The 57,671-nt window shown below is 43.1% G+C and carries 49 protein-coding genes, 2 tRNA genes, 1 other RNA gene and 1 pseudogene (1 of these 53 running past the window's edge); 44 read left to right on the top strand and 9 right to left on the bottom strand.

Translation table 11 applies throughout. The features are described from left to right. A protein-coding gene (locus tag GPK60_RS07415) for a CapA family protein (protein ID WP_215659183.1) crosses the window boundary here: on the bottom strand, nt 1-969 show its 5' portion. It extends 414 nt beyond the left edge of the window; 969 of the gene's 1,383 nt are visible here — the first part of the coding sequence; its start codon is at nt 967-969; the stop codon falls past the left edge of the window. 48 nt (nt 970-1,017) lie between these two features. On the opposite strand from GPK60_RS07415, the gene GPK60_RS15515 reads away from it, so the two are divergent. From GPK60_RS15515 to ffs, 6 genes are all read left to right on the top strand, one after another. After that, nucleotides 1,018-1,152 carry a hypothetical protein gene (locus tag GPK60_RS15515; protein ID WP_264297096.1) on the top strand — a complete coding sequence of 45 codons (135 nt, stop codon included), beginning with the start codon at nt 1,018-1,020 and terminating at the stop codon, nt 1,150-1,152. A gap of 92 nt (nt 1,153-1,244) precedes the next feature. Beyond that, the gene (locus GPK60_RS07410; protein ID WP_022118588.1) at nt 1,245-2,534 is read left to right on the top strand and encodes an L-aspartate oxidase; all 1,290 of its coding nucleotides are present in this window, start codon (nt 1,245-1,247) and stop codon (nt 2,532-2,534) included. Continuing rightward, on the top strand, nt 2,527-3,378 hold the full coding sequence (gene nadC, locus GPK60_RS07405; protein ID WP_147632915.1) for a carboxylating nicotinate-nucleotide diphosphorylase: 852 nt from the start codon (nt 2,527-2,529) through the stop codon (nt 3,376-3,378). Before GPK60_RS07410 ends, nadC begins: the two co-directional genes overlap by 8 nt. Before the next feature lie 14 nt (nt 3,379-3,392). After that, nucleotides 3,393-3,944 (top strand): transcription repressor NadR, encoded by a 552-nt coding sequence (locus GPK60_RS07400; RefSeq protein WP_022118586.1) that lies wholly within the window; start codon nt 3,393-3,395, stop codon nt 3,942-3,944. Continuing rightward, the gene (nadA, locus tag GPK60_RS07395; RefSeq protein WP_173866190.1) at nt 3,941-4,858 is read left to right on the top strand and encodes a quinolinate synthase NadA; all 918 of its coding nucleotides are present in this window, start codon (nt 3,941-3,943) and stop codon (nt 4,856-4,858) included. The genes GPK60_RS07400 and nadA overlap by 4 nt, the downstream gene beginning before the upstream one ends. 60 nt (nt 4,859-4,918) lie before the next feature. Next, nucleotides 4,919-5,180: signal recognition particle sRNA large type (ffs, locus tag GPK60_RS07390), an RNA gene on the top strand. Between the two features lie 174 nt (nt 5,181-5,354). On the opposite strand, the gene GPK60_RS07385 is transcribed toward ffs, so the two are convergent. Together GPK60_RS07385 and GPK60_RS07380 are read right to left on the bottom strand one after the other, a co-directional pair. Next, on the bottom strand, nt 5,355-6,212 hold the full coding sequence (locus tag GPK60_RS07385; protein ID WP_173866189.1) for a homocysteine S-methyltransferase family protein: 858 nt from the start codon (nt 6,210-6,212) through the stop codon (nt 5,355-5,357). Nucleotides 6,213-6,305: 93 nt separating this feature from the next. Next, a tRNA-Ser gene (locus tag GPK60_RS07380) sits at nt 6,306-6,391 on the bottom strand. A 132-nt stretch (nt 6,392-6,523) separates the two neighbouring features. Between GPK60_RS07380 and GPK60_RS07375 the strand changes: the two genes are divergently transcribed. The 7 genes and pseudogenes from GPK60_RS07375 to GPK60_RS07345 all read left to right on the top strand — a co-directional run bounded on the left by GPK60_RS07375 (nt 6,524) and on the right by GPK60_RS07345 (nt 14,921). After that, nucleotides 6,524-7,120 carry a nucleoside recognition protein gene (locus GPK60_RS07375; protein ID WP_147632911.1) on the top strand — a complete coding sequence of 199 codons (597 nt, stop codon included), beginning with the start codon at nt 6,524-6,526 and terminating at the stop codon, nt 7,118-7,120. A 114-nt stretch (nt 7,121-7,234) separates the two neighbouring features. Continuing rightward, complete coding sequence (locus tag GPK60_RS07370; protein ID WP_215659182.1) at nt 7,235-9,103, top strand: D-alanyl-D-alanine carboxypeptidase family protein; 1,869 nt, start codon at nt 7,235-7,237, stop codon at nt 9,101-9,103. 7 nt (nt 9,104-9,110) lie between these two features. Next, nucleotides 9,111-9,848, top strand: a complete 738-nt coding sequence (locus GPK60_RS07365; protein ID WP_022118231.1) for a tyrosine-type recombinase/integrase — start codon at nt 9,111-9,113, stop codon at nt 9,846-9,848. A gap of 16 nt (nt 9,849-9,864) precedes the next feature. Continuing rightward, nucleotides 9,865-10,458, top strand: a pseudogene (locus GPK60_RS07360) (ATP-binding cassette domain-containing protein); the annotation flags it as partial. Nucleotides 10,459-10,588: 130 nt separating this feature from the next. Continuing rightward, nucleotides 10,589-12,892 carry a hydratase gene (locus GPK60_RS07355; RefSeq protein WP_215659181.1) on the top strand — a complete coding sequence of 768 codons (2,304 nt, stop codon included), beginning with the start codon at nt 10,589-10,591 and terminating at the stop codon, nt 12,890-12,892. A 235-nt stretch (nt 12,893-13,127) separates the two neighbouring features. Next, complete coding sequence (locus GPK60_RS07350) at nt 13,128-13,649, top strand: sigma-70 family RNA polymerase sigma factor (protein ID WP_147632907.1); 522 nt, start codon at nt 13,128-13,130, stop codon at nt 13,647-13,649. 9 nt (nt 13,650-13,658) lie between these two features. Next, nucleotides 13,659-14,921 (top strand): DUF4179 domain-containing protein, encoded by a 1,263-nt coding sequence (locus tag GPK60_RS07345; protein ID WP_215659180.1) that lies wholly within the window; start codon nt 13,659-13,661, stop codon nt 14,919-14,921. A 630-nt stretch (nt 14,922-15,551) separates the two neighbouring features. Here GPK60_RS07345 and mutM read toward each other — a convergent pair. Then, a complete protein-coding gene (gene mutM, locus GPK60_RS07340; protein ID WP_215659179.1) occupies nt 15,552-16,376 on the bottom strand; it encodes a bifunctional DNA-formamidopyrimidine glycosylase/DNA-(apurinic or apyrimidinic site) lyase in 825 nt (274 codons plus the stop codon). Between the two features lie 237 nt (nt 16,377-16,613). Here mutM and GPK60_RS07335 point away from each other — a divergent pair, with 237 nt between their 5' ends. Then, nucleotides 16,614-17,912: a chloride channel protein gene (locus GPK60_RS07335; protein WP_022118413.1), complete on the top strand. Its 1,299-nt coding sequence runs from the start codon at nt 16,614-16,616 to the stop codon at nt 17,910-17,912. 71 nt (nt 17,913-17,983) lie between these two features. Here GPK60_RS07335 and GPK60_RS07330 read toward each other — a convergent pair whose 3' ends face one another. Then, entirely contained in the window at nt 17,984-18,205 is a 222-nt protein-coding gene (locus tag GPK60_RS07330; protein ID WP_215659178.1) for a hypothetical protein, read from the bottom strand. A 30-nt stretch (nt 18,206-18,235) separates the two neighbouring features. Further along, nucleotides 18,236-18,745, bottom strand: a complete 510-nt coding sequence (locus GPK60_RS07325; RefSeq protein ID WP_147632904.1) for an HD domain-containing protein — start codon at nt 18,743-18,745, stop codon at nt 18,236-18,238. 524 nt (nt 18,746-19,269) lie between these two features. Between GPK60_RS07325 and thiS the strand changes: the two genes are divergently transcribed. The 5 genes from thiS to GPK60_RS07300 all read left to right on the top strand — a co-directional run bounded on the left by thiS (nt 19,270) and on the right by GPK60_RS07300 (nt 22,805). Then, on the top strand, nt 19,270-19,467 hold the full coding sequence (gene thiS, locus GPK60_RS07320) for a sulfur carrier protein ThiS (protein ID WP_215659177.1): 198 nt from the start codon (nt 19,270-19,272) through the stop codon (nt 19,465-19,467). A 2-nt stretch (nt 19,468-19,469) separates the two neighbouring features. Next, nucleotides 19,470-20,111, top strand: a complete 642-nt coding sequence (gene thiF / locus GPK60_RS07315) for a sulfur carrier protein ThiS adenylyltransferase ThiF (protein ID WP_215659176.1) — start codon at nt 19,470-19,472, stop codon at nt 20,109-20,111. Between the two features lie 62 nt (nt 20,112-20,173). Further along, the gene (locus GPK60_RS07310; protein WP_147632901.1) at nt 20,174-20,950 is read left to right on the top strand and encodes a thiazole synthase; all 777 of its coding nucleotides are present in this window, start codon (nt 20,174-20,176) and stop codon (nt 20,948-20,950) included. A 90-nt stretch (nt 20,951-21,040) separates the two neighbouring features. Beyond that, entirely contained in the window at nt 21,041-22,177 is a 1,137-nt protein-coding gene (gene thiH, locus GPK60_RS07305) for a 2-iminoacetate synthase ThiH (RefSeq protein WP_346727733.1), read from the top strand. Then, entirely contained in the window at nt 22,170-22,805 is a 636-nt protein-coding gene (locus GPK60_RS07300) for a thiamine phosphate synthase (RefSeq protein ID WP_215659175.1), read from the top strand. Before thiH ends, GPK60_RS07300 begins: the two co-directional genes overlap by 8 nt. 72 nt (nt 22,806-22,877) lie before the next feature. On the opposite strand, the gene GPK60_RS07295 is transcribed toward GPK60_RS07300, so the two are convergent. Beyond that, nucleotides 22,878-24,170 carry an MATE family efflux transporter gene (locus GPK60_RS07295; protein ID WP_215659174.1) on the bottom strand — a complete coding sequence of 431 codons (1,293 nt, stop codon included), beginning with the start codon at nt 24,168-24,170 and terminating at the stop codon, nt 22,878-22,880. A 425-nt stretch (nt 24,171-24,595) separates the two neighbouring features. Here GPK60_RS07295 and GPK60_RS07290 point away from each other — a divergent pair, with 425 nt between their 5' ends. The 17 genes from GPK60_RS07290 to GPK60_RS07205 all read left to right on the top strand — a co-directional run bounded on the left by GPK60_RS07290 (nt 24,596) and on the right by GPK60_RS07205 (nt 46,707). Continuing rightward, nucleotides 24,596-24,886, top strand: coding sequence for a hypothetical protein (locus tag GPK60_RS07290; RefSeq protein WP_022118072.1), 291 nt, complete (start codon nt 24,596-24,598; stop codon nt 24,884-24,886). Nucleotides 24,887-25,000: 114 nt separating this feature from the next. Continuing rightward, on the top strand, nt 25,001-25,549 hold the full coding sequence (spoVT, locus tag GPK60_RS07285; RefSeq protein ID WP_022118073.1) for a stage V sporulation protein T: 549 nt from the start codon (nt 25,001-25,003) through the stop codon (nt 25,547-25,549). Nucleotides 25,550-25,738: 189 nt separating this feature from the next. Next, nucleotides 25,739-25,957 carry a helix-turn-helix transcriptional regulator gene (locus GPK60_RS07280; protein WP_215659173.1) on the top strand — a complete coding sequence of 73 codons (219 nt, stop codon included), beginning with the start codon at nt 25,739-25,741 and terminating at the stop codon, nt 25,955-25,957. Between the two features lie 14 nt (nt 25,958-25,971). Continuing rightward, on the top strand, nt 25,972-26,577 hold the full coding sequence (locus GPK60_RS07275; RefSeq protein ID WP_215659172.1) for a DUF1819 family protein: 606 nt from the start codon (nt 25,972-25,974) through the stop codon (nt 26,575-26,577). A gap of 10 nt (nt 26,578-26,587) precedes the next feature. Continuing rightward, nucleotides 26,588-27,148 carry a DUF1788 domain-containing protein gene (locus GPK60_RS07270; RefSeq protein WP_215659171.1) on the top strand — a complete coding sequence of 187 codons (561 nt, stop codon included), beginning with the start codon at nt 26,588-26,590 and terminating at the stop codon, nt 27,146-27,148. A 13-nt stretch (nt 27,149-27,161) separates the two neighbouring features. Further along, complete coding sequence (gene brxC, locus GPK60_RS07265; protein WP_215659170.1) at nt 27,162-30,716, top strand: BREX system P-loop protein BrxC; 3,555 nt, start codon at nt 27,162-27,164, stop codon at nt 30,714-30,716. A 35-nt stretch (nt 30,717-30,751) separates the two neighbouring features. Beyond that, complete coding sequence (locus tag GPK60_RS07260; protein ID WP_215659169.1) at nt 30,752-32,032, top strand: AAA family ATPase; 1,281 nt, start codon at nt 30,752-30,754, stop codon at nt 32,030-32,032. Beyond that, nucleotides 32,019-32,795 carry a hypothetical protein gene (locus GPK60_RS07255; protein WP_215659168.1) on the top strand — a complete coding sequence of 259 codons (777 nt, stop codon included), beginning with the start codon at nt 32,019-32,021 and terminating at the stop codon, nt 32,793-32,795. The genes GPK60_RS07260 and GPK60_RS07255 overlap by 14 nt, the downstream gene beginning before the upstream one ends. Nucleotides 32,796-32,850: 55 nt before the next feature. Further along, nucleotides 32,851-33,870, top strand: a complete 1,020-nt coding sequence (locus tag GPK60_RS07250; protein ID WP_215659167.1) for a hypothetical protein — start codon at nt 32,851-32,853, stop codon at nt 33,868-33,870. A 13-nt stretch (nt 33,871-33,883) separates the two neighbouring features. Next, nucleotides 33,884-37,474 (top strand): BREX-1 system adenine-specific DNA-methyltransferase PglX, encoded by a 3,591-nt coding sequence (gene pglX / locus GPK60_RS07245; protein ID WP_215659166.1) that lies wholly within the window; start codon nt 33,884-33,886, stop codon nt 37,472-37,474. Nucleotides 37,475-37,490: 16 nt separating this feature from the next. Next, complete coding sequence (locus GPK60_RS07240; RefSeq protein ID WP_215659165.1) at nt 37,491-37,952, top strand: TFIIB-type zinc ribbon-containing protein; 462 nt, start codon at nt 37,491-37,493, stop codon at nt 37,950-37,952. After that, nucleotides 37,939-38,730, top strand: a complete 792-nt coding sequence (locus tag GPK60_RS07235; RefSeq protein WP_215659164.1) for a hypothetical protein — start codon at nt 37,939-37,941, stop codon at nt 38,728-38,730. Before GPK60_RS07240 ends, GPK60_RS07235 begins: the two co-directional genes overlap by 14 nt. Nucleotides 38,731-38,927: 197 nt before the next feature. Then, complete coding sequence (gene pglZ, locus GPK60_RS07230; protein WP_215659163.1) at nt 38,928-41,570, top strand: BREX-1 system phosphatase PglZ type A; 2,643 nt, start codon at nt 38,928-38,930, stop codon at nt 41,568-41,570. A 20-nt stretch (nt 41,571-41,590) separates the two neighbouring features. Continuing rightward, entirely contained in the window at nt 41,591-43,651 is a 2,061-nt protein-coding gene (gene brxL / locus GPK60_RS07225; RefSeq protein ID WP_215659162.1) for a protease Lon-related BREX system protein BrxL, read from the top strand. Between the two features lie 57 nt (nt 43,652-43,708). Then, complete coding sequence (locus tag GPK60_RS07215; RefSeq protein ID WP_252191324.1) at nt 43,709-44,857, top strand: toll/interleukin-1 receptor domain-containing protein; 1,149 nt, start codon at nt 43,709-43,711, stop codon at nt 44,855-44,857. Between the two features lie 53 nt (nt 44,858-44,910). After that, nucleotides 44,911-45,054, top strand: coding sequence for a stage V sporulation T C-terminal domain-containing protein (locus tag GPK60_RS15510; RefSeq protein WP_215659160.1), 144 nt, complete (start codon nt 44,911-44,913; stop codon nt 45,052-45,054). Nucleotides 45,055-45,402: 348 nt separating this feature from the next. Beyond that, a complete protein-coding gene (locus GPK60_RS07205) occupies nt 45,403-46,707 on the top strand; it encodes an MATE family efflux transporter (RefSeq protein WP_215659159.1) in 1,305 nt (434 codons plus the stop codon). Here GPK60_RS07205 and GPK60_RS07200 read toward each other — a convergent pair. Both GPK60_RS07200 and GPK60_RS07195 read right to left on the bottom strand, forming a co-directional pair. Next, complete coding sequence (locus GPK60_RS07200; protein WP_215659158.1) at nt 46,686-47,258, bottom strand: M15 family metallopeptidase; 573 nt, start codon at nt 47,256-47,258, stop codon at nt 46,686-46,688. The two genes, GPK60_RS07205 and GPK60_RS07200, sit on opposite strands and share 22 nt — an antisense overlap. A gap of 60 nt (nt 47,259-47,318) precedes the next feature. Continuing rightward, on the bottom strand, nt 47,319-48,785 hold the full coding sequence (locus tag GPK60_RS07195; RefSeq protein ID WP_022117947.1) for a nicotinate phosphoribosyltransferase: 1,467 nt from the start codon (nt 48,783-48,785) through the stop codon (nt 47,319-47,321). Nucleotides 48,786-48,969: 184 nt separating this feature from the next. On the opposite strand from GPK60_RS07195, the gene GPK60_RS07190 reads away from it, so the two are divergent. The 8 genes from GPK60_RS07190 to pfkA all read left to right on the top strand — a co-directional run bounded on the left by GPK60_RS07190 (nt 48,970) and on the right by pfkA (nt 57,552). Next, nucleotides 48,970-49,041: transfer RNA gene (locus GPK60_RS07190), tRNA-Gln, on the top strand. Nucleotides 49,042-49,250: 209 nt separating this feature from the next. After that, nucleotides 49,251-49,955: an acyl-ACP thioesterase domain-containing protein gene (locus tag GPK60_RS07185; protein WP_173866169.1), complete on the top strand. Its 705-nt coding sequence runs from the start codon at nt 49,251-49,253 to the stop codon at nt 49,953-49,955. Between the two features lie 186 nt (nt 49,956-50,141). Next, nucleotides 50,142-50,975, top strand: a complete 834-nt coding sequence (locus tag GPK60_RS07180; protein WP_173866168.1) for a S1-like domain-containing RNA-binding protein — start codon at nt 50,142-50,144, stop codon at nt 50,973-50,975. 190 nt (nt 50,976-51,165) lie between these two features. Then, on the top strand, nt 51,166-51,540 hold the full coding sequence (locus GPK60_RS07175; protein ID WP_022118134.1) for a Rid family detoxifying hydrolase: 375 nt from the start codon (nt 51,166-51,168) through the stop codon (nt 51,538-51,540). A gap of 47 nt (nt 51,541-51,587) precedes the next feature. Further along, on the top strand, nt 51,588-51,827 hold the full coding sequence (locus GPK60_RS07170; RefSeq protein WP_022118133.1) for a hypothetical protein: 240 nt from the start codon (nt 51,588-51,590) through the stop codon (nt 51,825-51,827). Nucleotides 51,828-52,052: 225 nt separating this feature from the next. Beyond that, nucleotides 52,053-52,973: a type II CAAX endopeptidase family protein gene (locus GPK60_RS07165; RefSeq protein ID WP_215659157.1), complete on the top strand. Its 921-nt coding sequence runs from the start codon at nt 52,053-52,055 to the stop codon at nt 52,971-52,973. A gap of 8 nt (nt 52,974-52,981) precedes the next feature. Continuing rightward, entirely contained in the window at nt 52,982-56,509 is a 3,528-nt protein-coding gene (locus GPK60_RS07160; protein WP_215659156.1) for a DNA polymerase III subunit alpha, read from the top strand. A gap of 68 nt (nt 56,510-56,577) precedes the next feature. Then, entirely contained in the window at nt 56,578-57,552 is a 975-nt protein-coding gene (gene pfkA, locus GPK60_RS07155) for a 6-phosphofructokinase (RefSeq protein WP_022118130.1), read from the top strand. Nucleotides 57,553-57,671: the final 119 nt, after the last annotated feature.

Here is a 57,671-nt window from a genome sequence, read left to right as displayed (position 1 = left end):
AACGGTATCCATGTCGTCCGGGTACATATTTACACCATCGCAGAAGCTTCCCAGGCTGTAGAAGATCGTTCTTCCATTATAAACTTCCATACCCTGCAGAACGTGAGGATTATGTCCGACTACCAGATCTGCCCCTGCATCAATCGCTGCGTGTGCCAGTGTTGTCTGGTCGCTGTCTGGTGTTGTCTCGCCGTTCGCTCCCCAGTGGAAATTTACGATGATCAGGTTTGCACCCTGTTCTTTTACCGCATTGATATCATTTGTCAGCTGTGTCCTGCATTCACTTACCTGTTTGTCAATGGCAGATATACCGACAAGTCCGACCTTGATGCCTTTGATCTCAAGAACAGAGGTATCGTCGTTGCCAAAAGTCGTGATCCCTGCATCTTTCAGAGTGGTCTGTGTTTCGGTCAGACCGGCGGTTCCGTAATCTTCGGTGTGATCGTTGGCAAGGTTGACAGCCTCGATCGAACTGTTAGAGAGTGCGGAAACATAGGAAGGATCTCCTTTATAAACATCGCTCTTGCTGGCTGAATTCTCAGCGGTTGTCAGTGCACCTTCCAGGTTGATAATGGAAAGATCATCCCCTTCCAGGTAAGATTTCACATTCTGGAAGAAATAATCAATACCATATACGGACTGATAAGCATCAAAATTGTTGTACTGGTCAGAATCCGGAGCAGAGCCAAGAGTGCAGTCACCCATCAGGCTGATCGTGATGCTTGTCTCAGCAGCAAGTGTTTCTTTCGGTGTGGCAGACTCGGTTCCGGTCTCGGACTGAGCTTCGGTTGATAACGTTTCTTTTTCTGCTTTTTTGTGTTCACTGACTGGCGGTATTTTATCAAAAGCCAGCAGTAAAAAAATCAGGGCGGCACAGGCGAAAACACCGAAAAAAGCGATGTTTAGGTACAGCTGCTGCTGTTTGTTACTGCCCCTGTCAGCATTGTGGTTTAATTTGTTTTTATCCATGACTTTGCCCCTTCTGAAAACTTAGTAACTCCCATGGCTGGTTGCTCTATGGTGATTATAGAGGAAAAACAAGAAAAAGTAAACCGTGAAAAAAGAGTGAAAGCAGTTCTTTTTACAAAAGAGCAGAGATTCTTCTTTGATGCCATGAAAAAAGTAATGGGAGTTAAAACAGGAAGGCAGTAGAAAATATATAGGTGTCTTGACACGTGCAAAGACCAGTAGTATAATGTCGCTCATGGCAAAACAAATCCGTGACAGGAAAGAGGTATAAGAAAATGAATGAATATTATGATGCCATTATTGTAGGTACCGGAGCGGCAGGTCTTTACTGTGCCCTGAATCTTCCAAAAAGAAAAAAAATTCTGATGCTTACAAAGCAGGGGGCGGATCTGTCAGATTCGTTTCTGGCACAGGGCGGTATCTGCATGCTGCGTGGTGAAGATGATTATGAGGACTATTTTGAAGACACCATGCGTGCAGGGCATTATGAAAATAATAAAAGAGCGGTCAATCTGATGATCCGAAGTTCCAACGATATCATCCGTGATCTGCTGTGGAGAAATGTAGATTTTGTGCGTGCAGAGGATGGCGAGCTTGCATTTACAAGAGAAGGTGCACACTCCAGACCAAGAATCCTCTTCCATGAGGACATTACCGGAAAAGAGATTACGCAGACGCTTCTGGATCAGGTAAAGACAAAAGAAAATATTGAAATCTGTGAGTATATGACAATGGTAGATATCATATCGAAAGACAATATCTGCGGCGGTGTGATTGCAATGGATGCAAAAAATAATGTTTATCCGATCCGTTCCCAGTTTGTTGTGCTGGCGTGCGGTGGTATCGGGGGTCTTTTCCAGAATTCTACCAACTATCCGCATATTGCCGGAGACGGACTTGGTATTGCAATGAAACATCAGGTGAAATTAGAGCATCTGGATTACATACAGATCCATCCGACAACTTTATTTTCACATAAACCGGGAAGACGTTTCCTGATTTCAGAATCTGTCCGTGGCGAAGGTGCACTTCTTTATGACAAAAACGGTCAGCGTTTTACGAATGAACTGCAGCCAAGGGATCTGCTCAGTCAGGCGATTTTTGAGCAGATGGAAAAGGACGGTACTGATTTTGTATGGGAAGATATGCGTCCGCTGGGTGAAAAAACGATCATGCAGCATTTCCCGAACATTTATCAGCACTGTATTGAGGAAGGATTTGATCCGAGAAAAGAGCCGATTCCGGTTGTTCCGGCACAGCACTATTTTATGGGAGGTATCCAGGCAGATTTGAGCAGCCGGACTTCCATGCGTGGACTCTATGCCTGCGGTGAGACAAGCTGCAATGGTGTCCATGGAAAGAACCGTCTGGCAAGCAATTCGCTTCTGGAATCTCTGGTCTTTGCAAGACGGGCAGCAGATGATATGATATTTGGAGAAGCACCGGAGATGTGCAGACCGGACCGACTGGATCTGAATCAATATGAAGACCAGAATGTAATTTTGGAAGGGTATCATAAACAAGTGCTGAATGAGATAGAGAGGATGAAAAAAGCAAATGAATAGTATAACTATGAAAATGCAGGCGGATCAGCTGATCCGTATGGCACTGCAGGAAGATATCACAAGTGAAGACGTTTCTACAAATGCAGTTATGCCGACCGAGGTAAAAGGAACGGTAGATCTGATCGCAAAAGAAGACGGAATTATCGCCGGACTGGATGTCTATGCAAGAGTTTTTCAGATGTTGGATGAGAAAACGGAAATTGATTTTAAATGCAAAGACGGTGATGAGGTAAAAAAAGGTGAGCTGATGGCAACGCTTACCGGAGACATCCGTGTACTGTTATCCGGAGAACGTGTGGCACTGAATTATCTGCAGAGAATGAGCGGAATTGCCACTTATACAAGACAGGTCGCAAAACTTCTGGAAGGAAGCAAAGTAACACTTCTGGATACCAGAAAAACGACGCCAAACTGCCGTGTATTTGAAAAATATGCAGTGCGTGTGGGCGGAGGATGCAACCACAGATACAACTTATCAGACGGTGTACTTCTGAAAGATAATCACATCGGTGCAGCCGGAAGCATCACAAAAGCAATCACAATGGCAAAAGAATATGCTCCGTTTGTACGCAAAATCGAGATTGAAGTAGAAACCCTGGAGCAGGTAAAAGAAGCGGTGGAGGCCGGAGCAGATATTATCATGCTCGACAACATGACACCGGAAGTGATGAAACAGGCTGTGGAACTGATCGATGGAAGAGCACAGACGGAATGCTCCGGAAACATTACAAAAGAAAATATTGCACGCATCCGTGAAATCGGAGTTGATTTCGTATCCAGCGGAGCGTTGACACACTCTGCTCCGATTCTGGACATTTCCATGAAGAACCTTCATGCAGTCTGAAAGGAGTTGGGACTATGAATACTGCGGAAAGACGAAATGAAATTTTAAACTTTCTTCAGAATGCAGATGAACCGGTTGCTGCAAGAAAACTGGCGAGCCAGTTTGGAGTCAGCCGCCAGGTGATCGTGCAGGATATGGCAGTGATTCGTGCAGCGACTCCGGGAATTTTATCAACAACAAGAGGATATGTGATACAGCAGGACAGCAGCTGCGTCCGTGAATTTAAAGTTCGTCATGAATCGGATCAGACAGCAGAAGAAATGAATCTGATCGTGGACTGTGGCGGCAGGATCTGCAATATCAGTATCAGCCACAGAGTCTATGGAAGAGTCAGTGCAGAAATGGATATCAGGTCAAGACAGGATGTAAATGAATTTATTACCGCATTGAACAACAGTAATTCCAGTGCACTGAGTAATGCAACATCCGGTTATCACTATCATCTGGTTGAAGCAGCAAGCGAAGAGAGACTGGATCTGATCGAAGAACAACTGAAAAAAGCAGGACTCCTGGCACCGCTTCAGCCATGGGAGCAGAATACAAAACAGGAAGGAAACGAAGAATGACAATAGCAGAAATTCAGCAGGAGATCCTGCGTATGAAAAAAGAACAGGATGTATGTATTCTGGCTCATGCTTATCAAGGTCAGGAAATTCTGGAAGTAGCAGATTATATGGGAGATTCTTACGGACTGAGCGTACAGGCATCCAAAAGCAAATGCAGCGGCGTGATCATGTGCGGTGTGCGTTTTATGGCCGAGACCTGTAAAATTTTAAGCCCGGATAAAAAAGTATGGTTGCCAAACCCTGCAGCCGGATGCCCGATGGCAGAACAGCTTGATCTGGAAGGTCTTCGCACCCTAAAAGCAGAATATCCGGACTATACGGTTGTGGCGTATATCAATACAACATCAGAACTCAAGACAGAATGTGATGTATGCGTGACTTCTTCTTCAGCAGTGGAAATCTGCAGTCATCTGGAAAACGACAAAATCCTGTTTATTCCAGATCCGAACCTGGGACGCTATGTAGCGGAACAGCTTCCGGAAAAAACCTTTGCTTTTTATAAAGGTGGCTGCCCGCGTCATATCGTAGTCAGTGCAAAAGATGTCGAAAAAGCAAGGGCAGATCACCCGGATGCACTGCTTCTGGTCCATCCGGAATGCCGTCAGGAAGTTGTCGAAAAAGCAGATTATGTCGGATCTACCACAGGGATCATGGATTTTGCAAAGAAATCCGATAAAGAAGAATTTATCATCGGAACAGAGAACAGCATTGTAGAACACCTTCAGTTTGCCTGTCCGGATAAAAAATTCTATCCGCTGGCAGTTCCGCTCACCTGCATGAACATGAAGATCACAACACTTATGGATGTCTATAACTGCCTGAAAGGAAGAGGCGGCGAAGAGATCCACCTTCCGCAGAACGTGCTCGAAGGAGCAGGAAGATGTATCAACCGCATGGTAGAGCTTGGTGGCTGATGGGGTAAAATCCGAAGTAAAACTTGACAAAACAGCGGATTCACGATATAGTAACTTAGACCACGCAGCCGGGGAGATAGCGGTGCCCTGTACCTGCAATCCGCTACAGCAGGGGTGATACCAATCCGAGGGTTTTTAGCTGCAAAGCTGCCTTCTATAAGTGGTGATGACGTTTGGGTCTCGTGCAACAGAAATCTGTGAACCGTGTCAGGGCAGGAATGCAGCAGCACTAAGCAGAACCTTTTGTGTGACGCGAGGGTGCCTGGATTGAGCTAACTGTGGGAGTAACGTTTGTGGCGGAAGTTCAAAGTGCGGTGCGTGGTAAAAAAATGCAAGCAAATAAAATAAGAAAAAATTCATGATTATATAAAAAAGACATACAAAACAGAAAAATCCTGCGATGTATGTCTTTTTATTATGCCAACACCTGATCGGCTGATAAAATTGCAAAGCCTCACATACGTTCGGTCTGGATACGACCCGGGTAAGAGAAAATTTAGCGGATTGCGTTTACAAGTGCCTTAATATAAGAAGGATCTGTTCCGCAGCATCCGCCGACCATGGAGGCACCAAGGTCAACAAGACGTTTCATGCTTTTGCCGAAATACTCCGGTGTCATATCATAAACAGCAATTCCCTGATCGTTGATCGTCGGCATACCGGCATTTGGTTTGGCGATGACCGGAACAGAGAGACTGCCGGCAAGATTCTGGATAATATTTTCGAGCTGATCAGGGCCTGTAGAACAATTGATACCGACCGCATCTGCACCCATCTCTTCGAGCATCGGTGCTGTCTCGAAAATATTTCCGCCAAAGAAAAGACTGCCGTCAGCCTGCATGGTCAGAGAACAGAGAATCGGAAGGTCGCAGACAGCATGTGCGGCATCGATCACTGCCATGGTTTCGTCTGCACCGATCATCGTCTCAGCGATCAGCAGATCCACGCCTGCATCCACCAGAGCGGTGATCTGTTCCTCATAGGCAGAAAGAAGCTCATCGTATTCTGCATCCATTTTGCTGGTCGTGGTGATATCTCCGGCGATCAGAGCCTTTCCTTGTACGGCTTCTTTTGAGAGAGCAACAAGGGCGTGGTTATAATGATCTACCTGATCAGAAAGACCGTGATTTGCCAGAGAGATGCGGTTTGCAGCGAAAGTAGGAGCATAGATGATCTGAGATCCTGCTTCTGCATAGGCTCTCTGAAGCTGGATGATCGTATCCGGATGTTCCAGAACCCATTTTTCGGTACATACACCTTTTGGCATACCGGCTTTCATGAGATTAGAGCCGGTCGCACCGTCCAGAATTACAGGTCCATGTTCAAAAAGTTTCTTAAAATCCTGTTTCTGCATAGATTTTCCTCCATTATACAAGAAAAAGCACTGTGAATAGAACGAGCCGTACAGTACTTTTTTGTATAAACTTATATTAATTTGAATAGTTAGCGGAGACGGAGGGATTTGAACCCTCGTGCCCCGGAGGACAACCTGATTTCGAGTCAGGCGCGTTACGGCCACTTCGCTACGTCTCCATGCGAATACGCATTTCATTATAAATGCAGCGGAAAAAATAGTCAAGCCGGAAAAAGAACAGAGAATGTATTTTTGTATGAAAAAAGTGCATAAACTGTAATAAATAAAAGCACAATGGTGAAAACTATAATATGAATAATCTCTGGATAGGAATGATACTGCTTGGGATCGTCTATGGGGCAGTCACGGGAAATATGCAGGCAGTGACAGATGCGGCATTTGCATCGGCAAAAGATGCCGTGACGCTGTGCATCACCATGACCGGAATGATGGCACTCTGGGTTGGCGTGATGGAAATAGCCAGAGGAGCCGGGCTGATCAGAAAATGGTCCGAAAAATTAAAGCCGTTTATCCATTTTCTTTTCCCGGGGATTCCAAAAGGACATAAGGTACAGGAATATATCGCGGCAAATATGATCGCAAATATTCTCGGGCTTGGATCAGCGGCAACGCCGGCGGGATTAAAAGCGATGGAAGAACTGGCAGAAATAAAAAAAGAAAAAGGTCTGCCCGAAGAAGTCGCAAGCAATGAGATGTGTACCTTCCTGATCTTAAATATTTCTTCCCTTCAGCTGATACCGGTCAGCGTGATCGCCTATCGCAGTCAGTACGGAAGCAGCAATCCCTCTGCCATCACCGGAGCGGCTATCGCAGCAACGCTGGTAAGCACGGCAACGGCGGTTATTTTCTGCAAAATAAAAGAAAAAATGACAAAAGATACTTTTTGACAGTGTTATCCTGTAATAACAATCTTGAAAAAACAGGATGATTATAATATACTTAGAACCAAGGGTTAAAAGGAAAGCAGATAACTGCACTTCAGAAAACAACGGAGATAGCATATGAAGAAAAGAAATTTTCTCTCATGTCTTCTTATCATCGCCGTAGTACTTGCAACCATTTCTCCGACTGTTCTGTTTGCGGCAGAAGATATTGCCCAGGATGAACAGGTGTATGATGAGACGTACACAGAAGAGACGGAGGAATATGTAGAAGAAACTCCAGAGGCATATGATTGGACGATAGAGACAAATGAATTGAAAAAATGGCCCCAGGGTCCCCGGGTAGAAGCAGAAGGTGCAACTGTCATGGATCTGGATACAGGGGCATTTCTTTACAGCAAAAACGCAGAAGCAAAACTGTATCCGGCGAGCATCACCAAGATCATGACGATGCTGGTCGCCCTGGAACACATCAGTGACAGTGACCTGGATACAAAAGTGAAAGCATCTGAGAGTGCACTTGCTCCGATCGATTCGGACAGCAGCCAGATCTGGCTGTCCGTCGGGGAGAAAATCACAGTCCGTTCTGCCCTGTATGCGATCATGCTGGCATCTGCAAACGATGCGGCAAATGTGATCGCAGAGTACGTCGGCGGATCGATGGACAATTTTGTGAAGATGATGAATGACAAGGCAAAAGAGCTTGGCTGCGTCAACACCCACTTTGTCAATCCGCATGGTCTGCACAACAAAAAACATTATACCTGTGCCCACGATATGGCACTGATTGCTCAGGCAGCCTTTCAGATTCCGCTGTTCCGGAAAATAACAAAAACAGTCGAATACAAAATCCCGAAAACAAAATATATGAAAGAAGACCGCTGGCTGGTAAATCACCAGAAAATGCTCTATGAAGACGGTGAGTTTACTTACAAAAACTGCGAGGGCGGCAAGACGGGATTTACGGACGAAGCGTGGAACACGCTCGTTACTTATGCAAAGAAAGACGGCAAGACGCTGGTGTGTGTTGAGCTTCGCGTCAATGGTTCCTGGAAAACCTTTAATGAATCTGCGGAACTTTTAGATTACGGGTTCGACAAATTCCGCCACGAAGAGGTCGATGCGGCTCTTGATACGACAACACTCGGACAGCTGGCAGGTATCTGTCATTTCGGCACAGCATCCGTTCTGGATCAGAAAGAAGCCGGTATCCGGGCGGTCGAAGGGAAAAGTACCGTAAGCGTTACGATACCGAAAAAACTAAAAACGGACAAGCTGAAGCGAGGTTTCTGTGACGGAAACAAGATTGTTTACAGTTATCAGGGCTGGGAAGTCGGAGAGGAAACCTTAAAGTTTAACAATCCGGCATTTGAGGTGAAAAAGACAGAAATTTCAGATGCGACACTGCAGGGTCAGACAGACACAAATGGCAGTGAAACAGAGACAGCGGGAAGTACAGAAGCACCGGAAAAAGATGCATCTAGCAGCAAAGGGTTTGAAGAGAAAGTTGATGAATTTATGGATAATATAACATTTGGATTCCTGAATATATGGACATCCTTCAACGGTTGGGTAGATCAGCACGAAATGCTGTCTGCGACGGTAGGGATGATCCTGATCCTGCTTATGATCCCGCTTATCGTCATCGCTTACATGCGTGACAAAAACGATAAGCTGGCAAGGAAAGAACGCGAGCAGGACAAAGAACAGCGCAGAAAGATAGAAGAAAATATAGACAGCAAATCTTTCCAGGAGATCGAGTCAGAGATTCGTTCAGAACTTGAGAAAGAGGAACGCAGAAAGCGAGAAGCCGAAGAAGAAGAGAAGCGATTACGGGAAATGGAAGAGCTGATCGACCGGCAGAAAGCAAAAGAAGCACAGGAAACAAAAGAAACAAAAGAAATAAAACCAACAGAAAAACCCGAAGAAGAGATCCTGCCGGCAGAACAGCCAAAAACAGAGGATCTGAAAAAAGAAGAGGAGGATTAAAAAGAGTATGAACTGGGTAGCACCGATCAAGGATGATACAACACTTGAAAAATTTAAACAGAAATTAAGAGAGGTAGATGACAAGTACTATATTTTATTTGAGATAGGAGTGGGGACCGGTCTGCAGCTTCAGGAGATCCTGAAATTCCGCAACAAAGACATCAGGGATAAAGACAGCATTGAAGCAAGTATCGGAACAAAAAATATCAAACGTACTTTTCAGATTCCGCAGGAACTCAAAGAGATCATCAGCCAGTATACAGAAGGCAAAGATCCGGAGGCTTATCTGATCCTCGGACATTCCGGTTCACCGGCACCGCTTTCCAGAGAACAGGCTTACCGCGTATTTAAAAACGTCGGAAAGAGCATGGGACTGAATGCGATCGGTGCACAGACGATGCGTAAAACCTTTGCATGGAGATATTACAAAGAGACAAACGATATTTACTATATCCAGAATCTTCTGAACCATGCATCACCATCGATCACTTACCGTTATATCGGAGAAAAACCAAACGTAGAAGTTGTTCTGAAAAAGATGACCCCGGAAGAAAATGAGAGAAGCCGTTACATGCTCTACAAAGACAATGCAGGAAAGAACCGTATCCATGCACTGACAGAAGAGCTGATACATATCGAAAGAGAGCTGGATAATCCGACCAATAACGACGCTTTCTACGGCAGAGTAGACTGTCTGCTCGCTGAGCTGGAAGAGCTGATGGATAACTTCAAGAACACAAAATAAAAACAGGAGAAAAAATATGGCAAAGCTCTCCCTTAGGCATGTCAGCAAACGGTATCCAAATGGATTTTGGGCGGTAAAAGATTTTAATCTCGAAATGGAAGACGGAGAGTTTGTGATACTTACCGGTTCTCCGAAATGCGGAAAATCCACCGTTCTTCGTATGATCGCCGGAGCAGAAGATGTGACGGAAGGCATCCTGGAACTGGACGGAAAACCGATCAATGACGTCGAACCAAAAGACCGGGAGATTGCCATGGTTTTTCAGTATTACAGTCTGTATAAAAATATGACCGTTTACGATAATCTTTCGTTTGGAATGAAACTGAAAAAATGTTCCACGGAGCAGATCGAAGCGGCTGTAAAAGAAGCAGCAGATATGCTGGGACTGGAAGAACTGTTAAACCGCAGGCTGAAGATTCTCTCAGAAGGACAGAAAAAGAGGGTGGCTCTTGGCAGGGCGATCATCCGCAAACCCAAACTTTTTCTGTTTGATGAGCCTTTAAATGGTCTGGACGAAAAAGTTCAGGTTCAGATCCGGACAGAAATAGAAAAATTACATGAAAGATACGGCACAACCATACTTTATGCTGCACATGATAAAGATGAAGCAAAGAAGTTTGATGCCGAAAACAATCGCATCTTGCTTTTTTAGCCGGATGCGATTATACTTTACCTATGCGGGCAAAAGACAGAATTCTGCCCGTTTCGTGAATAAGATTTGAATTTTCAGGAGGTAGAACATGGTCAAGTTATATGACGGCGGGGTTTATCTGGTAAACGGCACCGAGATCGTGGAAGATAACCATGATGCAGAAGCAATACTGAAACAAAAAATGGGCGATGGTGTTCCTTCAAAAGCAGAGGCTGCGAAGAATACAATCGCTTATAATATATTACAGGAACACAACACATCCGGTAATATGGATAAATTAAAGATTAAGTTCGACAAACTGACATCTCACGATATCACGTTTGTAGGAATCATTCAGACAGCAAGAGCGTCAGGACTGGAGAAATTCCCGATCCCTTATGTACTGACAAACTGCCATAACAGCCTCTGTGCAGTAGGCGGAACGATCAACGAGGATGACCATATGTTCGGACTTACCTGTGCGAAAAAATACGGTGGAATCTATGTACCGCCTCATCAGGCAGTTATCCATCAGTTCGCAAGAGAAATGCTGGCAGGCGGCGGAAAGATGATCCTCGGATCAGACTCCCACACACGTTACGGTGCACTGGGAACCATGGCGATGGGCGAAGGCGGACCGGAGCTTGTAAAACAGCTGCTCTCTAAAACTTACGATATCAATATGCCGGGTGTGGTAGCGATTTATCTGGACGGTGAGCCGATGAAAGGTGTCGGTCCTCAGGACGTTGCTCTGGCGATCATCGGAGCTGTCTTTGAAAATGGCTATGTAAAGAATAAAGTCATGGAATTTGTCGGACCGGGCGTAGAGAAACTGAGTGCAGATTTTCGTATCGGTGTGGATGTTATGACAACCGAAACGACCTGCCTGTCCTCCATCTGGAGAACCGATGATGACAAGATCAGAGATTTCTATGATATCCATGGCAGAAGTGAAGATTATAAAGCACTGAATCCGGGTGCAGTTACATACTATGACGGCATGGTTTATGTAAACTTAAGCGAGATACGTCCGATGATTGCGATGCCGTTCCATCCAAGCAACACCTACACCATCGACGAGCTGAATGCAAACCTGATGGATATTCTGGACGATGTAGAGAAAAAAGCAAAAGTCAGCCTTGGCGGAGCAGTAGAATATTCTCTGAAAGATAAAGTACATAACGGCAAACTCTATGTAGAGCAGGGAATCATCGCAGGATGTGCAGGCGGCGGATTTGAAAACATCTGTGCGGCAGCCGATATCCTGAAAGGTTCCAACATCGGAGCAGATGCCTTTACGTTAAGCGTATACCCGGCAAGTACTCCTATCTATGTAGAATTGGCAAGAAACGGCAGACTGGCAGATCTGATGGCAGCAGGTGCGATCGTGAAGACAGCATTCTGCGGACCATGTTTCGGAGCAGGTGATACACCGGCAAACAATGCCCTGAGTATCCGTCACTCTACACGTAACTTCCCGAACCGTGAAGGAAGCAAACTGCAGAATGGCCAGATTTCTTCCGTAGCACTGATGGATGCACGTTCCATCGCAGCTACTGCAGCAAACAAAGGATACCTGACTGCGGCTACCGATGTGGACGTAGATTTCAGCAATCCAAAATATTACTTCGACAGTTCTATTTACGCAAACCGTGTATTTGACAGCAAGGGCGTGGCAGATCCGGATCAGGAGATCCAGTTTGGTCCGAACATCAAAGACTGGCCGGAAATGGCACCGCTGGCAGAAAATATGGTATTGAAAGTCGTATCCGAGATCCACGATCCGGTTACTACAACCGACGAGCTGATTCCATCCGGAGAGACATCTTCCTATCGTTCCAACCCGCTTGGACTGGCAGAATTTGCACTCTCCAGAAAAGATCCGGCATATGTAGGACGTGCAAAAGAAATACAGAAAGCAGAAAAAGCCCGCGAAGCCGGAAACTGTCCATGTGAAGCTTTTGATGAACTCAAACCGGTCTGGGATGAGATCAAAAAAGCATATCCGGATATGAACAGTGAAAATACCTGTATCGGAAGCACGATATTCGCAGTAAAACCGGGAGATGGTTCCGCACGTGAGCAGGCTGCATCCTGTCAGAAAGTACTGGGCGGCTGGGCAAACATCGCAAACGAATATGCGACAAAGAGATACCGCTCCAACCTGATCAACTGGGGTATGCTTCCATTTATCATTGACAAAGGGGAGCTTCCGTTTGCAAACGGCGATTACCTGTTTATCCCGAACGTAAAACAGGCAGTCAAAGACAAAGCAAAAGAAATGAAAGCTTATGTTGTCGGAGATGGATTAAAAGAAATCACCCTGAAAATGGATGAGCTGACGGATGATGAAAGAACGATTATCCTCAAAGGATGTCTGATCAACTACTACAGAGATTCTTCAGAAGAATAAAAAATAAAGAGGTTAAGATTAAAAAGGTGTCATACGAATTCGTACTTCGTACGCTTACCCTGGCATCTAAAATAAAAAGGACGGCAGATTTTAAATTTGCCGTCCTTTTTATGAAAATGATGTTGGGGGCAAAAAATTTTGCATCATTGCAACCTTTTACCGGTGGAGAGCATCTAACCTACAGAAAATGCAGGATACAAAAAAATCCGGCATAGAACCTGGGAGGTGATAAAACATGAGCAGCGAAGCGTGGCTGATACGGAAAGCCAAAAAAGGCGATACAAAAGCTTACGGAGAATTGATACAGCTTCATAAAGACTATTTTTACCGGAATGCATTCTGCTATGTAAAAAATGTAGATCTGGCGGGAGATGTTTTCCAGGAAGCCGTTACCATCGGGATGCTTTCCATCAAAGATCTGAAAAATCCGAACTATTTCCGCACATGGATGACACGCATTATTTATAACTGTGCAAACGAAATGTTCCGAAAAGCGGAGAAAGAAATCGGAAGCCTGGATGCGGAGATACGGGACAGAGCAGAAGAGAATGGCGGGGCAAGCCGTGAAGAGATCATCGATCTGCACAATGCAGTTGAGTCTCTGGAAGAGCCGTATCGAACTATCATAAAACAGAAATATTTTGAAGATAAGAAAATTTCCGAAATTGCAGCTTATACGGGAAGAGCAGAAGGGACTGTTAAATCAGATCTTTCCAGAGCAAAAAGAAAATTAAAACTGATCTTAGAAGAAGGGTAGGGGTTCGTAATGATGAATAGAGAGAAACAGAAAAAAGAACAGAAAACATTTGAATATATCGAAAATCCGGAACAGATCGAAGGCTTTGATAAGATTCCGGTGCCGGAAGATCTGGATCAGCGGGTCCGGGCAGGCATTGAAGAGGGGAAAAAGAGACGGAAGAAAATAGCGTTTCGAAAAACGGCAAAAGTTGGAATGGGAATGGCAGCTGCGGTGGCACTGGCATCGGTGTTATGTATTTCCAATCCATCTTTTGCAGCAAAAATGCCACTGATCGGTCACATTTTTGAACAGGTGGAAAACAACACCAGCGTAAAAGGAGATTTCAGTCAGGTTGCAGAAACTCTGACACAGTCCACAGAAAACACAGCAGATCAGAAAGCGGACAAAACAGTAAAAAATGCAGACAGCAAAAATGGCAATACAGGAATTGATGATGATTCGGAAGTCCCGGCAGATGGAGCCTATACAAAGACATCCAATGGCATTACTGTGACATTATCCGAAGTTTACTATAATAAAAATGCCATGTACATTGCTATGAGCCTTTACAGTGAAGAGCCATTTCCAGAAGATATAAAAATCAAAGATCATGTCAAAGACTATATTTTAAACTTTGACCAGGCAGCCATCAGCGGAGAGAATACCTTCAGCTTCATGCCGGATGAAAAAACATTCTTATTTAATTATATGGAAGGAAAATTTGTGGACGATCACACCTTTGCCGGTATGCTGCGAGTAGATTTAAGTTCTCTGGAGACAGAACCGACCGATACCTTTACCTGCCATATGGCACTGGATTCCATTCGCTTTGACAATGTAAACTTCACGGTTGCGGATGAAAAAATTTACGAAGGAAACTGGGACTTTGATCTTAATGTCAAACTGGATACAAAAGATACACAGACCGTGGAAGTAAACGAAGTCAACGATGACGGAGTCGGACTGGAAAAAGTCGTAAAAACCAGATATGAACTGCGAGTATATCCGAAAGACAAAAGCGAGACAGACGGCAAATACTATTTCGCAGAAGTCTTCGATGCAAACGGAGAACGCATGGACTACGCCGGAGATATTACCGACTGCCGCCAGACCTACGGGTATGATACCTCGAAAGTCAATATTTACCTCTGCGATGAAGATGAATATATGAACGAACTGAAAGGATATTACTTCTCCGAAGATTACGAAGAAAAGAAAAAGACGAAAACCTATGAAGAATATATTGCAGAACATGCAGTGTATCATAAAGAAATTACATTTGACAAATAAAAATTGACCGTTGGTTTCCCGGCAGGTGTAAAATGAACAAATTCCCCGAAGGGCACGTAAAAGTGCCTTCTTGGGAATTGTTCATTTTGCACATTGCTGTACGTTTTTGAACGGCCATAGTTTTTAAAAACACTTCATATCATATTTTACACGCTGGCAGGAAACAGCCTTTTGCCACGCTGGTGCACGCAGAAAATTTTTAGAATCAAAACGTTCCGCATCAAGATAGTAAAAAGAGTGGATACTGTTTTTTCATGTTCTGCCTTTTGGCTTGAAAGGCTGTTCCGCTTAAGCGACCCCCGTCAGGCCAGGAGCTTTTGGCAATGTGCAAACGAACGGTATCTTAAAAAATAGTGCGTAAAATAATACAGCCATGATGAATCCGAAAACAAATCGCTCTGACGGTAGCGAGGCTTCCGTCGTGAGGTTTGCGATGTTGCCGCCCCAAAGAGCCGCTGTCTGAGCCTCGAAGAGGCGAGTTTAGGCGGAAGGGCGGCTAACAGGCGAGCGAACCGAACAGGAAACGATGCGTGTCAGGAGATTGTTTTCGAATCATCATGGCGTACTATTTTTACAAAACCATTTTTATGGCGTTCATTTGCACATTAAGAAAATCTCCGCCACAACTTTTTATTGTTGACATCTCTCACAGTACACACTGCTTCTGCCGCCGATCGTGGTGCGGCAAAGGGTGCTGCCGCAAACCGGGCATGGTTCTCCGCTGTGTCCGTAAATTCTAAGAAACGGTGTATTTCGATAATCTTTCCCTTTTGTCTCCAGATAATCTTCCGCAGAAATCGCATTTTTCTCAATAAAATATTCCAGGCGTTCCGGGATCGTAACAGCAAGGCATTTCCATTCTTTGTCTGTTAAGCTGTTTGCCGGGCGGGACGGAAGAATTTTCGCAGCAAATAAAATTTCATCCGAATAGATATTTCCAATTCCGGCGATGATGCTCTGATCGAGCAGGCAGGTCTTGATCGCTTTTTTTCGTGTGCCCAGATATGTCTTTAAATAGTCTGCGGAAAGTTTGGGATCAAATGGTTCGATTCCAAGCTTGGCAATTCCGCTGAACGTATCTTTTTCCTCCTTTTTCAGAAACCAGAAACGACCAAATCGCCGCATGTCAGAAAAGAGCAGTTTCTGTCCCTGATCAAAGTGAAAGATCAGGTGTGTGTACTTTTCTTCCAGGTAGTTTTTTGGTGTGAACAGAAGGCCTCCGGTCATACGAAGATGCAGGATCACACGGTCACCGCTTTTCATACAGATGATCAGAAATTTTCCGCGGCGTTGTATATGTGAAACCATCTGTCCGGTCAGTCCGAGGCAAAAATCATCCACGGAAGGGTAAGCGACTGCATCTTTGTGATTTACAGTAACTTTTTCAATGGTGCGGTTTTGAAGCTGTGGCTCCAGAACACGGCGTATCGTTTCTACTTCTGGTAATTCCGGCATGTCAGATGTCCTCTCTATCTTCTGATTTTTTATTTAAATTATTATACTGCTTTTCCTTTGAACTTACCATTATAAAAATAAAGAGAATGACATCGACATACCAAATACGAATAACACACTCACTTGCAATATTGCCCAGCACTTGATTGTTCCGCAAATTGACAGGAATTTACTTAAGGTATAGAATGAAAATGATTCATGCAAAAAGCATGAAAAATTTCAAAGGAGAGAAAAAAGGTGGAAGAAAAACAAGAAAATCTCCTGCAAAATACCATGCAGGAAAAAGCAAAGTATTACGGAAACCGGATCTGGCGTGATATGTCAAGCCTTGGAAAATGGCTGATCCTTGCAGTTGTGACCGGCTGTATTGTCGGTGCTGCGAGCAGTTTGTTTTCCTATGTTTTGAAAACCGTGACCAATGTCCGGGAAGAGCACTTATGGATCTTTTATCTGCTTCCGGTGTCCGGTCTGATCATCGTATTTTTGTATCAGAAATTCGGAAAAGATGACGGAGGTCCGAATCAGGTGTTTATGACGATCCGTTCCAAAGATGATGTACCGCTCAAATCGGCACCGCTTATTTTTATATCAACTGCCCTTACACATCTGACTGGCGGATCAGCCGGACGAGAAGGTGCAGTGATCCAGCTTGGCGGCAGTATCGGAAATCAGCTTGGACGTATGCTGCCACTGGATGAAGAAGACCGTCACGTTATGGTAATGTGCGGTATGAGTGCCGCTTTTGCAGCATTGTTTGGAACACCGATGGCAGCAGCCGTCTTTGCGATGGAGGTAGTCAGTGTTGGTGTTATGTATTATACCGCACTGGTTCCTTGTATTATTGCATCTCTGATCGCGTCTGGATTTGCAGCATCCATGGGCATCAACCCGGAGGCCTTTCATGTGACGAGTATTCCGGCACTTACGATCGAAAGCGGAATCAAAATGGGTATCGTGGCACTTTGCTGTGCCGGACTCAGTATTTTGTTCTGCATGGCACTGAACGGGATTTCCGCTTTTTATGCGAAATATCTGAAAAACGTCTATGTCCGCGTTGTTGTTGCCAGCGTTGCAATTATCGTGATCACAAAGCTTCTCGGAACCACCGACTACATGGGAGCCGGTACCGGACTGATCGCACAGGCGATTGAACACGGAAATGTCAGAACACTGGATTTCTTCTGGAAACTGGTACTTACCGTACTGACCATGCGTGCCGGATTCCGTGGCGGAGAAATCGTGCCGTCGTTCTGTATCGGAGCCACTTTTGGCTGTGTCCTTGGACATATCCTGGGACTTTCCCCATCCATCTGTGCGGCAAGCGGAATGGTAGCACTGTTCTGTGGCGTGACAAACTGCCCGCTGACATCCATTCTGATTGCATTCGAGCTGTTTGGATTTGAAGGGGTTTCATACTATCTGATTGCAGTATCGATCAGTTATGCAGCATCCGGATATTATGGACTGTATAAAGATCAGACGATTGTGTATTCAAAATACAAAGCAAAATATGTGAACCATCATACGAAGATGTAAGAGGTATAAAAAAGCTGGCACTTTAACGAAGCATTATTATTGTAAAGTACCAGCTTTTTATAAAAATAAGATTATTCTGTAAAAGTATAGCGAACAATATATCCCTTGGAATCGCCGGTTGTTATAATAACATCCCCGGAAGTATTTTTGGATACATCCATTACCGGGAAAATTCCATGCTCTTTGACATAAGCTTCCGGGCTTTCTGCCTCTGCTTCGATAATTTCGTTTTGAGCATGTTTGCTTCCGCCGCAAGGATTGATCGTTTCGATGATAATTTCATATTCTTTCATGTTGAATCCCCCATTTCTGTACTCTGAAAATTATAATGTTTCATTCTCCAGACAGTTCTGATACATAGAACGGAGCAAAAATTTTCCGGTTTCTGTTTTAAATATCTTATCGTACATATTTTTGATATTATGTCCGGAAAAATGGCTTTCGTCTGCATTGACCAGATAGTCTGCTTCAATGATGATCTGATAGTCGATGCCATCAATCTGATCGAGCGTATGATGATGACTTACGAGAAAAGAGATTCGATCTGTAAAATCCTGCGGCAGATTTGAATCTTTAAAAAATTCTGCAATCAAAGCAGCACTTTCCTTTTCCTGATTTTTGCCGTTCGTATTTCCATATTTTACCCGACAGAGCGGGCAGGCAATATCGTGAACCAGAGCTGTCATTTCAACCAGTTTCTGAGTGTCCGGATCGAGCTGTTCTCCGTCTGCAATCATCTTTGCATAAGCGTAAACTTTCATGAAGTGATTGATGTCATGAAGATTTCCGTGAGAATAGTCGATCATCTTTTTTGCAGTTTCCAGTACCGTCACAGTGCTCACCTCCGTATGAAAAGATGTTGTGGTCAAAAGGTCTTTTGAACCTGGCATCATAAAATTGTTATAGCACAAAAATCACAGATTCTCAATAAAGCAGATGAAACAAATCAAAAAATGAAACAACAAAATTTGACATTTGATTCTCAATTTGCTATAGTTATATCGGTCAGAAAACAGAATATAACATAAATGAGAGTGAACAGGAGTTCATGAAGGGGTACACCACCGCGGGTGTATTTCTTTGTGAACTCTTTTTTGTTATAGCGATGAGAAAAGGCAGCATGCTTGAACGAGTGTATTTAATGATTGCTAATCATCTGATAAAAATCGTAAATCATGTTTTAGCGTTGTATTCTGGCAATTTAGAAAACTTTGGCAATGTGCAAAATGAACAATTCTCAAGAAGGCACTTTTACGTGCCCTTCGGGGAATTCGTTCATTTGCACATTTCAAAAATGTTCAAAAATATTCGAAGATATCTGAAAATGTTTTAGAAAATTCTTGAAAGGAGGCATCCTATGATCACAATAAACGGAACACAGACAACTCTTTCCACAGACCTCACAGTCGCAGAATATCTGGAGCAGAACAACTACCAGACAAACCGCATCGTTGTGGAATTAAACGAAGAGATTCTTCCGAAATATCTTTATTCGGAAATGAGATTAAAAGACGGCGATAGCATGGAGATCGTTACCTTTGTTGGAGGGGGCTGAAAATGAACGAGAAACTGAAAAAAGAAGAAATCATGGCGGCACTCAACGAACGCCATTCTCCGGAAAAACAGGCATTGCTGTCAGAGGGGCGTGTGGCGATTGCCGGACTTGGCGGGCTTGGTTCCAATGTAGCATATGCACTTGCAAGAATCGGTGTCGGACATCTGCATCTGATTGATTTTGATGTCGTGGATATCACAAACCTGAACCGTCAGCAATATTTTATGGAGCATCTGGGAATGTACAAAACGGATGCCCTGAAATCACTGCTTCTGAAGATTAATCCGTATCTGGATATCCAGACGGACTGTGTAAAAGTGACAGAAGAAAATATTGTGGATTTGCTGGGGGACGATCCGATCATCTGCGAAGCGTTCGATCGGCCGGAAGCAAAAGCGATGCTGGTCAATGGTGTGCTGGAACATTTCCCGGAAAAAAAGCTGGTATCGGCAACCGGAATGGCAGGTTATGGCAGCAGCAACACGATCCGTACGAAACGTCTGATGAAAAACTTTTATCTGTGCGGAGACGGTGTGACAGAGCCGGAGTACGGAAATGGTCTGATGGCACCGCGTGTGGCAATCTGTGCGGCACACGAAGCAAATATGATAACACGTCTGATATTAGGCGAAGAAGAAATCTGACAATGTTAAAAGAAAAAGATGCCATACGAGGGCGTTAATGTTATGTAAAGAAAGGAAAAATCATGAACACAAAAGACGATAAATTTATTCTGGGAGGACACGAGTTTACTTCCCGTTTTATTTTAGGATCCGGAAAATTTTCACTGGATCTTGTAAAAGCCTGTATTGAAAAAGCAGATGCCCAGATCATCACACTGGCTCTGCGCCGTGCAAACGAAGGCGGTCTGGCCAATATTCTGGATTATATTCCGGATGATGTCACACTGCTTCCGAATACTTCCGGGGCAAGAAATGCAAAGGAAGCGGTCCGCATCGCAAGACTGTCAAGAGAACTCGGATGCGGCGATTTCGTGAAAGTTGAAGTGGTACATGATTCAAAATATCTGCTTCCGGACAATTATGAGACGATCAAAGCGACCGAGATTCTGGCAAAAGAAGGATTTGTTGTCATGCCGTACATGTATCCGGATCTGAACGCAGCAAGAGCACTTGCAGATGCCGGTGCAGCCTGCATTATGCCGCTTGGTGCACCGATCGGTTCCAATAAAGGACTTTGCACAAAAGAATTTATCCAGATTCTGATTGACGAGATGGAGCTCCCGATCATTGTAGATGCCGGTATCGGAAGACCGTCCCAGGCATGTGAAGCGATGGAGATGGGAGCAGCTGCGGTAATGGCAAACACGGCGATCGCAACCGCAGGCGATGTTCCGGCGATGGCAGAAGCATTTAAAAAGGCAATCGAAGCCGGAAGAAGTGCATACCTTTCCGGGCTTGGCAGAACGATCGAACGTGGTGCAAGTGCATCTTCTCCGCTGACCGGATTTCTGCAGGATTAGGAGGCAGCCACCATGGAAAACACGCATGTAAATGAAAGTATTTTAAGTGCTGAAATTCTGGAAGACCAGAAAAAAAACCGCATCGACCATATGAAATACCTGAAAGGCATGGAAGATATCGGTTCCGAAGTCCTGGATAAAGTAGTCAGCGAAATGGAAGCTTATGATTATGATAAATATAACGAAGCGGATGTAAGAAGAGCACTGGCACACAGTGAGCGTACTCCGGAGGATTTCAGGGCACTTTTATCACCGGCAGCTTTGCCGCTTCTTGAGGAGATTGCCCAGGCAGCCCAGGTGGAGACGAGAAAGCATTTCGGAAACAGCGTCTATATGTTCACTCCGATCTACATTGCAAACTACTGTGAGAATTATTGTATTTATTGTGGATTCAACTGCCACAATAAGATCAACCGTGCACAGTTAAATGCAGAAGAAATCGAAAAAGAAATGGCAGCGATCGCAAAGACCGGTCTGCAGGAAATTCTGATCCTGACCGGCGAGAGCCGCAGCAAATCTACCGTGGAATATATCGGAGAAGCCTGCAAGATCGCACAGAAATATTTCAAGGTGATCGGTCTTGAGATTTATCCGGTCAATTCTGATGAATACGCTTATCTTCACGAATGTGGAGCAGATTATGTAACAGTATTTCAGGAAACGTACAATTCCGATAAATACGAGACGCTGCATCTGGCAGGACACAAACGCATTTATCCGTACCGTGTCAATGCTCAGGAGCGTGCATTGATGGGCGGCATGCGAGGCGTTGGATTCGGAGCACTGTTAGGTCTGGATGATTTCCGCAAAGATGCATTTGCGACCGGTTATCATGCATGGCTTTTACAGAGAAAATATCCGCATGCAGAAATTGCATTTTCCTGTCCGCGGCTTCGCCCGATCATCAACAACGACCGCATCAATCCGATGGATGTCCATGAACGGCAGCTTCTGCAGGTAGTCTGTGCCTATCGTCTGTTTATGCCGTTTGCGAGCATCACCGTATCGACAAGAGAATGTGCGAGAGTCCGTGACAATCTGGTCGGAATCGCAGCAACCAAGATTTCAGCGGGCGTCAGTACCGGAATCGGCAGCCACGTGGAAGATATCGAGGACAAAGGGGACGATCAATTCGAAATTTCCGACGGCAGATCGGTCGAAGAAGTTTACGATGCATTATTAGCACATGATCTTCAGCCGGTGATGTCGGATTATATCTATGTATAGGGAATATGGTCAGGTTGTGGCAGTTACAAACCGCAGCCTGACAGAGCGTCCTTTTCTGGAACAGATCCGCAGAGTCTGTGAAATGCATCCGGATGCGTTGATCCTGCGGGAAAAAGATCTCTCAGAAAAAGAATATGAAGAACTGGCGAAGAAAGTGATGGCAATCTGTGCAGAATACCAGGTTCCATGTATTTTGCATACATTCTGGAAAGTCGCAGAAAAACTGAAATGTGATACCGTACATCTGCCGCTTCCGATTCTGCGTCAGTTTGTTCTGGAAAAACAAAATCAGAAAAATCAAAAATACCGGGAGTCTCAGAATTTGAGTATACCGGAGAGCCAGAGAGAGATTATCCGGAAAATCGGCACATCCGTCCATTCTACGGAGCAGGCACAGGAAGCACAGGAACTTGGTGCGTCCTACGTGACGGCAGGGCATATTTATGCGACGGACTGCAAAAAAGGACTGCAGCCACGGGGACTTGATTTTTTACGTCAGGTCTGTGCTGCAGTCGATCTTCCGGTGTATGCCATCGGTGGGATTAAATTTGATGAGACTCAGTGGATGAGCCTGAAAGAGTGTGGTGCAGCCGGAGGCTGCATTATGTCAGGGATGATGAAAGCATAATAATCTGCAATTTTTCATTGTAGGTTGAAGCATTTGCTGTATTCTTCATCGCTGACCGGAAGGTGCAAGGTGTCATTTTTTTGTGTACGGCAGAAACTTATATAAGGCCAGGATTGTCACAAACGTCAGTATTTCAGATGCAAGAAAAGATATCCACACGCCGTCGATGCCGAACCACCTGGAAAGAAGGATCGCACAGATGGTGATCGCAACGGCTCCTCGCATAACAGATCCGACGATTGCCGGCAGGCTGTCATCAACCGCTGAAAAATAAGACACCAGCAAAATGTTGATCCCGGCGAGCAGAAATCCGAGAAAATACAGTCTCATTCCACTCTGAGCATACGTGATAAGCTGAAGATTCTGTTCACTGTTAAAAATGGCGATCAGCGTATCGGTCATGCCCCATGCACAGATCACGACCAGTGCCTCTACAATCAGGCAGGTCAGGATGCCGTAGCGTAGGATTTTATGGACATCTTTGCTGTTTCCGGCACCGTAACTTTCACTGAAAAGCGGTTGTGTTCCCTGGGCGAGCCCATTAAAAACAGATACCGCAACGATTGAATAATTAGCTACCACACCGTAGGCTGCCACGCCGATATTTCCGGCAAGGTTTAACAGCAGCATATTGAAAACAGTTGTGATCACAGCTGAAGAAATTTCTCCGACAAACGCAGAAATACCAAGCTGGCAGCAGGAGAGCAGATGCCGGAAAGACGGCACAGAAAGATGCATTGCTACCTGGCTTTTTTTACCGAAAAGGTGTGTGCTGCATACACTCATGGTAACTACCGGAGAGAGGGCAGTGGCAAGAGCGGCACCTGCCAGCCCCATGTTCATCGGAAACATGAAAATATAGTCAAACACAATGTTAAACAGGCTTCCGATAATCGATGCCAGCATGGCCCTTGACGGTGCGTCATCGTTTCTGGTAAATGCCGTGAACGTATGGTTTGACATAAAAAACGGCGATCCGAGCAGAACGATTCGAAGATAAACCGTTCCAAGTTTCACAAGACTTGCATCTGCACCGAGTATTTTCAGGATATTTGCCGGAAATAAAATTCCACACAGTACAAACGGAATGCTGAATAGAATACTCCACATCAGAGACTGTCCGAAATAGCAGTCCGCATTTTTACCTTTTGATTTTATGATGCAGTATCTTGTCGCAGAACCGATTCCGATCATTGCCCCGATTGCATACAGCACGCCGTAAATCGGCAGGATCAGATTCAGAACCGTCAGACCATTCGCACCGGAATGCAGCGAAATAAAAAAAGTATCTGCCAGAATATAGATCGATATACCGATCATTCCGGCCATACTCTGAGTCACATATTTAAAAAATTTTCTGAACATAATTTTAGATTCCTTTTTCATAGTTTTGCATATGATTGATTTCTATACTGCACTAAGGATCTAAAATAGGAATATATCTTCTGTTATGAAGAAACATCATGCTATTGCCTTTCTTTTTTAAAATATTCTAACGGTTCAGTTCCACAAAGTCAATCTATTGTGTAAGGCTTTTGGCAAAGTAAAGCCAGAGGATTGAAAAGTCATATTAGCAGACATGCAAATGTTGGAAATGAACGATTATGAGGCAACAAGGCAGATACAAATGATTTTCGAAAATTAGAAAATAACCCTTTATAAAAGAGACAATATTCGATAAAATAGAACTACAGCAATTTCCCGGCACAAATCAAAGTATTTGTTGCCGGATATAAGAACAGTTACGAATCATTTACTGTTTCAATTTCAACATACAGGAGGATAAGAAAATGGCAATTCATTCAATTGATGCAGAAGATGATCAGTTTGCATACCGCTATGACACACAGCTGCTGATCGAAAGAAGAGACGAAGATCTGGATGAGGATGAAATTTCAGATTACATCACCGAACATTTCGAAGGAAACAGCCTGATCGCAGCCGGAGATGAAGATCTGGTAAAAATCCATTTCCATACAAATGAGCCATGGAAAATTTTAGAGTACTGCAACTCTGTGGGAGAAATCTTTGACATTGTCGTAGAAGATATGATCCGCCAGGCAAACGGTCAGCAGGGCTGAAAAAGATATAAAAGCAAGAGTTAATTTTCACGCATAATTCCCTCATGTTTTCACATACTATCCATACAGTGCAAAATATGGAAAAGCATGAGGAATACAGGAGGAAACAGATAAATGAAAGCTACAGGAATTGTTCGGCGTATTGATGATCTGGGAAGAATTGTCATTCCAAAAGAAATCCGCAGAACATTGAGAATCAAAGAAGGAGATCCACTGGAGATTTTCACAGACCGCGAAGGAGAAGTAATTTTAAAAAAATATTCTCAGGTCGGAGAACTTGGAAAATTTGCCGCAGAATTTGCAGAATCACTTGCACAGACGAGCGGACACGGCGTATGCATCACGGACCGCGATCAGATCGTAGCGGCAGCAGGCGGCATGAAAAAAGAATATATCGGCAAAACGATCAGCGATGTGCTTGAAAATATGATTAACGAAAGAGAATCCATTCTCGCCGGGAAAACGCCGGAGCGTCATGTAGAACTCACCAATGGGGAAAGCAAACCGGATGTACCGCAGGTGATCACACCGATCCTGTGCGGCGGCGATGCGATCGGTTCCGTGATCCTCTCCGGAAAAGACCGAAGCGTCAAAATGGGCGAAACCGAAAATGCACTTGCAAAATGTGCAGCAGGATTTATGGGAAGACAAATGGAACAGTAAAAGCGAAGGCACAGGAAAAATCCTGTGTCTTTTGTTATGGAGACGAGAAACAAATTAGAAGTTTGAGTTTATAAAGCAAAAATCTGAAAAATTGGTATCCTGATTGTACTACTCATACTTTTATGCTATGATAGAGAAAGTAATATAAATACTGAACTTTAGACAGAAGAGATTGTAAGAGGTGACGATATGGCAGTGTGCTACAAAAAGCTATGGAAAATGCTGATTGATAAAGACATGATAAAGAAAGACTTACGGTTGCAGACCGGATTCAGCTCGACAACAATGTCAAAGCTGTCCAAAGATGAAAATGTCAGCATGGATGTAATAGAGAAGATCTGTACTGTGTTAAATTGTGATGTTGGAGACATCATGGAATTTGTTCCTGATAAAAAAGAGGAACAGTAAGGAGGTACGGTAATATGGATTATTCGTATTCTTATAATGCGTCTTTGACCAGAGAACCGTTTCTTTTCTATGAAATGCGTGCTACTGCAAAGCTGATGACAGAAGGAATTTATGATGATGCTATTGTAAAAGAAATTGTAGAGCAGAATCTTTTTCAGTATCCAACGGAAAAATCCATTACACGAATGGCAAAAGCCTGTATTAAACGGCTTCATGCATTGGAAGATGATTCGCTGGTTTCTGCGATTGCGTCACAGCCAACAGATGTAGCAAAACAAATTTGTCTGTATGCGTTAATGAAACAGAGCCGACTGGTCTGGGAATTTATGCTGACAGTTATTGGCGAGAAATATCGCTTAAGGGACATGTCTTTTGGTAAGATAGACTTGAATACATTTTTTATGCGTTTGCAGGAACAGAATGATACAGTAGCTTCCTGGAGCGATACTACAATAACAAAGTTAAAGCAGATTATTGCCAGAGTTCTTGTTGAAACAGAATATCTCGACAACCTCAAGGCAGATCATTTGAATCCAGTATGGCTGCATCCTGTTTTGGAGAATGCCATCAGAAGCAATGGCGACACGGCGATACTGCCAGCGTTTAATTGCTTTTCTTAGGAGGTAGCCAATGAGTGACATAAAAGAACGCCTGGACAAGGTTCGGGCATTGATCCAGGAATCGGAGTTTCTGGAAGGCAAGGGACTCAGCAATGAGGTGAATATCAGAATATTTTGTTATGAACCGGAGAATGAAATGGTTGTCCGCCATTTTGTGAATCAGCTGGAAACCGATCAGTCTTTAGATTGCCATTTGATAGTTTGTAATTTATATAAAACATTTCTCTCTATTTGCGATGATATGGATATTACAGATGCGATTTCCGATATGGAAGAAGCTGACGGAAGTGCATATCTTTTGGAGCAGCTTAACTCTGCAATCGGTAATGGAGAGTTCATTGATAAAATCCAGTATGAGCCACATAAACAAGGCGATGTGCTGATGCTGACAGGTGTGGGCGAAGTATTTCCATTTATGAGAATCCATACTTTACTGGAAGCCTTGCAACCATACTTTTCGGAGGTTCCGATTTTGGTGATGTATCCGGGCGAGTTTGATGGCCGTCGTGTAAAACTGTTCAGTCGTCTCACACCAAATGATTATTACCGGGCATTCAATGTCATAGATTAAGGGGGATAAAGCCATGATGATTCGAGATATGTTTGCGGATGATATCAATCGCAAAATCAATGGTGTAATTAAAGTTGACCAGGCTGCTGACGATGTGATAGAGCAGGAATTAAATGAATATGTCATCACCAGAGAATTGAAGAAACACTTTATCACTTTCTTCAACTATTATGGGGATGCTTTTGACCAACCTACCGCCGATATGGGCGTTTGGATTTCCGGTTTCTTTGGAAGTGGTAAATCTCATTTCCTGAAAATGCTTTCTTATCTTCTGAAAAATAAAGAGATAAAAGGCATACGCAGCGTAGAGCGTTTCCGTAAAAAATTTGAGGACGATCCGGCAACCTTTATGTTGATTGACCGTGCTACAAAAGGACCGACAGAGACCATTCTTTTTAATATTGATATTGAAGGATTCAGCAATAAAGATAAGACGGCGGTTCTTCGTGTTTTTGCAAAAATGTTCTATAACCATCTGGGATTTTACGGTGAAAATCTGAAAGTCGCGATGATGGAGCGTTATATTGAACAGCAGGGTAAGACCGAGGAGTTCCGCAGAGTTTTTGAAGAAAGGAAAGGCAAGTCCTGGCTGGAAATGCGGCGTGCTTTTGCGTTCAATGGCAAGTTCATTATCCCGACGTTGATGGAAGTTCTGGATATGAGCGAGGATGATGCCAGAGCATGGTTCAATGACAAGACTGCAACGGAAATTTCTATTGCACAGCTTGTAGAAGATATGAAAGCCTATGTGGATACCAAGCCTGCCAACTTTCGTCTGCTGTTTATGATTGATGAGGTTGGTCAGTATGTAGGCACGGATACCGATATGCTTTTGAATCTCCAGTCTCTGACTGAAAAAATCGGAAGTGAATGCGAAGGTAAGATTTGGGTGATTTGTACAGGGCAGGAAGCGATTGATGAAATCATCAAAGTTCGTGCAGATGAGTTCTCGCGTATTCAGGCTCGTTTCAAAACAAGATTGAGCTTATCTTCCTCTTCTGTGGATGAAGTTATACAGAAGCGTATTCTGAAAAAGAAACCAGAAGCAGCGAAAGACCTGGAAGGTGTTTATGAGCAGAATGATTCTGTTCTGCGTAATTTGTTCAGCTTCAGCGGCTCCATTTTGGATATTAAAGGTTATTCCGGTTCGAGGGAATTTACAGAGAACTTCCCGTTCGTGCCATATCAGTTCATCATCATGCAGAAGGTATTTGCCGAGATCCGCAAGCATGGAAATTCCGGCAAGCATCTGTCTGGTGGTGAGCGTTCTATGCTGTCAGGCTTCCAGGAAGCTGCACAGAAAATTCAGGAGAAGGATGAATACGCACTTGTCCCGTTCTTCCGTTTTTATGATACCGTACATACTTTCCTGGACGGTTCTATCCGCCGAGTAATTGAGCGTTGCCAGAAAGCTGCCGATAATGGCGATGGCATCGAACAGCAGGATGTAGATGTACTGAAACTTCTGTACCTGATTCGATATATTGATGATATTCCTTCCAATCTGGACAATATCGTTATCCTCATGGCAGACGATATTCGTGTAGATAAGATTATCATGCGTGAAGCTGTCCGTGGATGTCTTGACCGTCTGATGAGCCAGAACTATATTGGCAGAACCGGAGATATTTATAACTTCCTGACCGACGAGGAACAGGATATTCAGCGGGAAATCAGAGATACCAATGTGGATACTGCTTCTATCGTGGAGCGTATCGCTCAGGCGATTTATGGTGATATTTTTAAAACGAGTAAATTTCGTTATGGAAAATATGATTTTGCCTTTGATAAGATGGTAGATGGAATTTCAGTGGGTGTATCAACTGGAGGTATGTGTTTACGGTTCCTGACAGTGGCAACAGATGCCATTGAAAAAACCGATTACCGCCTGATGACAGAATCCAAAGGAAATGAAGCAATTGTTGTTTTGGCAGATACACCTTACTATGAATCGTTGGAATTGGCTATGAAGATTCGTAAGTATGTAAAGCAGAGAAACGTAAGCCAGCTTCCAAAGCCTGTTCAGAAAATTATTGAAAATCAACAAGATGAAGCCGGAAAATATGAGTTGAGTGCCATGACCGAATTGCAAAATGCCATTGAAAAGGCACAGTTTTATGTGGACGGCGAACATCTGGAAATCAAAGCCGGAAATGCCAAGAGTAAGATTGATCAGTCTCTTGAATATCTGGTAGCTCATGTATATAGCAAACTTGATTTAATCACAGAAAATGCAGGCAGTGATGCGGATATTATTGCAATTTTGACAGGTACAGTAACAGCACTTCCGGGTATGGAACCGAATCGTGACGCTGCCTCTGCTATGGAAGAATATCTGGAAATGCAGGATGCAAAGAAACTTCCGACTTCTATGGCTGATGTTCAGAGCAAGTACAGTGCGATTCCATATGGCTGGAAAGAGATCGATATTGCTGCGGTTGCGGCACAGCTCATTTATTCCCAGAAAGTAACGATTAAGTATGCAGGAAATACCATTCAGCCGGATGATCCGAAACTGCCGGATATGCTCCGCAAAAAGAGTGAAATCGGTAAGACTTCTATAAGCAAGAGAAAAACTATTTCCGCTACGATGATGCGTGATGTAAAAGCAATGCTCCGAGAGTATTTTGACATCATGGATGTACCGGATGATGAGGATGGTCTGATTCGTTTTGCAACTGAGAAATTCAGCGAACAGAGAGACTACTATGCTTCTCTGGATGCTCGTTATGAAGGACATAAATACCCAGATCGTATATTGGTGCAGGAAGCGATTCATCTGATGGACGATGTTCTTTCCCAGAGGAAAGATAATATTGCACTGATTGAGCGTGTACTGAAAAAAGAAGATGATCTTTTTGATAATAAAGAAGCTATGAGCAACGGCATTGAGAATTTCTTCAAGACACAGGTAACGGTATTTGATCAGGCAGTACAGTTTGAAAAATCTTTACGTGACGATCTTGACCGTATTGCGGAAAATGAGGAAGCACACAAGGCACTGAATACGATTCGTTTGATTACTATGGTCCAGACTGGAAGCAAGTTCAATTATAGTCGGATTCGTGAACTGAATCCGTTGATGGAAACGGTTCGTACTGCCCATGATAAGATGCTGGAAGAAAAACGTGCGGAGGTTCTGGAAACGGTTCGTCAGTGTATGGAAGCAACGCACACGGTTGCTAACGGTGATATAAAGGTATCTCATTTGATTGAAAAATCAGATCGGTATTTCAGTCAGTGCAAAGAGAAAATCGCAGAATTAAAGAGCCTCGCCCTTCTGGATGCCATGTTCCTGCCGATGTGCCAGTACAAGGATGATACGGTCAGCAACATCGAAAGGCTTCTTATGCCTCCGACACAAAAGCCGCAGGTACAGTCGAAGCCGACTTCTTCAGAATCAAAATCGGCTCCGGTCAGGAAAAAGGTGGTTCGTGCTTACAGTCGTCAGGTTGTGTTCCAGGCAAAAACCTTACAGACAGATACGGATATTGATGATTATGTAGAAAAAATTCGTTCACAGCTGAAACAATTGTTGAAAAATTGCGACGAAATTCGGTTAAACTAAAATCATAATAAGTTTGAGGGATTCAGGAGGTTTATATGTGGATTAAAGAGATAACAATTTCAAATTATAAATCGATTCGTGAAATGAATATAAAATTTCAGCCGGGCGTTAATTTGCTGATAGGGGATAATGGAGTCGGAAAAACATCTGTTTTGGAAGCAATCACCGTTGCACTTGGTGACTTTATGAACGGAATATCAGGAGTGTCAAAAAAAAGAATTTTAACAAGTGATGTCAGAATGGATACAAAAATGATTTCAGATGTATCACAGGGAATTATTTATTGTACACCAATTACGATTAAATCGACATTTGATACAGAAGAAGGAATAAAACAAGGAGAAGTGACCAGACGGGATGAAACTGCAAAGTCAAAAACAAGATTTATTGGGAAAGAGGTTTCTGATTATGCAAACAGAAAAGTAAATGATTTGTCTGAAGAACTCCCTTTGTTTTGCTATTACAGTACATCCAGGCTTGCACCGCCTAAAAGAGAAAATTTTGGAACAGCCAGTAAAAATAAATTGAATGACAGAAGATGTGGATATATTGGCTGTATGGAAAATAATCTGGATATTAAAGCTCTAAAAGCATGGTGTCTTAAGATGGAAATGCTTGCTTTTCAAAAGCAAAAACCGATTGCAGAGTATCAGTCATTCAAAGAGATAGTAGCGAATTTTATGTGGAAGATGAATGAGCTTGAAGAAAAGCCGGAAGTGATGTATTCAAGAGCATTTGAAGATATTGTTTATATAGAAAACGGAGAAACCATACCGGTTAATTATTTAAGTGCCGGATATCAGTCGTTATTATGGATGGTTATGGATATGGCTTTTCGAATGGCGAATTTAAATCCGGAGAAACTATCTCTAAATCAGTGCGAAGGAATTGTATTGATTGATGAGATAGATATGCATCTGCATCCGAAGTGGCAGTGGAAAATTGTTGAGTCATTACAAGAATGTTTCCCGAAAATACAGTTTATACTTGCCACACATTCGCCTATCATTATTTCTTCCTGTAAAAATGCTGCTTTACTGGAAATTGACCGTGACCAGACAATTTCAGAATTATCGGATGCTTATGCATATTCTGTGGCAGATGTGCTTGCATATCGCCAGGGAAGTTCTGGAATCCCGGACAAGTTAAAAGATTTGTCAAGAAAATTCGAAGTAGAAGTGAATGCAAAGAAATACGAAGCAGCCAGGGAAATTCTTCGTAACATGAAAAGAGAATATGGGGCAGAAAACAGTCTGGTAAAAAAAGGGCGATTTACATTAAGAATGGCAGGGATGAATCTCGATGATTTACATTAAGAAAAGAGAGCCGACAAAAGGTGTGCAGGAAGAACTGAAAGAGAAAGCAGAATCACCTGAATGGCAGAATATATCAGAAACAGATACCGCTGCTATGCGAGGAATTTTTGATCAGTTATCATGTAAAAGAGAAATTCGACAGTGCCTTTTAGAAGAACAGCACTATCTATGTGCCTATTGTATGAGCAGCATTGAGAATAAAGAATTGCATATGTCGATTGAGCACTTAGTTCCACTGAGCAAATGTAAAGAAAAAGTGTTAGATTATCGTAATTATCTTGGCGTTTGCAGAGGTGGAGCGGATCTTCCGCGAAATAGAAGCAGATGTATTTGCTGTGATGCAAGTAAAGGAAATCAAGAGCTTCAAAGTGTTAATCCATTTGATGAAACACAAATGAATCAGATCAGATATTTATCGGATGGGACCATTTATTATGAACAAAGAAACACCGACAGTGAAGAGTATGTAAAATCCATGAAAAGCGACCTGTTTCAGATCTTGAAGCTAAATGGAGAATATGACCAGGCAACAGGAGTGGTGAAACGAGATACAAAGACATCTCTGGTGAAAAATCGAAAAGATGCCTATGAAGAATGTGAGAACTACATATTAGAGTTGTCTGAACAGGGAGTTTTAACGAAAGAACAGTTGGAGCGTGATTTGCAGAACATTTTGGAAAAAGAACATTATGAGGCATATGATGGAGTTCGTATATTTTTATTGAAGAGGGCATACGAAAATTTGAAAGAAGAAAACGTATAAGAAAAGCCTGAAAAGTTACGATGAAATCAAGCTGACTTAAGAAAGATATGGCGAAATGATGGATGATTATGAAAATAAAGAGAAAGTGGAAACTAAGAATAATTTAAATGAGGATAATTTCAGAAAAAAGAAATCTTCGCAGCAACAAATGCAAAGTCTCTTAGAACCTGTGGGGAAGAATATAAATGCTGTTGCTAAAATACAGCAAAGTACAAAGAAGATATTAGAGCCATTGCAGCCAATGCTGCAAATGCAGACTAATAGTAGTTTAATGCGTGATATGTATAAGAGACAGATAGAAGCATCGTCATCTGCTTTTATAAGAAAACAAATAGAAGAAATGTCGAATATTTTAAAAAAGACATTTATTAAAAATTTTGATACTGGCGTAATATCTGAGGCTGCTCGTATGATGATGCGAGAAATTTCAGAGGCAATACAAAGGATCAAAATACCGGATATTTCTGCTGAACACAAACAGGAAATTATAGAAGCGTATAAGGCATGGGGAATCTATGGTTGGACGATTGATCCAGAGGCCAGTATAAAAGCATTCAGTTATAATCCTGGTGATAAAAAAACAGCAGACAATATTGCACTGAAAAGATATTCGAAAGAAAAAATGGAACAGATTTTTGAAATGATACGTGAAAGCAAGCGAGTGAAGAAATTAGATTTTGAAGAGGCTGTTTTCGATTATCAACATAAACAGTATAAATCTTGTGCACTTATTTTATTTTCGTTAATTGATGCTCTTTTGATTAGATTACAGAAAAAATCAAATTTAGATGGAAAAAGACGTAAAGTTGGGTTGGGTGCTGTGAATGCAGCACAAAAACGTACGGAGACAGATTTAAATACAGAATTATTTTTTACACATATGTTTTGTACAAATCTTTTTGTTTGCCTTGGAAAGGTATTTGAAGGAGGAAAAGATTTTAAAAATCAGCCAGATGTAATAAACAGAAATTTTCTTGGTCATGGAATGATGACAAAGCAAGTTAGAAAAAAGGATTGTATTCAGTTGTTTTTATTGTATTACAATACGCTCGAATTACTTGATATGATTTATTAAAAGGATAAATATTATGGATAAAAATGCGATAAAAAAATTTGCTGTCTGGGCAAGGACAGAGCTGATCGCCCGTGTTTCCCTGAAAGGCGTGGAATACGGTATCACAGAGGATAACATTGAGGACGCAAATGCGGACAGCGTTGGAGGTAAAGTTTTTACAGCCAATGAAAAGAGGCAGCGTCAGGCTTTGATTGACGAGATTAACGATAAAGGATATAAGCAGGTCATGGAGGAGGTTGCCTATACTTGGTTTAACCGTTTTTCTGCTCTGCGTTTCATGGAAGTCAACAGTTATCTTCCTTCCCATGTGCGTGTATTTACGGACGAGGAAAACAACTTTAAGCCGCAGATTATAACCGAAGCCATTCATCTGGATTTGGATGGACTTAATATGGAAAAGATCTATGAACTGAAAGAAGCCGAAAAGACGGAAGAACTGTATAAATATCTGCTGATCGTACAGTGTAACGCTTTGAACAAGATTCTGCCGGGAATGTTTCAGAAGATTGCAGATTACACGGAACTTCTTCTGCCGGACAATCTGCTCCGTGAAGGCAGTGTTATTCAGCAGATGATTGAGCTGATACCGGAGGATGACTGGAAGGATGCTGTCCAGATTATCGGATGGTTGTATCAGTATTATAACAGTGAGAAAAAAGATGATGTTTTTGCAGCACTGAAAAAGAATGTGAAAATCACAAAAGAAAACATCCCTGCAGCAACCCAGCTTTTCACACCGGACTGGATTGTTCGCTACATGGTAGAGAACAGCCTTGGTCGTTTATGGCTGGAGGGACACCCGGATGTGAAAGATCAGCTTCTTCCGACAGAGGAAGAGCAGTCTTCCTATGCTGCCGGAAACCGTGACCCGGAAGATACCAAATGGCATTACTATCTGGAAGAAGCCGAGCAGGAGTCAGAAGTGCAGGCACAGCTTGCAGAGATTCGCAAAGAATACGCCGCATTGACACCGGATCAGTTGAAAGTCATTGACCCATGCTCCGGTTCCGGTCATATTCTTGCATATATGTTTGATGTGCTGATGAAGATTTATGAATCCTACGGCTATACCACCCGTGAAGCGGTGGCAAGCATTGTGGAGAACAATCTTTACGGTCTGGATATTGATGACCGTGCGGCACAGCTGGCTTACTTTGCGGTAATGATGAAAGCCCGTCAGTATGACCGACGATTCTTCAGCCGTGGTACTCAACCTCATGTATATGCTATTGTGGAAAGCGGACATACAGATAAAGATGGGGAAAAACATAAAAATTATGATGAATATGCACTTGAATATTTTTGTAATGGTGATATGAAGCTCACAGTTGCTATGGATACCATTATCAATGAACTGCACGATGCAAAAGAGTATGGTTCGATTCTGAACGTCACGCCGCAGGATTGGGCTGCACTGTATGATCGTTTTGCTGAGATTACAGAAGATATAAATATGTCCCGTGAAACGGCATTAAGAGAATTACTGCCGTTGGTGCAGGTGGCAGAAGCACTGGCACAGGAATATGATGTGGTTGTGACAAATCCGCCGTATATGGGTAGCAATAATATGGGGATAACCCTGAGTTCTTTTGTAAAGACTAATTATCCAAACTCAAAGTCGGATATGAGTACAGTGTTTATGGAACTATGCCAGCATCGTTGTAAACATAATGGAATGTATGCAATGATTAACATTCCAGTTTGGATGACACAAAGTAGTTTTTCTGCTTTAAGAAGAAATTTACTGGGTAGTGCAACATTTGTGAATATGCTGCATTTTGGGAGAGGTGTTTTTGGCTCTGATTTTGGAACAACTGCATTTGTTGTACGAAATGGATTAGAAAAAGATTATACAGCAACTTATAGGAGACTATTTGAAGGATTAACGCAAGTTGATTCGATTGACGTTAAAGAAAATTGGTTCTTTGAAGGAAAAAGTATTTATCATGCAAAGCAACATTTGTATGACAAAATAGATGGTTTGCCGATTGCTTATTGGGTAACAAAGGGGCAAGTTGCAGCTTTTGATTTTCCAGCATTAAATACTTTGGCTGAACCAAGACAGGGATTTGCGACGGGTGACAATGAACGATTTCTGCGTTTTTGGCAAGAAGTTGATTTCTCTCATGCCTGTTTTTCTTGTAAAAATAGAGATGAAGCTAAACAAAGTGAAAAGCGTTGGTTCCCATGCAATAAAGGCGGTGCATTTCGACGTTGGTATGGTAACAATGAGAGATTTGTGAATTGGGAAAACGACGGAGCTGAAATGATAGATTTTTCTGGATCAGTAATAAGAAATCCATCATATTATTTTAGGCAGGGAATGACATGGAGCACTGCTACCATGAGCAAACTTTCGATGCGTTATAGTCCTGTTGGTTTTTTATTTGAATCTAAAGGATCAGTATGTTTTCCAATAGATAACCAAAATCTGAGCTATTTATTGGCATTATTAAATACCAAGATAGTAGAAAAATTATTGCTTGTATTAGCACCAACCGTTGATTATCATGAGGGACCGCTTGGTAGAATCCCGGTTATTGTATCGAAAGAGTATTTTGCGGAAGTATCTCGCTTGTCTGAACAGTGTGTTAGTTTAGCAAGATACGATTGGAACTCTTTTGAAATTTCATGGGACTTCCAGCGACATCCATTACTGAAATATTCCGTATTTACTCCGCAGATGGCTGTTAAAGAAGAAGCTAACGGCTATCTTACAATGAATGGTATTGCGGACGCATACCGTCATTGGGAACAGGTATGCAATGACCGTTTCAACCAGCTGAAAGCCAATGAGGAAGAACTGAACCGTATTTTCATTGATATTTACGGCTTGCAGGATGAACTAACACCGGAGGTTGAGGATAAGGATGTCACTGTCCGCAAGGCGGACCTTGGCAGAGATATTCGTTCTTTTATTTCCTATGCGGTTGGCTGTATGTTGGGTCGCTATTCTCTGGATGTGGACGGACTTGCTTATGCAGGTGGCGAATGGGATGCCGGCAAATATGCTTCTTTTTCTGTTGATAAGGATAACATTATCCCAATTTGTGACGATGAATACTTCGAGGATGATATTGTCGGTCTGTTCGTGGAGTTTGTGAAAACCGTTTACGGTGCAGATACTTTAGATGAAAACCTGAAATTTATTGCTTATGCACTGGGCGGTAAAGGTCAACCGAAAGATGTGATTCGGAATTATTTCCTGAATGATTTTTACAAAGATCATTGTAAGACTTACCAGAAACGTCCGATTTACTGGCTGTTTGACAGCGGCAAGAAGAACGGTTTCAAGTGCCTGATTTATATACATCGCTATCAGCCGGACACTATTGCTCGGATTCGTACCGATTATGTACATGAACAGCAGGCTCGTTATCGCACTGCTATTGCCGATCTGGAACAGCGTATTGCCAATGCTTCCACAGGTGAACGGGTGAAGTTAAAAAAGAAATTGACTGCTTTACAGGCACAGGATACAGAGCTTAGAATTTATGAGGAAAAGATTCATCACCTTGCCGATCAGATGATTTCAATTGACCTGGACGATGGCGTGAAGAAAAATTATGCAATTTTCCAAGATGTTTTGGCTAAAATAAAGTAAGTAAGGGGGGAACAGTATGAGTGATGAAATCAATATGACGATTTCTATCCCCACAGATGCTGATGGCTATGTTCTTTTGCGATGCGAGCATTGTGGCACATATTTTAAGGGAACTCCTTCTGATTTAAAGGATGACGGAGTGCTCCATATATTTTGCCCAAGTTGCGGTTTAATAAGCGAAAATTATGTTACTGAGGATGTACTTGAACTTGCCATGAAAATGGCGAAGAATGCCGTTAAGGATATGATTTATAATGAATTCAAAAAAATGGAACGGCATAGCACAAGAGGAATCATTACATTCAAGACTGGAAAACGTCCGAAGCATGAAAATGAAGATCCTATTCGTTCAGGAATAGAAGCAATGGAAATTTGTAAATTTCCATGTTGTAAGCGTACTGCGAAAATTAAACCATTATTAAAGATGACGGGTGCATATTGCCCGTTTTGTGGGGTGAAAAATTATGAAATTGAATAGAAAAGAATTGCGAAAAATTCAATATGATTTTAACAGCTACTCTAATCGACTACTTCAGGCAAATTATGAAGATTATGCTGATGTTCTTAGAAAATTTATGAACTACATAGATAGCACTCCGATTATAAGTGATTACATCTATGGTTGCGGCAGTTGTGATTGGAATTTAGAAGAAGAAATTAAAAAAGTACGAGGATCATATGGACGTTTGATTTTGTCGTTGGGTGAAAATGATGGAGAGGAAATACGAAATGTGTACGCTGTTTTAAAATACTTAGTAGAAAATAACAGCCATGTATATTGCGATATTGCCATGGGATATTCTTCTTCATCTAAATGGCAGGATAAGATCAAAGGTTTTAATGAACGATTTGTTATGGTGTTGATTCGCCATGTGGAAAGCTATTTAACGAAAGTAGGTATTGATATGGGAATAGATGAAAAGAATATTTATAATGTGACAGTGCAAAATGGTCAAGCTATTATTGCAAATGATAATTCGTCTGTTACGGCAACTACAAATATCGGGGCAACAGCAAACGATATAGAACAGTTGATTGCCGCAGTTAGAACGAAGATGGACACTCTTACGTCAGATGAAGATAAAGAAGCTGCATCTGAAAGCCTGGAAGTTATAGAAGCAGAAGTTATATCTGAAAAGCCAAAGAAATCTATGATAAAGACGGCAATAGCTTCGTTACAAGCTATAAAAGGAACTGTCGAATTTGGATCGGCAGTTGCGGCTTTGATTCAATTTGTTGGACCAATGCTATCGTAACAACGGTTAAAACTGTAAAAGAGAGTACGGTAGTATTACGACTATAGAAGAATTTTTACAGTGAGAATATGGAGTTCAAAGAGAACCGGATAAATGACATTAAAGTGCCGGATACTACAAAAAGTGCCGGATAAGTGCCGTTAAAGTGCCGGATAAGTGCCGTTAAACTGCCGGATACCAAGGAAAGGAAGTGACTTATGGATACAGACAAAGTAATACAAGACTTAAACCGCAGGTTTGCGGCACCTCTGCCGGAGTTTTATCAGCGTCGTATCATCTTCTGGTACGATGAAGATAAAGAATTTGAGGATAAGCTGGACGAAGTGGTTCTGGAAAATGCAAAGGTCATTGCTCTGACTGGCAATAATGCGTTTTCTGTGAAGAAACTGCTTTCGGTAGACGATTTGACCACAAACTATTTGGTTTACAGTCCATTAGCATATAACCGCCCGGATGATAACTGGCTTCTGGATGTGGAGCTTTACAGTGAGGAGTTCCGGGCAGATCTGATTTCCATCTGGATGGATGAGATGGGTCTTACATCGAATCCGGCCATGCGGAAGCAGGTCAAGAATTACCGTGCTTATTTCAATGCGAAAGACCGCCGATTGAAAGTCAGCACACAGAATAAAGTTCCTGCAACGCCTGCACAGCTGCACATGGCAGTAATGGCGGCAATCTGTGGACTGAAAGACGCACAACCGAATATGATTCTCCGCAGTGTGTTCCGGGCAGGACTGGATTTGAAGAATAATACCATTTATCAGGATTTCGTAAAATATCATGCAGACGGTGCATTTTGGGCAATGGTTCGCCAGGGTTGCGGATTTGTGGAGGAAGAACCAGACCTCGGACGACTGGCAATTCATTTGCTGTTGACCGCTGCTACCCGTACTATGCGGCAGGAGTATCTTGCTGGACTGGATGGCTTTATTTCTATGCCGCATCAGGCATATTGCTATGATTTTATTTCTGAATGGCTTCACAGTGACAAGGTGAATTCCAGCGAAGCTGGAAGAGAGGGCGGCCTGGGCCGGGACATTCAGCAGTTATATGATGTGGCTCGGTATGTTGAAGATGAAGCCCGTCTGCATCAACGTTTTGAAAAGCTGACCGTGGACGATCTGGCAGGAACAGAATGCTTCCCGTGCATCAACGAAGTGATTCTGACAAAGCTGATGACAGAGATCAGCGACCATATCATTGATGTGGATACGATTACTTCCACCGTTGAAAAGCGGAGAACCTGTGCGTGGTATGAGCCGTTTGAGAATTTCTATGATGGTATCTTGCAAGTGGCAAATATGCAGAGCTTCTTCAAGGAACATTCTGCCGGATTCCATACCGCAGAAGCAAAGAGTATCTGGAAAGAATATACTGAAAGCTATTATCAGATGGATACCTATTATCGTTTGTTCCATCTGAGCTTTCAAAAGAGCCTGGAGACTTCCAATATTTTGCTGGACGATTTATTCAAGCACGTTGTCGATAAGGTGGAAGGACTCTACACGCATTGGTTCTTAGGCGAACTGGGTAACAACTGGTCGGATGTGTGTGCAGATGAAATGGCAACTTACGGCAAGGTATTGGAAGTACCACAGCAGGAAGAATTTTACCGTTCCCGCATTAAGACCTCGGATACCAAGGTGTTCGTGATTATTTCGGATGCCATGCGTTATGAAGTGGCGGCTGCGATGGCAGACCAGCTTCAGAGAGAAACACAGAGCAAGGTTTCCATCAGCAGTATGCAAAGTATTTTCCCGTCTATCACAAAGTTCGGTATGGCAGCGTTACTGCCGCATAAAGAACTGACAGTAGAAGTTCGAAACGATATTTTGACGGTTCTGGCAGATGGTCGGTCTACAGCAAGCACTTATCGGGATAAGGTTCTGAAATCAGAAGATCCGGCGAGTGTGGCTTTGAAATATAATGACATTATCGCTATGAAGCGAGCAGAACGAAGTGCATTGGTAAGAGGTATGGATGTGGTCTATATTTATCACGATACCATTGATGAAGCCAGTCATACTTCGGATACTGCTGTTTTTGCCGCCTGTGATAAAGCGATTTCGGAATTGAAAAATCTTGTGCGAATTATTGTAAATGAATTTGGTGGTACGAATATTTTGATTACGGCTGATCATGGATTCCTTTATACATATAGTCCGCTGACTGAGGATGACAAGGTAGACAAGACCAGCTTTAACGGCATGGATGTGGAATATGGCAGACGCTATGCCATCATGCAGAAAGGTGCACAGCCGAATTATCTGTTGCCTGTGAAGTTCCTGGGCGGCAAAACGGAATTTGATGGATTTGCACCGAGGGAAAGTATCCGTATCAAGATGAATGGCGGCGGCATGAATTTTGTGCATGGCGGTATAAGCTTGCAGGAAATGGTAGTTCCTGTTATTGAGTATCATCATTTGCGTAATGATTCTATGGAATATAAGCGTAATAAACAAAAATATGATACCAAGCCGGTAACGGTGAATCTGCTGTCCGCAAACCATAAAATCAGCAATATGATTTTCTCATTGAACTTCTATCAGAAGGATGCAGTCAGTGCAAACCGTGAAGCGGCTACTTATCAGGTTTACTTTACGGACGAAAATGGCAAGCAGATCAGTGATGTTCAGAAGATTATTGCAGATAAGACCAGCGACAACGGTGCAGAGAGAACTTTCCGCTGCCAGTTTAATCTGAAGTCCCTGAAATACAGTAATACTGCTACTTACTATCTGGTCATTGCAGATGAACAGGGATTGCAGATGCCGCAGCGTGAGCCGTTCCAGATTGACATCGCCTTTGCGGTGGATGAGTTTGATTTCTTTAGTTAATACCGCAGGAGGATAGAAAGATGGAGAAATTTACAGAGGGTGAAAGCACCCGTGAAGAAATAAAGAACAAGCTCCGTCAGAACTTTGACGGTAAGATTGTTCGGAAAGACCTGACAAAGAAAATCAAGGAAGGGGCGAATGTCCCGGTGTATGTCCTTGAGTTCCTGTTGGGTCAATATTGCAGCTCAGATGATGAAACTGTTATTGAAAAAGGTGTACAGAATGTGAAGCGTATTCTTGCCGACAACTTTGTACGCCCGGATGAATCGCAGAAGATTCTGTCCCAGCTGCGAAAGAAAGGCAGTCACACGATCATTGATATGGTGACTGTCCGACTGGATATGAAAAAGGACTGCTTTTTTGCAGAGTTTTCCAATCTGGGAGTTGGCAATGTACCGATTGCCGACGAATACCCGGAAAAGTTTGATCGTCTGCTCTGTGGTGGTATCTGGTGTATCGTTCAGTTGGATTATGAGGTTGAGGGCGACAACAACTTTGGCATTGAGGATATTGACGGGAACCCGCTTCGTTCCAAACAGAAAAAGCAGAAAGATATTTCTCCGATCAGTATCCGTAAGCTGACACCAATCCAGATGCCGCACATTGATATTGACGAGCTGAAGCAGGGACGAAAAGCCTTCACCAAGGATGAATGGCTGGATATTCTTCTCCGTTCTATCGGCATGGAGCCGGATGAATTTACATACCGTGAGAAATGGCTGCTCCTGACCCGTATGATTCCATTGATTGAGAACAATTTTAACCTCTGTGAACTGGGACCGAGAAGCACCGGTAAATCCCATCTCTACAAAGAAATTTCTCCGAACAGTATCTTAATCTCCGGTGGGCAGACGACAGTTGCAAACCTCTTTTATAATATGGGACGCAAGACCGTTGGACTGGTTGGTTTATGGGATTGCGTTGCTTTTGATGAAGTGGCAGGTATCAAGTTCAAGGATAAAGACGGCATTCAGATTATGAAAGACTACATGGCATCCGGCTCTTTTGCCCGTGGCAAAGAAGAAAAGGCTGCTACTGCCTCTATGGTATTTGTGGGAAACATCAATCAGAGCGTGGATGTACTGTTGAAGACGTCAAGCCTTTTTGCACCTTTTCCGCCGGAAATGGGAACAGACACAGCATTTCTTGACCGTATGCACTGTTACCTTCCAGGTTGGGAGATACCGAAGTTCCGACCGGAGCATTTTACCGATGATTACGGTTTTATCAGTGATTATCTGGCTGAATTTATTCGAGAACTTCGTAAAGAACAGTATGGAGATGCACTTGACCACTATTTCCGCCTGGGAAGAAATCTGAATCAGCGTGATACGATCGCAGTACGCCGTATGGTAGATGGTTATCTGAAGCTGATGTACCCAAATGGTGAATTTACGAAAGAAGAGTTGGAAGAAGTTATTCAGATTGCATTGGAAATGCGTCGCCGTGTCAAAGAACAGCTGAAAAAGCTGGGTGGTATGGAATTTTACGATGTGAACTTTTCTTATATCGACCTGGAGGATATGTCAGAACATTATGTTTCTGTACCAGAACAGGGCGGCGGTAAGCTGATACCGGACGGTATGTGTAATCCGGGCCAGGTTTATACTGTATCCAGAGGAAAAAGCGGCATGATCGGTGTATTTCGTCTGGAAAGCCAGATGCTTCCGGGAAGTGGAAAGATTGAACGGACTGGCTTGGGAAGCGATTCTAAATGCAAGGAGGCTGTGAATACTGCGTTTAACTATTTGAAAGCAAATGGCAACCGGATCAGCGGCTCAATCAGTACATCGACAAAAGACTATATCATTAATTACCAGGATTTGCAGGGAATCGGTATGACTGAGACACTGGCACTGCCTACGTTGATTGCCCTTTGCTCGATTGCACTGGGAAGACAGGTGGTAAGCAATCTGGCAATCTTGGGAGATATTACAATCAGCGGCACGATGATAAAGGTAGATGAACTTGCAAACACGCTTCAAGTGTGCCTGGATAGCGGTGCAAAGAAAGTGCTGATTCCAAGTACCTCGTTTGCGGATTTTGCAAGCGTTCCAGCTGATCTGATGAGTGCATTTTAGCTGATTCCGTATCAGAGTGCGGAGGATGCAGTGTTTAAGGCATTGGGGGTAGAATGATTGAAGAAAGACTTACTTGAACTTATAGATTCACAAAAGGAAATAGAAAAAATGTTCCATCCGTTTGATGATAATGTGGGAATACTATTTGAAAAGATTAGTGATGTGCCTGAATTTCAAAACTGGTTTCAAGAAATAAAATTGGAATTACAGGGAATTTATGATCGAACTCATGACACTTTTGTTGGAGAAACTATAAATTTGTGTGGTAAGCGTGTGGATGAGTTTACGGAGAAAAAATATTTTGTTGAGCTTGTTGGAAAACTTCAGGCTATTAGAAAAAATATTGATAAATATTATCCAGATGAGAAAAAAGAGTCGTCACACTCACAAGGAGGTGCTTCTGGTATGAAAAAGAAACCGCTTATATTTATAAGCCATTCTTCTAAGAATAAAGATCAAGTTGCAAAAATTGCGGACTTACTTCGTTCAATCAATTTAAGTCCTCGTAGAGATATTTTTTGCAGCTCCCTTCCAGGATATGGAATACCAAACGGAGCTAATATTTTTGACTTTTTAAGGGAACGGTTTCTTAATTATGATTTACATATTATTTTCGTACATTCGCCAGAATATTATGAAAGCCCAGTCAGCTTAAATGAAATGGGTGCAGCATGGGTATTAAGAGCCAATGCAACGTCACTTCTTCTTCCTGGTTTTGATTTTTCTGGAATGAAAGGTGTAATTGGAAGTGATTGCATTGCTATTAAGTTGGATGGTGATAGTTCAGAAGTAAAAGATCGCCTGAATCAGTTGAGACGGGAATTAGAATCAGAATTTGATATTTCGGATAATGAAGATATTATTTGGGAAGAAGCAAGGAACAGGTTTATCCGTGAAATAAATGGCGATGTATCAACCCAAAACGAGAATATCAGTGCTACACCTGCCTTAATTACAGAGGAAATGAAGCAACTTCTTAAAAAAGTGGCTGCTGTAACAGAAGGACAGATTTTGATAGACTCTGATTTGGAATCAGGTACATATATTCAAATTGGCAGTGAAGTAGTTGCCAAGGAATATCCAGATAGACGGAAATATGCTGTTTGGGAAGAAGCACTTAATGCTTGCTTGCAAGCAAAATATATTGAAAGAAAAAGTGAAGCGGTTTGTGTGATTACGAATGCTGGCTACAAAGCAGTTGAGTAGAAAATGACATGAACTGGAGAATTTCACAGACTGCGATTAGATTATAGTAGCAGGTGATCACACCAATCCTCTGCGGAGGCGATGCGATCGGCTCAGTAATCCTCTCCGGAAAAGACCGGAGCGTCAAAATGGGCGAAACCGAAAACGCACTTGCGAAATGTGCGGCAGGATTTATGGGAAGACAAATGGAACAGTAAAGGCAAAGGCGTGTGAAAAAAAGAAATTTTTTTCATGCGTCTTTTTGGCTGTGTTTAACTATTTACCTTAGTCGGAGAAGACTCCCACTTTTATAAGTGGCGAGCAGCAAATTTGTCTTAGTGGGAGTGCAATCTCCGACTAAGATAAACGCTCCGCGAGAATGCACAGCGATTCTGTTGGGTGAATGTCAGCAAAGCTGACCAGAATCGCGTGCCAAGTCTCACGTGCGTTCGACTTGAAATGGTATGGTAAGTGTGATATAACGAAGAGAGCTTCTCAGATATTGAAAAAAAGGTGCGGCATGAAGCACAGTTTATGTAAGAAATATGGAAGAGAGATAGTGGAGCATGGACACATCAGAATTTTACGGAAAAGAAAAAATCAGCCGCATTTTATTAAAAATCGCACCGCCTGTCATGCTGGCACAGCTAATCCAGGCATTTTATAACATAGTGGACAGCCTGTTTGTGGGCAAATATTCGGAGACAGGTCTGACGGCACTGTCCATTATTTATCCGCTTCAGCTGTTAATGATCGCCCTTGCGGTGGGGACGGGCGTCGGGATCAACACCGACATGGCATATTATTTCGGAATCCGCCAGGAGAAAAAAGCAGAAGAAGTGGCAGGCATAGGCACGCCGCTGGCAGTTTTTCTATGGATTGTTTTTGCAGCAGTCTGTTATCTGGTCATGCCGTTTTATGCGAGGATTTCGACAAATTCAGAAGAAATCATACGAGATGTTGTCGTATATGGAAGAATCGTCTGCGTGGTCAGTATCGGACTGTTTACAGAAGGAGTCTGGAGCAAAATCCTGCAGGCACGCGGAGATATGAAAACGCCGATGGTGGCACAGATCGCCGGAGCGATCACGAATATCATTCTTGATCCGATCCTGATTTTCGGGATGTTTGGCATACATAAATTCGGAATCGCCGGTGCAGCGATCGCCACGGTGATCGGGCAGATCGTAGCGGCTCTTGTGGTCATGAGAAAAGCTTTTGTGAGATCACCGGAAAAATCCTGTTATCTGCTGCACATCAAAAGGATTTATCAGCTTGGGATACCGAACATTCTCATGCAGTCTGCGTACACGTTTTATATTTTCGGGCTGAATATGATCCTTGCAGGATTTTCGGATCAGGCGGTGACGGCACTTGGGCTGTATTACAAATGGCAGAGTTTTTTCTTTATTCCACTCGGAGCATTGCAGACCTGCATCGTACCGGTCATCAGCTTCAATTATGCGGCAAAAGATCAGGAGAGATGCAAAGCCGTGCTGAAAGAATCCCTGATCGCGGGAATGGCTCTGATGTTTCTTGGAACGCTGTGTTTTGAATTTCTGCCGGTTCAAATGCTTTCAACCTTTTCGAAAGATGCACAGGTGATTGCAATCGGAACGAACGGATTTCATTATATTGGAGTTGCATTTATCCCGATGGTCACTTCACTGATTTTTCCTGTGTATTTTCAGGCGATCGGCAGTGCCGTGAAAAGTTCGATCCTTACCGTTGTGAGGACAATGGTTTTGTTTGTTCCGCTTGGATATCTGTTTTCCAGGTTTGGACTGCAGTATTTCTGGCTGACCTTTCCAGTGACGGAAGTGCTCACAACACTGGTCGGATTTAAATTTTACCGTTCACAGCAGGCGTAGTATTCTTCCAGAACCTGCCCGGTGAGTGTCAGGCACAGAGCGAGGCTTCTGGTGACATACCGGATGTGCCATGGTTCCGCCGGGATCTTTGTCAGATGTTCTTTGCCTTTGGGATAACGTATGATAAAACCATAAAGAGGGGCATGGCGGGCAAGCCATCGCCCTTCTGTTGTTTCTGAAAAAGCCTGCGAAAGATTCAAAGAGACGGCCGGGCAGGATACATCAAGGGCCAGTCCGGTCTGATGTTCGCTGCATCCCGGCATGGCAGTTTCGCATAGAGATGAAGCGGCAGAAGATTTGCAGCAGGCCTTCTGATAGAGTATTTCCTGACGTTCGTAGCTGCGGTATCCGGAGATGCCATAGAGAAAAATCCCTTCTGCTTTGGCGGCGTCAAAAAGTCGTTTTGCGTGTCTGGCAGCCCGGACTTCCAGAAAACGCTTCTCGTCCGAAGGATCTGCGGCAAATGCAATATCCGGTGCAGCCAGTGATGGCGGCACAAAATCTTCAGGCAGTCTGTTTTCACAGTTGACAAGCATTTCATAAGAAAACATAAAAAATCCCCTTCCTGTACTGAGAACAGTCTATGAAGGGGATTTCTCTTTTATGCCATCTTAGTATTCCAGAGCTTCCAGGCTCATTTTTTCGAGCAGGTCCGATTTGATCTTGTAGAGCTTGTCTGAAAGGTCTACATAGACATGCTGCGGATTTGCGAAACGTTTTGTTTCATCCCAGATAGTATCGAGCTCTTTTTTGCTGTAATCACGGATTTTCATCACGCTTGGAGAATCATAAACACATTCGCCGTTTTTAAACACCGGAACAAGCAGCTCACGAAGTGTATAGGTATTTGCACGTACTTTTGTCTTTTTCCAGGTTTCCTGCGGGTCGAAAATGATCATATCTTTACTCTCGTCAAACGTTTCGTCGGCAAGACAGATCAGATCGGCACGGATCTTTCCGGTCGTTTTGCTGTAAATACGGTAGATCGTTTTGTTTCCAGGATTGGTGATCTTTTCAGTGTTCTCAGAAAGCTTGATCTTCGGAATAAATTCTCCGGTTTCTTTGTCTTCTACGGCAGCAAGTTTGTATACACCGCCGAAAGCAGGGCAATCCCTGGAAGTGATCATGTTGGTTCCGACACCCCAGGAAGTGATTTTACATCCCTGAGCTTTTAAACTCTCGATCAGATACTCATCCAGATCACTGGAAGCAGAAATATAAGCATCATCGAAGCCGGCGGCATCCAGCAGTTTTCTTGCCTGTTTGGACATATAAGCGAGGTCACCGCTGTCGAGACGGATTCCGTAATTTTTCAGCGGAATACCGGCATTTCGCATTTCTTCAAAAACACGGATTGCATTTGGCACGCCGGATTTTAACGTATCGTAAGTATCAACCAGCAGACAGCAGGCATCCGGATACATATTTGCATATGTTTTAAATGCAGTGTATTCATCCGGGAAACTCATGATCCAGCTGTGTGCATGCGTACCCTTTACCGGAACATCAAAAAGCTGTCCGGCAAGTACATTGGAAGTGCCGATGCATCCGCCGATCATGGCAGCTCTTGCACCATAAACACCGGCATCCGGACCCTGTGCACGACGCAGGCCAAACTCCATGATGCCATCACCTTTTGCAGCACAGACAACACGGGAAGCTTTTGTAGCAATCAGACTCTGGTGATTGATGATCGTCAGAATAGCAGTCTCTACCAGCTGTGCCTCCATGATCGGGGCAACCACTTTGACCAGCGGCTCACGCGGGAAAACAACGGTGCCTTCCGGAATCGCATAAATATCACCGCTGAAACGGAAATCAGCCAGATAGTTCAGAAAATCTTCATCAAACGTGTTCAGGCTTCTCAGATAAGCGATATCCTCCTTGCTGAAACGAAGATTTTTAATATAATCAATTACCTGATCCAGTCCGGCAGCGATCGCATAGCCACCGTCGCATGGATTTTTGCGGTAAAAAGCATCAAAAACTACTTTCTCGGTATTCTGTGTTTTAAAATAGCCCTGCATCATCGTTAATTCATAGAAATCGGTCAGCAGGGTAAGATTCATAGTACTCATAGTTTCCTCCATTCTGCATACATTGGGGTTCTTTTCTTCCTGTTATAACACATCACGGGCTGGAAGAAAAGGGAAAATAAAAAAAGATTTAAAAAAGTTAAAAAAAGTGCTTGACATTTTATGAACGTTACTATATAATTCTCATTGTTGTGAGCAACAAAAACGCAACAGAGTAAAATAATGATGGGCTATCGCCAAATGGTAAGGCAACGGACTCTGACTCCGTCATTTCAAGGTTCGAATCCTTGTAGCCCAGTTAAGAAGGTTGTCTGCTAAGACAACCTTTTCTGCATATACAGAAAATAAAATGAGTTACCAGGCAAATGAAAATCAGGACATCCGTTTGATAGCATCCCCCTCACCTACCGCTTAGTGCTCTGCACACTTGAAGCGGGGAAATGCTTCTCTGCGTTCAAAAAACAGGATGTTTGGTTTTGAAGATGCCACAAGATTCGGGAGGAACGTATGATTTATCAGTTTGACAGCAGAGTTCGTTACAGCGAAGTGGATGAGAATCGCAGGATCACACTTCTTTCTATATTAAATTATTTTCAGGACTGCAGCAGTTTTCATTCGGAAAAGATAGGCTTCGGGATTGATTATCTGAAGGAAAAGCAGTGTGCATGGGTTCTGTCGTCCTGGCAGATCGTGCTTGGGGAGCTGCCGGTGTTTGGACAGGAGATCACCGTTCAGACCTGGCCATATTCTTTTAAGGGATTTCTCGGCGAAAGAAATTTCTGCATCCGGGATGAAAAAGGTGAAAAGCTTGCCTGGGCGAATACATTGTGGACTTACGTGGATTTAAAGACCGGACATCCGACCAGAGTTCCGAAAGAGGAGCAGGAAGCGTATGTGCTGCACGAGAAGCTGGATATGGATTATGCACCGCGAAAGATCGCCCTTCCGGAAGAAATGGAAAAGAAAGAGTACTTTCTGATCGTGAAACATCACATTGATACAAATCATCATGTCAATAATGGACAATATGTGCAGATGGCGATGGAGCTTCTGCCGGATGATTTCCGGATTTCCCAGATGCGTGCAGAGTATAAAAAGGCAGCACTTCTCGGTGATATGGTTGTGCCTTATATTCATATAGAAGAGAAAAAATGTACGGTGTTGCTGTGTGATGAGGCACAGAAACCGTATGCAGTGGTAGAATTTCAGTAACTATTCAGTAGGTAGTATCCCGCGAGGTGTTTTGGCATGAATATGCCAAAATCCCGAGACATGCAGGTCAAAATGCCATTAACGAAGGTGATTTTAAATGCATTTTGACTCGTAATTGTGAAGGTGCTGAACAGTTACGAATTTCAGAACAAATAAACAGGAATACAAAAAACGAGGAGAAAGAATATGTTTCATTTAGGAGAAAGCCAGGAACTTTATGTAGTAAAAGAAGTAGGATTTGGAATTTATCTCGGAGAAGAGGAAAATGCGACTGAAAAAGTACTGCTTCCAAAGAAAGAAGTTCCGGAAGGCATCAAGGCAGGAGATATATTAGAAGTATTTTTATATAAAGATTCACAGGATCGGCTGATTGCAACGACACGTACGCCGAAAGTCCGCCTGGGAGAAACAGCCGTGCTTCGCGTCGCTGATACAGGAAAAATCGGTGCATTTCTGGACTGGGGACTGGAAAAGGATCTGTTTCTTCCATATAAAGAGCAGACAAAGCGTGTGCAGCCGGGGGAAGAGTGTCTGGCGGCACTTTACATTGATAAGAGCAGTCGTCTCTGTGCTACGATGAAAGTGTATGAATATCTGAAAAAAGATTCTCCATATCAGAGAGACGATAAAGTGACCGGCCGTATTTATGAGATCAGCGAGAATTTTGGTGTTTTTGTGGCAGTGGATGACTGTTATTCCGGTCTGATCCCTGCAAAAGAAGCACAGGGCAAATACCGCGTGGGCGATATTTTAAATCTTCGTGTGACGAGAGTACAGGAAGATGGCAAACTGGATCTTTCGGATAAAGAAAAGATTCCGCAGCAGATGGAAAAAGATGCAGAAGCCGTGATGAAGGTGATTGAAGAATTTGAAGGCGTACTTCCGTTTAACGATAAAGTTTCACCGGAGATCATCAAAAGAGAATTCGGACTCAGTAAGAATGCATTCAAACGTGCCGTTGGAAGACTGTTGAAACAGGGACGTATCGAAATTACAGAGAATCGCATCATAAAACGGTAAAAACGCACAATAATTTTTTGAGAATCAAACAATTTGAAGATAGGCATTAAACATTATGCTATATTTTCCTGCGATTTTTTCACGAAAAATTTGCTTGCGTCGTTTGAAAACTGAATTTATAATAGGAAATGAAAAAAGATAGAAACATCTTTATCAGCAAAGAGCATACATTTGTTAGGAGGGCATGAGCATGAAGAAAGCAATCAGTACAGACAAAGCTCCTGCAGCAATTGGACCATATTCACAGGCGATCGAAGTAAACGGTATGGTATATACATCCGGAGTGATCCCGGTAGTTCCGTCAACAGGCGAGATTCCGGAAGGTGCAGCCGCACAGGCAGATCAGGCGATCGGCAATCTGGCAGCACTGTTAAAAGAAGCCGGTACTTCCACAGAAAACGTGGTAAAGACAACCGTATTTATTAAAAATATGGAAGACTTTGGTACCATCAATGAAGTTTATGCAAAATATTTCACCGGTACCTACCCGGCACGTTCCTGTGTTGAAGTTGCGAGACTGCCAAAAGATGTCCTGATCGAGATCGAGGCAATCGCAATCAAATAAATAGAATAATCACTTTTCAACATTTTTATCTGAAAGGAGAATGAATTATGAAAGTAATGGGAATAAAAGATATTGATAAATTTTTTGAGGTAGTAGACAGCTGCAAAGGAAAAGTAGAGCTTGTAACAGGCGAAGGTGACAGACTGAATCTGAAATCTAAGCTGTCACAGTATGTATCTCTGGCAAATATCTTCTCAAACGGCGAAATTCCGGAACTGGAGATCGTTGCATACGAAAAAGAAGATATTGATAAACTGATGGATTACATGATCAGCCGCAACAACTGATTGTATAACAATAAGTAAAAATCAAGATCAAGGCAGTCGGGCAACGCCCGGCTGTTTTTTTATCTTTGTCTTTAAAAATTAAACTTTGAAAATACAAAAAGAAATGAATTTTATGGTAGAATAAAATTATGATGCCAGGATCAAAATGTCAAATTGTCGTTCTTGCCGGCAAGACAGGACATTTCACTGACATTATTAAAAATAAAAAACGTGGAGGAAAAACAAATGAACAAGACACCGAAGATAAACAGGCTGTTTCTGGTGACCGTTATCTGGATACTGCTTTCCGGGATTTTTCTGGGATTTATCCCGTTTGTTCGTTCGATGGATGCGACGCAGCTGATGCTTTTGAGCCAGCTTCTGTATTTGATGCCGGTTATTGTATTTATGATCATAAACAAGGTAGACCCGAGAAAGTGGATGCCATTTAAACCACTGAAGTTATCGGTGATCGCAATGGTCATTTTATATGCAGTGCTGATGATCCCTGTTACATCCTGGCTGAATCTGCTTTCTATGCTTTTCGTAAGAAATGCATTTGAAAGTTCACAGTCGGAACTGACGCAGAATGCACTCTGGGTCAATATGATTGTGATGGCAGTCATTCCGCCGATCTGCGAAGAATTTACGTTCCGTGGTCTCTATTATAATGGATATCGTCAGAGAGGTGTGTGGTGTGCGATTCTTGGATCTGCACTGGCGTTTGGTCTGATGCACATGAACTTTAATCAGTTCTGCTATGCTTTTGTACCGGGCATTGCGTTGGGCATTCTGCTGGAGGCGACAGGAAGTATTTTTGCTACGATGACAGCACATTTTGTGGTCAATGGATGGAGTACGGCATTGATGGCAGTTTCCAAACTGCTTTATGGAACTTCTGCCGGCAGTTCTTCTACGAGTTCCGGAGCATTGACAACACAGGACATGATCGGTGTGATCAATGTTTATTCCGTGATCGCGGCGATCTGTATTTTTGCAGCGATCGGAGTGCTGATCTGGATTGCGAAACACTGTGGACGTTATGAGCATCTGAAATGGTGTTTTAAACGAAGAGAAAAACGTCCGGGTGAACCGAAAACCATGTTTACACCGGCATTTGCGGTGGCAACAGTTATAGTAGTGATCTACATGATATTGAGAGGGTGAGGTGCAGTTTGAGTTTTACACATTTACATGTTCATACAGAATATAGTTTGCTGGATGGATCAAATAAAATCAAAGAATACGTTGCACGGGTAAAAGAACTGGGCATGAACAGTGCGGCCATCACAGACCACGGTGTTATGTACGGTGTGATCGATTTTTACCGTGAAGCAAAAGCAGCCGGGATCAATCCGATTCTTGGATGTGAGGTGTATGTAGCACCCGGATCCAGATTTGACCGAGAAGCCGGAAGCGGTGATGACCGCTACTATCATCTGGTATTATTGGCAGAAAATAACACAGGTTACAGTAATCTGACCAAGATTGTATCAAAAGGTTTTACAGAAGGTTTCTATTATAAACCGCGTGTGGATATGGAAGTCCTGGAAAAATATCATGAAGGTATCATTGCCCTGTCTGCGTGTCTGGCAGGAGAAGTCCAAAAATATCTGGTGCGTGGTATGTACGAAGAAGCAGTGCGTGCCGCCAGACGCTACGAAGGAATTTTCGGAAGGGGCAATTTTTTCCTGGAGCTTCAGGATCATGGCATCCCGGAACAGAAAGCAGTCAATACACAGCTCCTTCGGATGAGCAAAGAGACAGGCATAGATCTGGTGGCGACAAATGATGTGCATTACACGTATGCATCCGATGCGGATTCTCATGATATTCTGCTGTGTTTACAGACCGGAAAGAAACTGTCGGATACCGACCGTATGCGTTATGAAGGCGGACAGTATTTTGTAAAATCCGAAGAAGAAATGAAAAACCTGTTTCCGTATGCACTAGAAGCACTGGAAAACACACAGAAAATCGCAGACCGTTGTCATGTGGAGATTGAGTTTGGTGTGACAAAACTTCCGAAATATGATGTGCCGGATGGCTATACATCATGGGAATATTTACAGAAACTCTGCCACGACGGACTGGTTCGCTGTTATGGCGAAGAGACGAAAGGATTAAAAGAACGTCTGGACTATGAGCTTGGCATCATTCAGAAAATGGGATATGTCGATTATTTCCTGATCGTATGGGATTATATCAAATTTGCCCGCGACCACGATATTATGGTAGGACCGGGACGAGGCTCGGCTGCAGGAAGCCTTGTCTCCTATACACTTGGCATTACACAGCTTGATCCTCTGAAATATAACTTATTGTTTGAACGTTTTCTGAACCCGGAACGTGTCTCCATGCCCGATATTGACGTGGATTTCTGCTTCGAAAGAAGACAGGAAGTCATTGATTACGTTGTGGAAAAATACGGCAAAGATCAGGTTGCACAGATCGTGACCTTTGGTACGATGGCGGCAAGAGGCGTGATCCGTGATGTCGGCCGTGTAATGGATCTTCCGTATGCAATGGTCGATTCAATCGCAAAAATGATCCCGACTGAGATCGGCATTACCATAGATAAAGCATTTCAGAGAAATCCGGAATTTAAAAAAATCTATGACGAAGATCCGCAGGTGCATGAGCTGATCGATATGTCGAGAAGACTGGAAGGTCTGCCGCGTCATACCTCCATGCATGCAGCCGGGGTTGTGATCTGTCAGAAAGCGGTCGATGAGTTTGTGCCGCTCTCCAGAGGCAGCGACGGTGCGATCACGACGCAGTTTACGATGACGACACTGGAAGAATTGGGGCTGCTGAAAATGGACTTCCTGGGATTGCGTACCCTTACCGTTATCCAGAATGCAGTCCGTCTTGCAGAAAAATCGACCGGAAAAATCATTGATATCGATCATATTGATTTTAATGACAAAGCCGTCCTGGATTCCATCGGAACTGGTAAGACAGAAGGCATTTTCCAGCTTGAAAGCGGCGGAATGAAAAACTTCATGAAAGAGCTGAAACCGCAGAGCCTGGAGGATATCATCGCCGGAATTTCCCTGTACCGTCCGGGTCCTATGGATTTTATTCCGCGTTATATCAAAGGTAAAAATAACCCGGATACGATCACGTACGAATGCCCGGAACTGGAGCCGATCCTGGAGCCGACTTACGGCTGTATCGTATACCAGGAACAGGTTATGCAGATCGTGCGTGCCATCGGCGGCTATACGCTTGGACGAAGCGACCTTCTGCGTCGTGCGATGTCCAAGAAAAAAGCAGCCGTCATGGAAAAAGAACGTCAGAATTTTGTCTATGGAAATGAAGAAGAAGGCGTGCCGGGCTGCATCAAAAACGGAATTTCAGAAGAAATTGCAAATCATATCTATGATGAGATGACCGATTTTGCAAAATATGCATTCAATAAATCACATGCGGCATGTTATGCGGTAGTTGCATATCAGACAGCATGGCTGAAATATTACTATCCGGTAGAATTTATGGCAGCTTTGATGACCTCTGTCATTGATAATCCACCGAAAGTGGCAGAATATATTCTGAACTGCCGCCAGATGGGGATCCGTCTGCTTCCGCCGGATATCAACAAGGGCGAGAGTGCTTTTTCCGTAGAAGAAAACGAAAGCACGGAAAAAACAGGAGAAGAAACATTTAAATATAATAAAAGCATCCGATATGGCCTTTCTGCGATCAAAAGTATCGGTAAACCGGTGATCGATGCAATCGTGCGGGAACGAAACCAGAATGGAATCTATCGAAATTTCCGCAATTTTGTGGAACGTCTGTCCGGAAAAGAATTAAATAAACGCACCATAGAGAATTTCATCAAAGCAGGAGCACTGGATGGTCTTTGTGATAACCGAAAACAGCTGATGATGATCTATGTGCAGGTTGTAGACAGTGTAAATCAGGAGAAGAAAAATGCAATGGCAGGTCAGATGTCTCTGTTTGACTTTGTGGCGGAGGAAGATAAAAAAGATTTTGAAATCCGCATGCCGGATGTAGAAGAATATGATAAAGAGCAGCTCCTTGCCTTTGAAAAAGAAGTGCTTGGCGTGTATATCAGCGGGCATCCTCTGGAAAAATATGAAAAGATGTGGCAGAAAAATATTTCGGCAACTACCATGGATTTTGCCTATCAGGAAGAACTGCACGGCTCCCGCCTGTTTGATGGAGCAGAGGAGATCATCGGAGGCATGGTCGAAGGCATTACGATCAAGCATACAAAAAACAATAAGACCATGGTCTTTTTGACCATCGAGGATCTTCTTGGCACAGTGGAAGTTGTAGTTTTTCCAAGACAGTATGAAATTTACCGAAACAGCATTACACAGGATGGCAAACTTTTTATTCAGGGACACGTATCTGCAGAAGAAGAAAAGGCAAGCAAACTGATCTGCGATAAGATCTGGAAGTTTGAAGACCTTCCAAAAGAACTCTGGATCCAGTTTTCGGACAGGGAGAGTTTTATGGCAGAAGAGAAAGCGTTATATGAGATCCTCCGTTCATCCGATGGAACGGATCAGGTTGTAGTGTACATTCGTTCCCCGAAATCTATGAAAAGACTGGGTAAAGCATGGTCCATATGTGCGGATGAGACACTTTTACAGAAAATTGTTGAAAGATATGGGCAGAACAATGTAAAAGTTGTTGAAAAGTGTATTGAAAATAACGGTAAAATGAATTAAAATTGAGAGCGAAGTATTTGGTTAGGAAAATCAAAGAGTCTAAACAGCGAATCTGAGGAGGTTTCAAGATGGCAAAAGAAATAAAGACAATAGGCGTACTTACAAGCGGCGGCGATGCTCCTGGTATGAATGCGGCAATTCGTGCGGTTGTTAGAAAAGCACTTTCCAGAGGACTGAAAGTAAAAGGTATCTATAAGGGATATAATGGTCTTCTGAATGAAGAGATTAAAGATATGACAGCACGTGACGTATCTGATATCATTTCCCGTGGCGGTACTGTACTGTATACAGCAAGATGTGCAGAGTTCCGTACACCGGAAGGACAGGCAAGAGGTGCAGAAGTCTGCAGAAAGCATGGTATTGACGGACTGGTAGTCATCGGTGGTGACGGATCCTTCGCAGGTGCACAGAAACTGGCTGCTCTGGGTATCAACACGATCGGTATCCCGGGAACGATCGACCTGGACATTGCATGCACCGAGTATACGATCGGATTTGATACAGCGGTCAATACAGCAATGGAAGCAATCGATAAAGTACGTGATACATCCACATCTCATGAAAGATGCAGTATCATCGAAGTTATGGGACGTGGTGCAGGCTACATCGCTCTGTACTGCGGTATTGCAAACGGTGCAGAAGATATCCTGCTTCCGGAGAAATATGATTACGATGAGCAGAAGCTGATCAACAACATCATCGAAAACAGAAAACGTGGCAAAAAACATCATATCATCATCAATGCAGAAGGTATCGGACATTCTGCAAGCATGGCTCGCCGTATCGAAGCAGCTACCGGCATGGAGACAAGAGCTACCATCCTTGGCCATATGCAGCGTGGAGGAAGCCCGACATGTACAGACCGTGTATATGCATCCATGATGGGATCTTATGCAGTAGACCTTCTGGCAGAAGGAAAGACAAACCGTGTAGTAGGATACAGAAACGGAGAGTTTACAGACTTTGATATTGATGAGGCTCTGGCAATGCAGAAGAGCATTTCAGAATATATGTATGATGTAAGCAAGGCCCTTTCTATCTAATTATATAGTCAGAAGAGCGACGTTTTAATATATGATATGATGTGGGTGTCAAAAGTCCCCAACTATGATGCCTACGGATTGTTCCGTGCGTTGCACTCCCACAATCCTTTCTACGCTCC

The organism is Ruminococcus sp. MCC718 (genome assembly GCF_018783905.1).
Classification (GTDB): domain Bacteria; phylum Bacillota; class Clostridia; order Lachnospirales; family Lachnospiraceae; genus Hominisplanchenecus; species Hominisplanchenecus faecis.
This window is presented reverse-complemented; position numbering and strand designations above follow the sequence as displayed.

Bases quoted from the DNA above. Each gene is read 5' to 3' on its own strand.
- nadA (WP_173866190.1), top strand. From the start codon at position 3,941: ATGACAATAGCAGAAATTCAGCAGGAGATCCTGCGTATGAAAAAAGAA.
- GPK60_RS07365 (WP_022118231.1), top strand. From the start codon at position 9,111: ATGAACTGGGTAGCACCGATCAAGGATGATACAACACTTGAAAAATTT.
- GPK60_RS15515 (WP_264297096.1), top strand. From the start codon at position 1,018: ATGGTGATTATAGAGGAAAAACAAGAAAAAGTAAACCGTGAAAAAAGA.
- GPK60_RS07280 (WP_215659173.1), top strand. From the start codon at position 25,739: ATGGCAGTGTGCTACAAAAAGCTATGGAAAATGCTGATTGATAAAGAC.
- GPK60_RS07195 (WP_022117947.1), bottom strand. From the start codon at position 48,785: ATGAGTACTATGAATCTTACCCTGCTGACCGATTTCTATGAATTAACG.
- GPK60_RS07180 (WP_173866168.1), top strand. From the start codon at position 50,142: ATGTTTCATTTAGGAGAAAGCCAGGAACTTTATGTAGTAAAAGAAGTA.
- GPK60_RS07185 (WP_173866169.1), top strand. From the start codon at position 49,251: ATGATTTATCAGTTTGACAGCAGAGTTCGTTACAGCGAAGTGGATGAG.
- GPK60_RS07270 (WP_215659171.1), top strand. From the start codon at position 26,588: ATGAGTGACATAAAAGAACGCCTGGACAAGGTTCGGGCATTGATCCAG.
- GPK60_RS07255 (WP_215659168.1), top strand. From the start codon at position 32,019: ATGATTTACATTAAGAAAAGAGAGCCGACAAAAGGTGTGCAGGAAGAA.
- GPK60_RS07400 (WP_022118586.1), top strand. From the start codon at position 3,393: ATGAATACTGCGGAAAGACGAAATGAAATTTTAAACTTTCTTCAGAAT.
- GPK60_RS07170 (WP_022118133.1), top strand. From the start codon at position 51,588: ATGAAAGTAATGGGAATAAAAGATATTGATAAATTTTTTGAGGTAGTA.
- GPK60_RS07330 (WP_215659178.1), bottom strand. From the start codon at position 18,205: ATGAAAGAATATGAAATTATCATCGAAACGATCAATCCTTGCGGCGGA.
- GPK60_RS07260 (WP_215659169.1), top strand. From the start codon at position 30,752: ATGTGGATTAAAGAGATAACAATTTCAAATTATAAATCGATTCGTGAA.
- pglX (WP_215659166.1), top strand. From the start codon at position 33,884: ATGGATAAAAATGCGATAAAAAAATTTGCTGTCTGGGCAAGGACAGAG.
- GPK60_RS07375 (WP_147632911.1), top strand. From the start codon at position 6,524: ATGAATAATCTCTGGATAGGAATGATACTGCTTGGGATCGTCTATGGG.
- GPK60_RS07350 (WP_147632907.1), top strand. From the start codon at position 13,128: ATGAGCAGCGAAGCGTGGCTGATACGGAAAGCCAAAAAAGGCGATACA.
- thiH (WP_346727733.1), top strand. From the start codon at position 21,041: ATGAAATACCTGAAAGGCATGGAAGATATCGGTTCCGAAGTCCTGGAT.
- GPK60_RS07345 (WP_215659180.1), top strand. From the start codon at position 13,659: ATGATGAATAGAGAGAAACAGAAAAAAGAACAGAAAACATTTGAATAT.
- GPK60_RS07175 (WP_022118134.1), top strand. From the start codon at position 51,166: ATGAAGAAAGCAATCAGTACAGACAAAGCTCCTGCAGCAATTGGACCA.
- GPK60_RS07410 (WP_022118588.1), top strand. From the start codon at position 1,245: ATGAATGAATATTATGATGCCATTATTGTAGGTACCGGAGCGGCAGGT.
- mutM (WP_215659179.1), bottom strand. From the start codon at position 16,376: ATGCCGGAATTACCAGAAGTAGAAACGATACGCCGTGTTCTGGAGCCA.
- GPK60_RS07310 (WP_147632901.1), top strand. From the start codon at position 20,174: ATGAACACAAAAGACGATAAATTTATTCTGGGAGGACACGAGTTTACT.
- pfkA (WP_022118130.1), top strand. From the start codon at position 56,578: ATGGCAAAAGAAATAAAGACAATAGGCGTACTTACAAGCGGCGGCGAT.
- GPK60_RS07205 (WP_215659159.1), top strand. From the start codon at position 45,403: ATGGACACATCAGAATTTTACGGAAAAGAAAAAATCAGCCGCATTTTA.
- GPK60_RS07300 (WP_215659175.1), top strand. From the start codon at position 22,170: ATGTATAGGGAATATGGTCAGGTTGTGGCAGTTACAAACCGCAGCCTG.
- pglZ (WP_215659163.1), top strand. From the start codon at position 38,928: ATGGATACAGACAAAGTAATACAAGACTTAAACCGCAGGTTTGCGGCA.
- GPK60_RS07235 (WP_215659164.1), top strand. From the start codon at position 37,939: ATGAAATTGAATAGAAAAGAATTGCGAAAAATTCAATATGATTTTAAC.
- thiS (WP_215659177.1), top strand. From the start codon at position 19,270: ATGATCACAATAAACGGAACACAGACAACTCTTTCCACAGACCTCACA.
- GPK60_RS07250 (WP_215659167.1), top strand. From the start codon at position 32,851: ATGATGGATGATTATGAAAATAAAGAGAAAGTGGAAACTAAGAATAAT.
- brxL (WP_215659162.1), top strand. From the start codon at position 41,591: ATGGAGAAATTTACAGAGGGTGAAAGCACCCGTGAAGAAATAAAGAAC.
- thiF (WP_215659176.1), top strand. From the start codon at position 19,470: ATGAACGAGAAACTGAAAAAAGAAGAAATCATGGCGGCACTCAACGAA.
- GPK60_RS07370 (WP_215659182.1), top strand. From the start codon at position 7,235: ATGAAGAAAAGAAATTTTCTCTCATGTCTTCTTATCATCGCCGTAGTA.
- GPK60_RS07165 (WP_215659157.1), top strand. From the start codon at position 52,053: ATGAACAAGACACCGAAGATAAACAGGCTGTTTCTGGTGACCGTTATC.
- spoVT (WP_022118073.1), top strand. From the start codon at position 25,001: ATGAAAGCTACAGGAATTGTTCGGCGTATTGATGATCTGGGAAGAATT.
- GPK60_RS07200 (WP_215659158.1), bottom strand. From the start codon at position 47,258: ATGTTTTCTTATGAAATGCTTGTCAACTGTGAAAACAGACTGCCTGAA.
- GPK60_RS07240 (WP_215659165.1), top strand. From the start codon at position 37,491: ATGAGTGATGAAATCAATATGACGATTTCTATCCCCACAGATGCTGAT.
- GPK60_RS07385 (WP_173866189.1), bottom strand. From the start codon at position 6,212: ATGCAGAAACAGGATTTTAAGAAACTTTTTGAACATGGACCTGTAATT.
- brxC (WP_215659170.1), top strand. From the start codon at position 27,162: ATGATGATTCGAGATATGTTTGCGGATGATATCAATCGCAAAATCAAT.
- GPK60_RS07355 (WP_215659181.1), top strand. From the start codon at position 10,589: ATGGTCAAGTTATATGACGGCGGGGTTTATCTGGTAAACGGCACCGAG.
- GPK60_RS07290 (WP_022118072.1), top strand. From the start codon at position 24,596: ATGGCAATTCATTCAATTGATGCAGAAGATGATCAGTTTGCATACCGC.
- nadC (WP_147632915.1), top strand. From the start codon at position 2,527: ATGAATAGTATAACTATGAAAATGCAGGCGGATCAGCTGATCCGTATG.
- GPK60_RS07275 (WP_215659172.1), top strand. From the start codon at position 25,972: ATGGATTATTCGTATTCTTATAATGCGTCTTTGACCAGAGAACCGTTT.
- GPK60_RS07295 (WP_215659174.1), bottom strand. From the start codon at position 24,170: ATGTTCAGAAAATTTTTTAAATATGTGACTCAGAGTATGGCCGGAATG.